The following is a 57,671-nucleotide window of genomic DNA, read 5'->3' on the forward strand; positions in this document are numbered from 1 at the left end:
TGACGGCCTTGGGAGCGCCCTCGACCAGAGCCTTGGCTTCGGTCAGGCCCAGGCCGGTGATGGCGCGGACTTCCTTGATGACGTTGATCTTCTTGCCACCGTCGCCGGTGAGGATCACGTCGAACTCGGTCTGCTCTTCAGCAGCCGGGGCAGCAGCAGCGCCGCCAGCGGCAGGAGCCGCAACGGCAGCGGCGGCGGACACGCCCCACTTCTCTTCGAGCAGCTTCGAGAGCTCGGCGGCCTCGAGGACGGTCAGTTCGCTCAGCTGGTCAACCAGCGCGTTCAGGTCTGCCATGTGTATTCTCCGTTGGGGGCGCGAGTTGGCGTAACTTGGGCCCCAAAGTGTCAGTTCGAAATTACCAGATCAGGAAGCTCAGGCGGCTTCCTTGTCCTTCTCGGCGTAGGCCGACAGCACGCGCGCGATCTGCGCCGCGGGAGCCTGGGTGATGGTCGCAAGCTTCGTTGCCGGAGCAACGAGGAGGCCGACGATCTTCGCCCGGAGTTCATCCAGCGAGGGCAGGGTAGCGAGCGCTTGCACGCCAGCGACGTCGAGAGGGGTCGCGCCCATCGCCCCGCCCACGATTTCGAACTTGTCGTTCGTCTTCGCGAAGTCGACCACTACCTTGGCAGCGGCGACCGGGTCGATCGAGGTGGCGAGACCGACCGGACCCGTGAGCATGTCGCCCAGCGAGAGATAGTCGGTGCCGTCGAGCGCGATCTTGGCAAGCTTGTTCTTCGAGACCTTGTAGGTCGCGCCGGCGTCCCGCATCCGGTTGCGCAGCGTCGTCGACTGCGCGACCGTCATGCCGAGATTGCGGGTGACAACCACCACGCCGACCTCGGCAAAGTTACGGTTCAACTCGGCAACGGCCGCGGCCTTTTGAGCACGATCCATGCCATTCTCCACGTTTTGAACGGATCGCCGAAGCAATCCGCCCGGTTACAAACCGGTGGGGAAAACCCCGCCGGGGTTGTCCATCGATGGGGAAGGCACCCGGCTAACGGGCGGCAGACCGGGCGCGCTGATGCGCAGCCGGCATGAATTCCTGTCCCCGTCTCGGCAGGACATTAAGCCGCGGCAAATCCCGTGGCACCTGCTGTCTTGGACGGTTGCACGAAGGGCGAGCCCACCGGCAAGCGCGGGCCTATAGCGGAATTCGCGGGCAGGTCAACTGACCGGCGTGCGTCGGGCTGACCAAAGCGGTCAGCGCTGTTGCCCTATGTTACGTAAAATTAACTCAGGTGAGTCATGTCAGGGTTAATGGTCCCTGATCATGCCTCGCCGTATCGTGTCCGCGCCGCCGTGGCTGCGCATCGCCATGGCGGCCGGCCATGAAGAATCGTGAACCCCGCCGCAGGGTGATGGTGCGGGCGCGGATGCGTACCGGCGCTGACTGGGGCGACGTGGTGATCCACAACATGTCGTCGCGCGGCCTGCTCGCCACCGCCGAGCGACCGTGCAAGCCCGGCACCGTGATCGAGATCCGCCGCGTCCACCATATCGTCATCGGCCGGGTGGTGTGGGTGAAGGACCAGTATTTCGGCGTGCGTACGCAGGACAGGATCGACATCGACGCGATCCTGGAGGCCAAGCCGCCGGCGCATCGACCCGGCGCGGCACCGTGCGAGAAGCAGGCGGATGCCGATCGGCGGGCGACCGCGCGCAAGATCGGCCATGCGCATATCGCCGACCAGGCCGAACGCAGCCGGCTGTTCGCCTCCGTCTTCCAATCATGCGCGATCGGCGCGGCGGTGATCGCCGCCTCGCTGCTGATCGCGCAGGAGGTCGGCGGCTTGCTGTCGCGACCGATGGCGACGGTGGGCGCGTATCTCGAAGGTGGCCCACGGTCGGTGGCGTCGACGAAATAGCCGTGAAGCGGCGCGGGGAATCTGCCCGGGAGGAACACTCCTAGGCCCGCCGGTTCCCGCCTGGCGCGCGGTGCCCCCGGAACAAGCCCGGCGTGACGAACAGGATGGGGCCAGGATGAGGCGGCGCCGTTGCGCTGAACGGGCGAAGGGCTGAACCCGCCGGCGCTCCGCTGCGTTGTGCGTGCCTGTTCTGCCTGCCGAAAGATCCCTTCATGACCCTTCCCGCCTCGCCCGTCTGGTTCATCACCGGCTGTTCCACCGGCTTCGGCCGCGATCTTGCCAAGCTCGTGCTCGATCGGGGGTGGCGGGCTGTGATCACCGCGCGGGGCAAGGAGCGGGTGGCCGATCTTGCCCAGGGCATCGAGGATCGCGCGCTGGCGCTCGATCTCGACGTTACCGACCAGGCGCAGATCGACGCCGCGGTGAAGGCCGCGATCGCGCAATTCGGGCAGATCGACGTGCTCGTGAACAACGCCGGCTATGGCTATCAGGCGACCGCGGAAGAGGGCGAGGAGGACGCGATCCGTGCCCAGTTCGACACCAATGTGTTCGGGCTGTTCGCGCTGACCCGCGCGGTGCTGCCGCAGATGCGCGCGCAGGGCAGCGGCCATGTGATCAATTTCACCTCGGTGGCGGGGCTCGTCGGCTTTCCGGGCTCGGGCTATTATGCCGCGTCGAAACATGCGGTGGAAGGATGGTCCGACGCCTTGCTCGCCGAGGTGGGGCCCCTCGGCATCGAGGTGACCTGCGTCGAGCCGGGGCCGTTCCGCACCGACTGGGCGGGGCGCTCGCTGCAGCAGACGCCGAGCCGGATCGAAGCCTATGCCGACACCGCGGCGGCGCGGATGACGAGCACCAAGGGCTATAGCGGCACCCAGGCCGGTGATCCGGTCCGCGCCGGCGAGGCGATCATCGCCGCGGCGGAAGGGGCCAAGGCGCCGCGACACCTGGTGCTGGGCAAGTTCGGCTATGACGCGGTGACGGCCAAGCTCAAGGAGCGGCTGGCGGAGATCGAATCGTTGCGGGAGGTGGCGCTGGGCGCGGATTTCCCCGACGCGGGGTGAGATGTGGCCGCGGTTGGCCAAGCGAGATCCGTCACCCCAGCATAGGCTGGGGTCTCTCGCGGCTTGTGCCAGGCGCCGTTGCCGAAGATCTCAGCTTTCGCTGGGATGACGGTTGTCGAGGGCGGCTGGGGGCGAGCCTCAGCAGGTCGCGGCGGTGGTGCCGTTGACCGCGGTGGGGGCGACGCCGACGACGCGCTGGTCGCGGACCGCCATCGATGCGGTCTCGTCGAAGGTGGTCGAGGGCAGCACCACCTTGGTGAACAGCGGCTTGTAGACGTAATAGACTTCGACAAACATCGTCGCGCTCTTGGGCTGCGGCGTGACCTTGTTGGTGCCGCCCATGCCGAGCGTGCTGGTCTGGCCCTGCAACCCGTAGATCGAGGCATGGCTGGTCTTGGTGCCATAGCAACGCTGCCAGCGGATGATGTAGTTGGTCGGCGTCGCCGCGGTGACGTCGGTCGGTTCGGCCGATGACAGGATGACACGGCCGTTGGCGCCGAGCTTCAACGCCGCCGACTGGAGCTCGCCGCCGGCGAAGGTCTCGGTGATGTTCGATTCGTACACCGTCTTGCCCGAGGCGCCGGCGACGCCCATTCGCGAGGCGTTGTCGGCGATCTGCAGCGCGATCTGGCTGACCTGCATCTTGGTGATCACCCAATTGGCATATTCGGTGCCGGTGAGGCCGATCACCAGGATCAGCGGCGACACCAGGGCGAATTCGAGCAGCGCGAGCCCGCGCCGGTCGCGGCGCAGCCGCGCCAGCGGGGAGAAGGGGGCGAGCATCGGCGTGCGCCGGGGCAGGGCAGCAGTCAGGGCTGGCATCCTCATGTGCAGTGCAGCGTCTGGGGCGTGGCGCTGTAGCTCGACTGATCGGAATAGGGCTGGTTGGCGAGCACCGCGGTGGCGCTCAGCGACACGGTGTTCGAGGTGCCGATGAACTTCCATATCGGGAACAGGTGCGGATAGCTGACCTTGACGGTGTAGATGGTGCGGTCCTGCGCGCCGCCGCCGGGCGTCGACGAGGTCGAGCCGCCATCGCCGCCGTCCGCGTCCCACACCCCGTTGCCGTTGGTGTCGGTGAAGGATTCGTTGTTGTCGCACACCTTGTCGCCATTGGTGTCGTTCCAGCTTTCCGGCACCTTGGCGGCGGCGTCATTGTAGTTGCGGTAGAAGCGGCGCGTTGGGGTGACGGTGGCGTTCTTGGCGAGCGCCTTCACCTGGCGGGTGATGTTGGCGTCGAGCGTCGCCTCGCCGGCGGCGGTGCTCATGTCCTGCAGCGTCGAATCGCGCGCCGCCTTCTGGAGCAGGCCGTTGAGCTGCGCCTTCATGTACAGCGTGTGCGCGGTATCGAAGAAGCCGAGCAGCATCACGATCAGCACCGGGGCGACGATCGCGAACTCGATGATGGTGGCGCCGGCGCGCGACTGCCGCAGGCGGGCGAGCAGGTGCGGGCGGCATTGGGGGCGGCGGCTCATTCCTCGAGCCTCAGCTGGGCGATGCGCGAGGCGATGGTCTGGAAGGCGCTGCTGAGCGCGGTGGCATCGGTGGCGTCGAAGAAATGGTCGCTGTCGCTGGCACAGGCCTTGAGATCGTTCTTGGTGCTCGTGGCGATCCCGGTGCCGCCGAAGGAGATTACCCACAGCAAGGTGTTGGGCTCGTTCTTCACCGAGGTGCACAGCGCCTTGAGGCGGGTGGTGACGGCGGCCGTCAGCGTGCCGTCCCTTGCCGTGGTGCAGGCGTCGCTCGGCGTGTCGCCGGTGCGCATGTCCCAGAAGGCGACGCCATAAGCGGTATAGTCGCAGCCGCCGGCCTGGGGATCGCCATCGGTCATGAAGATGACGTGCCGCTGGATGACGCCGCCCTGGGTGGTGGTCTTGTTCTCCGACGCGAACATGCCTTCCGGCGAGATCAGGCGGCCGCCCCACAGCATACCGATGTCGTGGTAGGTGTTGCCGACCGGCGTCAGCGTGTTGACGTAGGAGTCGAACGTCGTCGGCGTCCACACGCTGGTCGTCTGCAGCTTCTCCGCCGGCGTTGGGCAGAAGTAGCGGTAGTTGCGCATGCCGTTGTAATAGTTGCCGGTGTAAACCGAGGTGGCGGTGGTCAGCGATGCATTATCGGGATCGCCGCTGTCGGCTGCCGTCGAGCGCCGCAGGTACAGCGCGTCTGGCAGCGACGGCGCATAGAGGGTGGCGGGCTTGGACGGGTCCGGCACTTGGTTGATGTTGCTGGTGGGCGCGGCCTCCTCGACGCAGCCATCCCACAGAACCTGACGGTCCGCGTAATTGCTGCCGATCCCCTTCATGGTGATGTTGACCGCGGTCGGCGGGTTGGGGACCGTGGCGGACGCGAACGACGACAGCGCTGCGCTGACGTTCATTGGGAAGGTCGTTTTCGCGTAGAGCCACGCCGTGGTGTAGGTGCTCGACTGCACCACGCACGAATTGCCCGAGGTCACGGTCTGATACTTCGTTGTCGTGGTATTCGCCGGCTTGTTGTTGCAGCTGTTGCTGGTGTTCGCCCAGTCGGTCCAGTCGGTCGTCTTGCTGCGCGACTGATAGGTCCAGTTGGCTGCGAAGTATGAGGCGGGCAGGTTGAGCTGGCTGATGTCGACGTTGGTCGAATAGGGCACAAAGCCGAACCTGAGCTGCGAGCCCGAGTTGATCCCCTGATAGCTGTTGGTCGCGCAACCGGTACCGTCGGTCTTGGCCTGGGCGTGCGCCTCGTAGAAGCACTTTACCGCATTCTTGAGGACGTTGATCTTGGAGCCGGTGCGGACGTTGCCGCCGCACGACGATTCGCTCGGTAGGCAGGCCATCGAGCCGGTGACGTCGAGCACGAACATGACATCGGTGTTGGGCAATTGCATCGCCGTCTCGCAGGTGACGGTGAGCGTCTTGGGGCCGAACTTGAAGACCTGCATCACCGTCATCGGCACGCTGGTGGTGACGCTGCCCTGGACGTTGGAGCCGGAAGAGGTGAAGGTCGGCGTGGTGGTACCGCTGCCGTAAGCGCCGGCGGTGAAATTGCCCCAGAAATATTGCAGCGCGCTGGCCTGCGCCGAGGCGTCCCACGAGCCGCCGCCCATGTCCTTGCGCCCGGCGAGTGCGCCGGCGTCGCAGGCGTGCTGGAGGCGAACCTTGGTCATGTACAAGCGGCTGAGATCGAGCGCGCCGCCGACCATGCCGAGCAGTGGCAGCATCGCCGCCGCCGCAATCGCCAGGGTGTTGCCGGCGACGTTGCGGCGCAGCCTGGTTAACACGCCGATGATCCGCCCTGCCGCTCTCGTACCCACGCCGTTCTCGCTCCTGCCCCCGCAAGCTGCGGGCTTGCAGTGGTCAATAGCGCGCTAAAGGTATGATAAAGTGGAACAACCTGGTTAACGAAAGCTTGCGGCCTGGCGAGTGGGCGAGGACGATGGTGGCGATTGCTACGCCGACGTTAACCATAGTCGGTTACGATCAGTCCGAAATCGACATAATTGCAAGGGGCGGACATACAAGCGGGCCGGTCCCACACGCTCCCGGCCCGCGATGATACAATCCGGCAAGCGCGGACTTATTGCGACGGCGCGAGCCGCGTGTTGAGCACCCAGCCGACGTTGTCGTTCTCGTCGGCGACCTCCCACCACAGGCCTTCCTTCTTGCCGGTAGGATAGACGATCGATCCCGGTGGCAGGGTCCGGATTGCGGCGCCGCCGGCCGCGGCGGTCTTGCGCATCGCCACCGCGCCGATCGCGGTGAAGGTCTTGGCGGGCGCTGCCTCGGCGGTGCCGCCGCTGCCCGGGCGCACCAGGTTGAGCGATTCCACCAGCCTCGAATAGGCCTGGATGAACGACAGGGTGACGATGCGACCGATATCGGTGTTCTCGTAACCACCGCCGACCGCGCCCGCGGCGCCGCCGAAAAAGCCGAGCCCGCCGCCCGCGGCAAAGCCGAGATCGTTCTTGGCGGCATAGCCGTCTTCGGTGGCGATCGTCTCGGTGGTGCGGACGTTGGTGACCGAGACGATCGTGTTCGCCTCCATCTTGCGGCTGCGCAGGCCGCCGAGCACGCCACCCAGCCGGCCGCCGATCAGCCCGCCGGCGGCGCCGCCGATCGCGCTGCCGCTGGCGTTGCTGTTGGCGCCCTGGATCTCGGCGACGAGCACGTAATCGGCGGCCTTGATCTGGCCCTGGCCGACGTTCGAGCCGCGCTGCAGCCCGAGGTTGCCGCCGATCGCGCGTTCGCGCTCGGCGGCGTTGAGGCCGGTACCGCGATCGACCAGGTTGAAGCAGCCCGAGCGCTGGATCATCACCTTGAGCAGCTTGGAGGGCGGCGCGAGCTGCCACTGCGTCCAGCGATAGGGATCGTCGCCATCGGCGACCGAGATGGTGCCGAGCTTGCGCGCGCAGCGCGGCACATCGGCCATCGTCGCCTGCTGGAGCTTCTGGCCGCTGGTCGGCTTGGCGAGTTGCTGCGCCGGCGCAGGCGCCGCGGTGGCGATCAGCATCGCAGCTGTCGCCAGACTTCCCATCACTTTCATTATGTTCCCCCGGTTTATGACCCGGGCAGCGTATCGCGAGCTTGTTGCACTGCCAATACGGTTGCGCGGGGCAAGTGTGACGTGGGAGCGATGTTGTTGTTCCTCATCGCTATTCGTCGGAGGCAAGGCCAAAATACAGCGGCGGCGTTGCTTTTCACGCTGGAACAACAACTTGTTGCCTAGCTCCTGCGTCATGCCGGGCTTGACCCCGTGATCCAAAGCGTCAGGGGAACGCTCGTGGCTCTAGATCCCGGGTCAGGCCCGGATGACGACGGAATGAGGTGCCGCACGAAAAAGGGCCGGGATTGCTCCCGACCCTTTTCGTTCAAACCAGTCGCCCGGACCGGCGGGTGCGTTAAGCGCCCGCGATCTCGGCGGTGTCGACCTTGATGCCGGTGCCCATCGTCGAGGACACGGCGACCTTGCGGACATACTTGCCCTTGGCGCCCGACGGCTTGGCCTTGACCACCGCATCGACCAGCGCGTCGAAGTTGCGGCGCAGGTCCTCGGCGGCGAAGCTCGCCTTGCCGATGCCCGAATGGATGATGCCGGCTTTCTCGACGCGATACTCGACCTGACCGCCCTTGGCGGCCTTGACCGCCTCGGCGACGTTCATGGTCACGGTGCCGAGCTTCGGGTTCGGCATCAGGCCCTTGGGACCCAGCACCTTACCGAGGCGACCGACGATGCCCATCATGTCAGGCGTGGCGATGCAGCGATCGAAATCGATCGTGCCACCCTGAATGGTCTCCATCAGATCCTCGGCACCGACGACGTCGGCGCCTGCAGCCAGGGCTTCCTCGGCCTTGGCGCCGCGGGCGAACACGCCAACGCGGACGGTCTTGCCGGTGCCGGCGGGGAGAGTGACGACGCCGCGGACCATCTGGTCGGCGTGGCGCGGATCGACGCCGAGGTTCAGCGCGACCTCGATGGTCTCGTCGAACTTGGAGGTCGCACCCGAACGGGCGAGGGCGATCGCCTCGTCGATGGCGTGCAGCTTCTCGCGATCGATGGTGATCGCCTTATGCTTCTTGGTCAGCTTGGCCATGATCTCAGCCCTCCGTCACTTCGAGGCCCATCGCGCGGGCGGAGCCTTCGATGATCTTGGTCGCCGCCTCGATATCGTTGGCGTTCAGATCCTTCATCTTGGTCTGGGCGATTTCGGCGAGCTTGGAGCGCGCGATCGAACCCGCGGAGACCTTGCCCGGCTCCTTCGAGCCCGACTTGAGACCGGCGGCCTTCTTGATCAGGAACGACGCCGGCGGGGTCTTCACCTCGAAGGAGAAGCTGCGATCCGCATAGACGGTGATCTTGGTGGGCAGCGGGGTGCCCTTTTCCATGTCGGTCGTCGAGGCGTTGAACGCCTTGCAGAACTCCATGATGTTGACGCCGCGCTGACCCAGCGCCGGCCCGATCGGCGGGGCGGGCTTAGCATCGCCTGCAGGAACCTGCAGGTTGATATAACCTGTGATCTTCTTTGCCATGTCACTCTCGTTTCAAGTTTAGCGGTGTAGCGGGTACCCGGAGGCGCCCTCCCGCAAGCATCCAGCCGCTGGCGCAAGCCGGCGGTGTGGAAGCGCGGGCGCATAGCGGAGCTTGAGCGATATGGCAACGGGCGCGATGTCGTGGCGTGGCTATCCAGTCCGGCCGCCCGGCAATACGCCCTGCGCCATCAGCTCTGCCGCGGCGATCGCCCGCAACTGGTGGGCGACGTCGGGATGGAGGCCAAGATCGTCGGCGGCCTGTTCCCTGCCGTCCAGAATGCGCGGATCGGCCCTGGTGACGGTGCCAAACACCATCAGCGCCTCGAGGTAATAGCCTTCGGCGGTGGCGTGATACTGGTCCCACGACCACAGGCTGACCTTGCCGAAGGCGATGCCGTCATAGGGATTTGGGTCGGCCAGTCCCTCCGCCATGGCGCGGTTCCAGGCGGGACCGACCGCGACAACGGCGTTCACCGCGGACGGGCCGGCGAGCGCCTGCCGGCTTGCCGCCATAAGGTCGTCGGCCATGCGGGTGATCGGCTTGCCGAACCAGTGACCGGTGGGCTTGTAGGTCTGGTCGGCACGCGACCAGGTGGAGACGAGATCCACCTCGGCCCGAGGGTTGCGGGTGCGCATCAGCGCGGCGAGCGCGCGGGCGGCGGCGATGTGGCGGGTGGGATCGCCCGGGTGTTCGGCATCCAGCGTGCTGTAGCCCTGGAGGATCACGACATCCCACGGCCGTCCGATCACGGCGCGCTTGTTGGCAAGATGATAGGCGAGGTCCTTGCCCGACGACGTCTCCAGGCTGACCGTCCAATCAAGCCCTGCTTCCGCCGCAAAGGTGGCAAACAGCGCCGGCACGCCGCCGACACCCTCGCCGTTGAGATCCTCCACGCGATCGGGCCGATACCGCTGGACCGGCGAGGCGGCGCCGAAGGTGAAGCTGTTGCCGACGAAGAGGATGCTGCGCGCCGGCGCGGGGGCCGCGGCCACCAGCATCATGGCCGAGGCTGAGGCGATCAGCGCGACGCGCCGGGAAAAGGAGATGCTCACCATAAGCGATCAATCTGCTGGCAATGGCGGCAAGGAGCAACCACCATGGCGGCGGCAATGGTGAGCCGAAGCTCCTCGATTGCCGCCGCACAGCCTTCACCGGCGCCCTTGCGGACGTCCTAGCTGGATCAGAACCCCTTGCGCAGCGACACGAACCACTGGCGCGGGGCGCCCGGCAGCAGGGTCTGGCTGTCGCCGCTGGCGGTGAAGCCGTTCGAGCCGACGGTGGCGATATACTTCTTGTCGGTAAGGTTGGTCACGCTGCCCTCGATCGAGACGCCGTCGAGGAAGCCCGGGCCGTGGATCCGGTAGCCGATGCTGGCGTCGACCAGCGCGCGTGCGCCTACCGACTGGTCGTTGGGGTAGGTGAAGTAGCGCTTCGACATCCAGTCGACGCCGGCGCGGGCGAGGAAGGTGTTGTCGTCGTAGACGATCTCGCCCTTGGCCATGTGATCGGGGTTGTCGACGATCTTGCGGCCCTTGCTGGCAACCAGCACGGTACCGGCGGCGCTCAGCACGTCGTCCTGATAGGTCGAGTGGTTGTACGAATAGCTGGCGAGCGCCGAGAGCGCGCCGAACAGGCGATAGTTGACGGTCGCCTCGCCGCCATAGCTGTGGACGCTGCCGACGTTGTTGAGCGTCGCCGGGTTGCCGATGATGCCGGCGCCGTTGGCGAAGGCGAGCAGGCGGTTGGAGAAATCGACGTAATAGCCCGCTGCCGACATCTGCAGCCCGCCGGCGTGGAAGCGGATGCCGCCCTCCGCGGTCTTCGAGCGCTCGGGCTTCAGCGTGGTGCGGATCGCGTCGAACCCGGCCTGGGTGGTCGAGAACGGCCCGGTGGTCGCCGAGGAGACGAAGGCGCGCATGTTCTCGGTATAGCTCGCGAACAGTTCGGCGCCGCCGCCGACGCGGAACAGGATGCCGGCCTGGGGCAGGAACCAGTCGCGCGATTCGATCTTGCCCGCGGCTAGTGTGCCGGTCTCGAGCGTCGACTGGTTCTTGACCTGGACGCCCTTCCAGCCGCCGTTGATCACGACGCGATCGTCGGCGAGCTTGAGCGTGTCCTGCACATAATATTGCAGGGTCTCGGTGTCGTACTTGCCGTCCCACTGGGTGAAGAACGGATTGTCCTGATATTGCAGCGTCTCGCGGTTGGGCTCGGTGCCCATCGCCATGCCGTAGAAGCGGCGCGCCTGGCGGAAGGTGTTGCTCTCGTACCAGCCGCCGACCTCGAAGCGGTTGACGCCGACGTCATAGGCCAGGCGGCTGACGTTGCCGGCGCGATGGATGCTGTATTCGGTGGTGCGATAGGCGAGCGGCGCGGGGTTGGTGATCGGATTGCCGTCCTGATCAGGCGCGCCGACCGGGGTCGCCGTATAAGGCGTGATCCAGGAGCCCTGGCCCTTGTTGTTGTGGTAATAAGTGGTCGAGCGCAGGTTGAGCTCGGGGGTGAGATTGGCATCGACGGTGACGCCGCCGAGATAGTCGCGGCGCAGGCCGCCGGCGTCAAAATAGGCGTCGTCCACCGTCGAGTAAGGCGCCGGGAAGGCGAGGCCGGCGGTGGGATAGGGCAGGGCGGCGGTGGCGCTGCCGGCGCGGGTGGTCTGGTTGGCGTAGACCTCGGCGAGCTGGATCGCGAGCGCGTAATTGTTGCCGATATTGTCGTCGCGGGTGCCGAGCCGACGGATCATGTCGAGGCTGAGATCCTGATAGTCGGTCTCGCGGCGATCGGAGAAATCAAGGAAGGCGGTGATGCTGCCCTGGTTGCCGAGCTCCTTGACGACCTTGGCGTCGGCCTGGTGCTGGCGCTGGTCGCCATAGCCCTTCCACTTGTCGGTCTGCAGGAAGCCGTAGCTGAGATAGCCCTTGAGGCCGCCGCCGATGTCGCCGCTATCGAGGCGGACGAACGCGCGATAGGTGTCGTCGCTGCCATAGGTGCCCGAGGCCTGGATGCCGGCAATGTCGGACGGCGCGCGGCTGGTGAACTGGATGGTGCCGCCGAGATTGCTGGTCGAGGCAGTACCGAGCGAGCCGGCGCCCTGGGCGACGGTGGTGGCGCCGATATCCTCGGAGATGATCGCGCGGCTGATGTGGAGGCCGTTGACGTTGCCGTAGCTCATGTCGCCGAGCGGCACGCCATCGAGGGTGAAGCCGAGCTGGTTCTGGTTGAACCCGCGCAGGCTGATGCGGGTCGACCATTCGTAGGCGCCGAATGCGTCGGCCGACTGGAAGTTGACGCCGGGGAGCTTCGAAATCGCCTTGAGCGGCGAGGTGCCGGGGGTGAGCCGGGCCATGTCGGCGGCGGTGACCGACTGGACCTGGCGGCTCTCGCCGAAGCCGAGGACGACGATGTCGTCTTCCGGGGCGGGGGCTGCCGCCTGGTCGGTCAGAGCGGCGGCGGCTTGTTCCTGAGCGGCGGCGGGCGCGGCGATCAGCACGGCAGGCGCGACGCCCGCGAGCAACAGATATTTGGCAATCATGTAAGTGTCCCCAACCGATAGCGGCCTGATGAGGCTGGGTGGCGACGCACCGTTACGGCGCCGTGACGATGATGCGACAGATCGATGAAGTGGGCGGTTGTGCCGCGGGTGGGCGGCAAGGTGCGGCTAAAGCGCCACACAGGCGTTCAGCCGCGATGACAGTGATGGACAATCCGGTGTTGGGCCGGACGATCGGCGACCATGGCGTGATCGGCAATCTGGAAACGGCGGCGCTGGTCGCGCGCGATGGCGCGATCGATTATTGCTGCTGGCCCGCGCTCGACAGCCCGACCATCTTCGCCGCGCTGCTCGATCCTGCGCAGGGCGGGGCGTTTACCATCACCCCGGCGCTCGACGATGCGCGCACCAGCCAATCCTATATTCCCGACAGCAACGTGCTGGTAACCGGCTGGATGAGCGAGGCGGGCAGCGTTGAGGTCACCGATCTGATGCCGCATCCGCAGGCGTGCCGCGACGACGCCGACCAGGGGACACGTTGCATCATCCGTCGGGTGACGGCGACGCGTGGCCCGGTGACGCTGGCGGTGCGCTGCCGGCCGATGTTCGATTATGCGCGCGAGACGCCGGTCGCAAGCGCGGTGGCCGACGGCCGCGGGGTGCTATTCACCGGCCACGACATCGCGCTGCGGCTGATCGCCTCGGTGTCGCTGACGCCGGGGGAGGGCGAGGCGACTGCCGAGGTGACGCTGGCGGCGGGCGAGACGGCGTGGTTCGTGCTCGACGATCCGGCGGCGCCGGTGCCAGAGGACGGCGACATCGAGGCGCTGCTCGCCGGGACGGTGACGGCGTGGCGTGGCTGGACGGGGCGATCGACCTATCACGGGCGGTGGCGCGAAGCGGTGACCCGCTCGGCGCTCGCGCTCAAGTTGCTGACCTCGGCCCGCCACGGCTCGATCGCGGCGGCGGCCACCTTCGGCTTGCCCGAAGCGACCGGCGCAGGCCGCAACTGGGACTATCGCGCGACCTGGATCCGCGACGCCTCATTCACCGTCTACGCCTTCATGCGGCTCGGCTATGTCGAGGAGGCCGAGCGATTTCGTGGCTGGGTCGCCGACCGGGTCGAGCATGCCGACGCCGAGCACCCGATCCGGATCATGTATGCGATCGACGGGTCGGAGGCGGCGGACGAGCAGGAGCTGGCGCATCTCGCCGGTTATGCCGGCAGCCAGCCGGTACGGATCGGCAATGGCGCACACCACCAGACCCAGCTCGACATCTTCGGCGAGCTGCTCGACAGTGTTTATCTCTCGAACAAATACGGCGCCGCGATCAGCCATGACGGCTGGGCCCATGTGTGCGGCATGGTCGATTATGTGCTCGCGCACTGGCGCGAGCCCGATGCCGGGATCTGGGAGCTGCGCGACGAGCCGCGCGCGTTCCTCCATTCACGGCTGATGTGCTGGGTGGCGCTCGATCGCGCGATCCGGCTGGCGCAGAAGCGCTCGCTGGCGGCGCCGCTGGTCGACTGGTCGGCGGGGCGCGACGCCATCGCCCGGGAGATCTGGGACCATTACCGCCACCCCGACCACGGCTATTTCGTCCAGACCCGCGGCGGCAAGGATCTCGATGCGGCGCTGCTGATGATGCCGCTGGTCCGCTTCGTCTCGGCGACCGACCCGGTGTGGCTGAAGACGCTCGACGCGATCGGTGCCGAGCTCAGCGACAATGCGATGATCTACCGCTACCGCAACCAGGACGGGCTGGACGGCGGCGATGGCGCCTTCACCACCTGCACCTTCTGGTACATCGAATGCCTCGCGCGCGCCGGGCGGCTCGACGAGGCGCAGATCATGATGGCCAAGGGGCTGGACTATGCCAACCACCTCGGCCTGTTCGCCGAGGAACTCGATCGCCGGGCGTTGCCGCTCGGCAACTTTCCCCAGGCGCTGACCCATCTCGCCTTCATCAGCGCGGCGTTCTTCCTTGACCGGCGTCTGGCGAACGACCGGGCCGAGGTGTGGCAGCCGTGACGACAGACGAGGTCGCTGATCGAGCGACCTCGCTGGCGCCTCAGCACTTGCGGGCGAACCAGATCACGTGGCGCGGGCCCTTGCCGTTGCTCCGGGCGCGGACCACCACCTCGTCGGTGTCGAAGCCGGCCTGGACGAGGCGACGGGCGAACGCCTGGTCGGGGGCGGCGGACCAGACGGCAAGGATGCCGCCGGGGCGCAGCGCAACGCGCGCGGCGTCGAGCCCGCGCGCGGAATAGAGCCGGTCGTTGGCGTTGCGGGTGAGGCCGTCGGGGCCGTTGTCGACGTCGAGCAGGATCGCGTCATAACTGCTCGGTGCCGCTGCGATCACCGCGGCGACATCATCCTCGACCAGCTCGACCCGGGGATCGTCGAGGCAGCCGGCCATCAGCGTCGCCATCGGTCCGCGCGCCCAGGCGATGATCTCGGGCACCAGTTCGGCGACGGTGACGCGCGCGTTCGCGCCCAGCGCCGCGAGCGCGGTGCGCAGCGTGAAGCCCATGCCATAGCCGCCGATCAGCAGGTGCGCTGAGGGCTTGGCGAGCCGCTCGCAGGTCATCGTCGCCAGCGCCTCTTCGGAGCCGCTCATCCGGCTGTTCATCAGCTCGTTGCGATCGAGCACGATCATGAAATCGTCGCCGCGGCGGAACAGCCCCAATTCCTCGCCGCCGGGCACCAGCGCCGTGCCGATCAGTTCGCGAGGGGTCATGCGCAAGGCTCCAAGGGGGACGTCAGAAGAAGCGGATCAGCATCAGCAGCAGGCCGAGGATCGAAGCCAACCAGCTCAGGCTGCGGATGTAGCGGATCCCGAACAGATAGAGCGGGATATAAACCAGCCGCGCGGCGAACCACAGCCCGGCGCCGATCGCGCCGACGCCGCCGGTGTGGCCGGTGACCGCCAGCCCGAGCGCCAGCGCGACGAACGCCGGATAGGTTTCCTGGAAGTTGGCGAGCGCGCGGGCGGCGCGACCCGCATAGGTGCCGAGCGGTCGCGTCTCGTCGTCGCGCGGTCCCGCGTTCCAGTCGAGCCCGCGCTCGCGCGTCGCCAATTGTCCCTGGAGCATGATGTGGACGAACAGCAGCACGGTCGACGCGCCGAGGAGGATCAGTTCAACGGGCATCATCATTCGTCCTCGGCCACGATCATGCGGCCGCCACCCGGCGGCCGCTCCACGATCAATGCGCGAAGAGCCGCGTCAGTTCATACGCGCCGGCACCGATCAACCCGGCGGCGGGCAGCGTGACCACCCAGGCAATGACGATGCGGCTGGCGATGTTCCAGCGCACCGCCGACAGCCGCCGCGCCGAGCCGACACCGACGATGGCGCCGGTGATGGTGTGGGTGGAGGAGACGGGGATGCCCCCCATGGTCGCCATGAACAGCGTGATCGCGCCACCAGTTTCGGCGCAGAAACCCTGCGCCGGGGTGAGGCGGGTGATCTTGGAGCCCATGGTGTGGACGATCTTCCACCCGCCCGACATGGTGCCGAGCGCCATCGCCGCCTGGCAGGCGAGCACCACCCAGAAGGGGACATGGAACTCGCCGCCGAGCAGCCCCTGCGAGTAAAGCAGCACCGCGATGATCCCCATCGTCTTCTGCGCATCGTTGCCGCCATGACCGAGCGAGTACATCGCCGCGGAGATCAGCTGCAATTTACGGTAGCGCTTGTCGACGCCCATCGGGGTGAGCTTGATGCTCGTCCAGGCGACCACCAGGACCAGCACCAGCGCGAGCACCAGGCCGACGGCGGGCGAGACGAAGATGCCGGCGACGGTGTTGCGGACGCCGGTCCACACCACCGCGGACATGCCGACCTTGGCAATGCCGGCGCCGAGCAGGCCGCCGATCAGCGCATGGCTGGAGCTCGACGGGATGCCGTAGCGCCAGGTGATGATGTTCCAGGCGATCGCGCCGGAAAGCGCACCGAAGATCACCTGCGCATCGATCACCTGGGCGTCGACGATGCCCTTGCCGACGGTCTGCGCGACATGGAGGCCGAACACGGCAAAGGCGATGAAGTTGAAGAACGCCGCCCAGATGACGGCGTGGTGCGGCTTGAGCACCCGGGTGGAGACCACCGTGGCGATCGAATTGGCGGCGTCGTGAAGGCCGTTGAGGAAATCGAACAGCAGGGCCACGCCGATCAGCGCGACCAGGACCGGCATGGAGACCAGCATCTCAGGCGTGATCGATCACGAGACCCTGGATCTCGTTGGCGATGTCCTCGAAACGGTCCGCGATCCGCTCCAGATGGCTGTAGATCTCGCGGTGGACGATGAATTTCATCGGCTGGTCGTTGCCGCACGCCTTGAACAGCGATTTCAGCCCCTGGGCATGGAATTCGTCGGCCTGGCCCTCGAGCTCCACCAATCGCGCGGTGAGCGAGTGCAGCCGCGCCGCGTTGCTCTCGAGCTTGCGGAGCAGCGGGATCGCCTCGGCGGTGACCCGCGCGGCTTCAACGGCGAGGCGAGCCATATCGCGCATCTCGGGGGCGAATTCGGTCACCTCGTAGAGGCCGATGGTGGTCGCCGTCTGGTTCATCTGGTCGATCGAATCGTCCATCACCCCGATCAGATCGGTTATCGCCGAGCGATCGAACGGCGTCACGAACACGCGGCGCACGTCCTGGAGCACCTCGCGGGTGATATCGTCCGCATCGTGCTCGCGATCGACGATGGTGGCGATATGCGCCGCAATCTCGCCGTCGCCGCTGAACAGCTTCTGCAGTGCATCGGCACCGGCGACCAGCGTGGCGGCGTGCGCCTCGAACTGATCGAAGAACCGCCCCTGCTTGGGCATCAGCGCCTGGAACCAGGCTACCATGGGAGACCTTTCAATGATGGCGCGGCGCGCATGGGGCCGACCGGGGGGGCGGCGCAAGCCGAAAGTGGTGTCGCGGCGATCCCGCGGCCGGTCATGCCACCTGGGTTGCCGCGCTTATGGGAGTGAATGGTTGCTGAAGCATGTCGACCTCGCGGGGCCTAGCCGGGGAACAAGTCAGATCCGTGACATAGCCGGATTGGCGTGGCCGGGCGCTGCCTCGACAGCGGCGGCGCGGCGGGGCAATTGGGGCCATGTCGTTCATCAAGCAGCTTCGCGCCGAGACCGCCGCCGATCATGACCGGGTGGATATGCTCTACGGCCGGTTCGCCCTCGACCGTGCTGCCGACTACCGGAATATACTGATCGCGCATGCGGCGGCGCTGCCGGCGGTCGAGGCGGCGCTCGGTGTGGCTGACGACCTGCCGGCGTGGCGGCCGCGCACTGCGCTGATCGCGCAGGACCTCGCCGCGTTGGGCGTGGCGATGCCGGTGCCGGCGGCGTTCGCGGCGCCCGACGACGCGAGCCGCTGGGGGGCGCTGTACGTGATCGAGGGATCGCGGCTCGGCGGTACGCTGCTGGCGCGATCGGTACCTGCCGGGCTGCCGTCGGCCTATCTGGCCGCCAGCCATCAACCCGGCGAGTGGCGCGCGCTACTGGCGGCGCTGGAAGCGCGGGCCGCCGTCGCGGGCGAGGCATGGAGGCAGCGCGTGCTGGCGGGGGCACGGGCGTGTTTCGGCCTCTATGCGGCGGTCGTGGGGCGTGAGGATCGACCCGACGCGTAACCGCGGCCGTGGAACCACGACAACCGCGCGCTACCTCGATCAGTCTCATGGTGACGTCATGATGGCACAAGTAATTGCAGCGGCTTCGCGGTCCTTTGGTGACTTGGCGCCGGTGGCTATGCACAAGCGCTCATTATGAACCCGATTCTGACGTCGCTCAGTCCTCGCCAGCACGAATGCCTCCGCCTGTCGTGGGAGCGGCTGACGTCGAAGGAGATCGCGCTGCGGCTCGGGCTCAGCCCGCGCACGGTGGACAGCTATATCGCCGAGGCGGTTGAGGCGCTCGGCGCCGCCGACCGGCGCGAGGCGGCGCGGATGGTGTTCGGCGCCAGCCCGCCGGCCGCGGCGGCTGCCGCTGCGGACCCCCGTAATGATTACGGGGGGGAGCCCGCCCGGGTGGCAGCCGCCGCTCCAACCGATCACGAAGAGCCAGCAACGACCGGGCAGGCGGTCGCAGGACCGCCGGAGACGGCGCCGCTCCCGCAAGGATCGGCGGCGTCTCCAGCCTCCTTCGGCCGCCCGTTCGCCACCAGGGAGCACCCGCGCAACACGCTGACGCCAGCGGCCACATGCTTGTGGATCGGCATCATCGCGATCGCCTCGCTCGTCATGCTCGCGTTGACCACGTCGATCGGATTCGGGCTCGCATCGATCGTCGCGGACTGGCGCGGAGGACATCAGACGCATCATTGACGCCGTGGCCCCTCGCCGCGGCGAGGGGAGAGTAACATGCGCAACGAACGTCTTGCCATCGCCCGCCGGATCGCCGCGCTGCTGATCCCGCACGAGCAGGAGATCGACGACGCCATCATCCGCAACGCGCGGCTGACCATGGCGATGGTGGAGGGCCGCCGCGCCGCCAAGGCGCCGCTGACGCTGGGCCAGCAAAGCCTGGAGCTGATCGCGCGCGCCAATGCCAGCCTGCTCGAGGCGCGCAGCCAAGTCGCCAACGCCCATCTTGAGCTGCGCGATGCGCAATTCGCGCTCGGCCTCGGCGCGGTGTCCTACGGCGACTATGGCGAAACGCCCACCGAGCCGGCGGCGCGCGCGCCGTTGAGCGTGGTCCAGGCCGCATAAGCGTTGACGGGGAATTCGCACGGTGGTTCGGCGTTCGCGTGAACACCTTCCTGCTCTTCGTGATCCTGCTCGGGTCGTGCGCGGGCTATGCCCTGCTGTTCGGCGGAGCGTGCGAGGCGTGGGCGGCGGGGCTGCAGCTGGCAGCATTCGCGGCGGGCTGGGCGATCAAGGCCGGACTGTCGCTGGCACTGCCCTCGCACCATGTCGCGACCGGGTTGTTCGCGATCGACCTCGCGCTGCTGAGCGCGCTGGTGCTGCTGGCGATCCGGGCGACGCGGTTCTGGCCGCTGTGGATCGCCGGCTTCCACTGCGCCTCGGTCGTCGCGCATGTCGCCAAGTTGCTCAATCCAGGGATGGTCGGTTACGCCGTGCAGATCCAGCTGTGGGGCTATCCGATGCTGCTGGTGATGGCGTTCGGCACCTGGCGGCATCGCCAGCGGCTGGCGCAGTTCGGCAGCGATCCGTCATGGAAGCCGCGCCGCGGGCAGGCAGCCGATGACCGGCTGGCAGAGCCAGGGCTGCTGGGCGGCTGACCGCGCCGGCGGCGGGCCGACCGCGGCCGCCACCCCGTTCAATCATCTATTCACGAGCTTGCGCGGGGCGAGGGCGGGGAGGCTCTCCGTCTCGTGCAGGGGCATCGGGACGGTCGCGCGTCATGCGCGATCCGGCGGCCGCGGGAACGGCAGCCGACCGGTGTGACGGTGTGAGGGTCCTGCGCGCCATCTCCGTTTGCTCCGGGCGGCGGGCGGGGCCCTCATTATCCTGACGACGTCAGTCGACCGCGAGCCGCTGCGGCTCGCCGATCGGTGCGGTCATGATCACCCGGAGGCCCGGCGCGTTGTCGCCGAAGTCGATCTCGCCATCCAGCCGCTGCACCATCGCCGCCATCATCCGGCCGCCAAACCCTTCGCCATCGCCCTTGCCGCCGCCCTCGTCGGCGACGATCAGGCGCAGCCGGGTGCGATGCTGTTCCAGCGCAATCGAGATCGGGCCGGCGGCGCCGCCATAGGCATATTTGGTGGCGTTGATCACCAGCTCGGTGAGGATCAGCCCGATGTTGACGGCGCGGTCAGTCGGCACCAGCACCGGGGCGAGATCGAGCCGCATCTGCGCCGCCCAGTCGGCACCGAGCGAGGTCTTCATGTCGGCGACCAGCTCGTCGATGTAGCGCGACAGATCGACGCTCTCGACCTGGTCGTCGCGGTAGAGCCGGCGATGGACCAGCGCCACCGCGGCGAGCCGCGCCTGCGCCTCGGCGAGATGCTCGCCGACTGCGGGCTCGGTGCTGCTCTTGGCCTGGAGGCGGAGAAAGGAGGCGACCAGCTGCAGGCTGTTCTGCACGCGGTGGTTGACCTCCTTCATCAGGACGTCCTTCTGCGCGAGCAGCGCATCCTTCTCCGCCAGCGACTTGCCGAGCTCGCGGTTGAGCCGGCGCACTTCCTGGAACTGGCGCGCCTCGTGGAAGCGTCGGCGCAGGCGATGCGCGGCCTCGACCTCCTCGAGCGTCCAGCGCCGCGAGCGGCCGCGCACCGTCTCGGTCCAGCTATCGAACGAGGCGCGCGGACTAAGCGGCTTGCCGGGCTCGGCGTTGACCGCCTTGTGCGGGTTGCCGGCCCATTCCATCTCCTCGATCTGCTCGGTCCGGAACCAGATCAGTACCGCATCCTCGTCGATCAGCGGCACCGCGATGACGCCGCTGGCCGCGGCGACACCGATCGCGGCGGGGTAGGTGGCGCCGAGCTCGTGCACGGCGAGCGGCTCGCCGCCGCGCGCCTGCACCCAATCGGCAAGGTCGGCGACGAAGCCGTCGGGCGGACAGTGGCTGCTGGTGGCGACGGTGCCGCGATCGACCAGCGCGAACCCGTCGGCGCCCATCATCGCCTGCAGATCGCCCTTCACCGCCTGGACGGCGCGGCGCAGCGGTTCCTCGCGGTTGAGCCGCGGCACCACCAGATCCTCGGCCGCGCGTAGCCGCAGCCGCTCACGGTAGGCGAGCGCCTCTTCCTTGGCGTGGATCTGGCGGGCGAGGCCGCTGGCGAGCGTCGCGCCGGCGCTGCGGATGTCGGGCGGCAGCTGGCGCGGCGCACAATGATGGCAGGCGACCAGCCCCCACAGCAGCCCGTCCTTGACGATCGAGATCGATGCCGAGGCGGCAACGCCCATATTGTGGAGATATTGCAGGTGGATCGGCGAGACGCTGCGCAGCGCAACATCACTGAGATCGGCACCGGCATAGGCGGCGGGGCGAACCGGCGCCGGCACGTAATCGACCGTCGGGATCGCCCGAGTCCGGTTGCGCACGTAGAGCGCACGCGCCTGGCGGGGGATGTCCGAGGCAGGAAAATGGTGGTTGAGGAAGCTGTCGAGCTCGGGGATCTTGTCTTCGGCGACGACGCGGCCGGCGTCGTCGTCGAGGAACTGGTAGATCATCACCCGGTCGAAGCCGGTCAACGCGCGGAACGCCACGGCGGCACGCTCGCACAGCAACGGCACGGTGCTGGCGCGCTCGAAACCGGTGGCGACCGCGTCCAGCCAGGCGAGCGTGGCTGCGGCGGTCATCGGTGCGTCCGGCAGCGGCTCGAGCTCGACCATCAATTGCTTGCCGGCGCGGTGGACCGACGCCGAGAAGCTGCCGGCGAGGCCCGTGACCGGCCGAGGCGCGACCGCCTGCAGCGACCCGGTAGACGCACCGAGCAGCCCGCTGACATCCTGGCCGATCAGATCCGCGAGCGGCATGCCGAGCCAGTCGGGGGCGAGCAGCCCCTCGATGTCGCCGGCGCCGGCGACGACGGGATGATCGCCGGCGGCGCCCGCGATCAGCAGCAGGCCATGCGGTTGGATGGCGCCAGGAATGTGGATCGGCTCGCGATCGCAGTCGGTCAGGTCGAGCCCTTGCTCGCCGGGCATGGTCGTTGCCATTTTCGTCTCCAGAGCGGGGCTGCATGGCGGGATCGCGGGCGTGACACAATGCCGGGCGAGTTGATCGAAGTTAATTACGGCGGGGTGCGGAACGCGCTGATCGCCAGCGGGTTGATCTAACTTAATAAAAGGAGCGCCGCCGATGCTTGCCAATCACCCCGTCCGATACAGCCCCGCCGTCGAGCGGGTGCAGCCCGACGAGGCGGAGACGATCGACCAGCTCACGGCAGCGTTCAAGGAGATCCTCGAGACCACGTCGCAGGATTATGGCCATGCGGTGCGCGCGGTCCATGCCAAGGCGCATGGCATCGCGCGCGGCACGCTGACGGTGCATGACGGGCTGCCCGAGCAACTCGCCCAGGGCATGTTCGCGACGCCGGGCAGCCATGAGGCGGTGATCCGCATCTCGACCAACCCCGGCGACATCCTCGACGATTCGATCGCGCTGCCGCGCGGCCTCGCGCTCAAGGTGCTCGGGGTCGAGGGCGAGCGGCTGCCAGGTTCGACGGGCGACACGGTGCAGGATTTCATCATGGTCAACGGGCCGGTGTTCTCGGCGCCCGATGCCAAGGCGTTCCTCAAGAACCTCAAGCTGCTCGCCAAGACCACCGATAGGGCCGAGGGCGCGAAGAAGGCGCTGTCCGGCGTGCTGCGCACCGTCGAGGCAGGGCTCGAAGCGGTCGGGCTCGAATCCGCGACGCTGCAGCAGCTTGGCGGCGCGCCGCAGGTGCATCCGCTCGGCGAGACCTACTACAGCCAGACGCCGTTCCGCTATGGCGACTATCTCGCGAAGATCGCGCTGTTCCCGGTGTCGCCGGCGCTGACCCAGCTTACCGGCGACACGATCAACGCGCACAACCGCCCCGACGCGATCCGCGAGGCGGTGCGCGAGGTGATGATCGAGCAGGGCGGTCGCTGGGAGCTGCGGGTGCAGCTCAACACCAACCTCGACGAGATGCCGGTGGAGGATCCCACCGTCGAGTGGAGCCAGGAGGCGAGCCCGTTCGTCACCGTCGCTACGCTCGAGGTGCCGCCGCAGCTCAGCTGGCAGCATGGCGAGACCGAGCATACCGACGACGCGCTGTCGTACAGCATCTGGCACGGCATCACCGCGCACCAGCCGCTCGGCGGCGTCAACCGGGCGCGGCGCGAGACCTATGACTATTCGGCCGGATTCCGCTCGAAGTTCAACGGCTGCCCGATCCACCAGCCGCAGAAGCTGGCGGAGCTGGTCTGAGCCCGCGGGCGCGCGCTGCATTGCCGTGCGCGCCCGGCAATGCTGGCCTATTCACGCCGCTGCCGGCTAGAACCGCCGCCGTTATGCGGCGAAGCTTCCGGCCGCATCGTGCGTTCGAGGGACCATGATCAAGCTCTTCCACGTCAGTGATGTTCATTTCGGCGCCGAGGACCCCGCCGCGATCCGCTGGTTCGCCGAGCGGGTCGCCGAGGAGAAGCCCGACGCGGTGATCATGACCGGCGATCTAACCATGCGCGCGACCCGGCGCGAGTTCGAGCAGGGCGGCGCGTGGCTGAAGAGCCTGGGCGTGCCGGTGACGGTGGAGGTCGGCAACCACGACATCCCTTATTATTGGGATCCGTTCCGGCGCCTGCTCGCGCCCTACCAGCGCTATGCCGCGGTGGAAAAGATGATCGAGCAGCCCCTCGAGATCAACGGCATCACCGTGGTGCCGCTCAAGACCACCGCGCGCGCGCAATGGCGGTGGAACTGGTCAAAGGGCCGGGTGGGCGCGAGCGCGCTGCGCCGCGCGCTGGCGCTGATCGCCGAGGCGCCGGAGGGCAACCTCATCTTCGTCGCGGCGCATCACCCGCTGATCGAGGGCGGCACCAAGGGCACCGCCAAGACCCGCCACGGCGATGCGGCGCTGACTGCGCTGGCGGCGGCCGGCGCACATGCGGTGCTGTCGGGCCACGTCCACGATCCGTTCGACGTGCCGGTCGAGCGCAACGGCTGGACGGTGCGGATGATCGGCGCGGGCACGCTCTCGAAGCGGGTGCGCAACTCGCCGCCGGCGTTCAACGAGATCCGGGTTGAGGGCACGCGCTTCGAGACGCTGGCGCGGACCATGTCGCCGGCGCCGAAGGCGGTGCTGACCGAGGACCGCCGATCCGGCGTGACCGCAGGATAATCGCCGCTGCGACGGCGCACGTCGGCGCCTCTACCTATCCAACGGGGTGTCGACGCGTCGACACCCCGCATCCACTCAGTTCGGGCAGACCGCGCCGGCAGGATCGGTGGCGAGGCGGAGGTCGGCGACCGCGACGGTGAACGGGCCGGTCGCGGCGAGCGAGAAGGGCGAGCTGACCTTGGTCATGTCGGCGCCATGCTCACGGAAGCATTTGAGCGGCACCCGCACCGTCTTCCACTCTCCGCCGGCGGCGAACAGTGACGCGGCGTTGACCGTTCCACCGCCGAGCGCGAGGCTGACCGCGCCGGCCGGTGCCCGCTCGACCCGATAGGTCATCTGCAGCATCAGATCGGCGTTGGTTTCGCGGGTGAGATCCAGCGTCGGGCCGCCGATGCGCACGGTGGCCTGGCGCCCGGCCGGCCAGCTGAGCTGGATCGCGCCTTCCTGCGTCTGCGGGCCGTCCACCGCCTTGCGGGTCACGGCGCTGTCGGTGGCGAAGGAGAAGGGCTTGGGGACGCTGCCGCGGCTGAAGAACAGGCTGGTGTTGGCCAGGCTGGCGTCGACGCCCGAGACCTCGCTGAGCGCCGGCAGGGTGACGCGCTGGGCATAGCTGCCCCCGGTGCCGAGCGCGAACAGCGGGTCATAGCCAGGGGTGCCCTGGTTGAGAGTGAACTGGCCGGCGGATTTGGGCCAGCTGAACGACAGGCGGCCCGTGAAATCCTTGCGCGGGCGACCCGCCGCATCGCCGATCAGCACGTCGGCGACGCCGCCGCCCTCGCTGCCCGGAAACCAGGCGGCGACGAACGCATCGGAGGCGTTGAGCTCGGGGTTCACCCACATCGGCCGGCCGGACAGGAACACCGACACGACAGGCACACCCTGGGCCTTGAGCTTCTTGAGCAGCGCCAGCGCCTGCTTGTCGCCGGGCTGGAATTCGAGCGTGCGCAGGTCGCCGCGCATCTCGGCATAGGGCATCTCGCCAAAAACGACGATCGCGGCGTCGGGCTTCTTGGTGAAGCGGCCATCGGCGCTCAGCGTCGCGCTGCCGCCGCCGGCCTTCATCGTCTCGGCGATGCCGGCGTAGATCGACTGGGCGTTGGGGAAATCGGCATTGGTGTTGCCGTCACCCTGCCAGCTCAGCGTCCAGCCGCCGGCCTGACGGCCGATGTCGTCCGCGGCATCGCCGGCGACCATGATGTTGGCATTCGCCTTGATCGGCAGCACGCCATTGTTCTTGAGCAGCACCAGCGTCTTGGCGACCGCCTCGCGGGCGAGCGCGCGATGCGCCGAGCTGCCGACCAGATCGGGCTGGCCCTCAAAGGGGCGCGCGGGATCGAACAGGCCGAGCTTGGCTTTCACGCGCAGGATGCGGCGCACCGCGTCGTCGATCCGGCTCATCGGGATCGTGCCGTTCTTCGCTGCCGCCAGCGTGGTGTCGAACATGCCCTTCCAGCTGTCCGGCGCCATCGCCATGTCGAGCCCGGCGTTGAACGTGGCGGGGCAATCGTCATTGGTGCAGCCGGGGATCTGGCCGTGGCCGTTCCAGTCACCGACGATGAAGCCATCGAAGCCCATCCGGCCCTTGAGCACGTCGGTGAGCAGCGACTTGTTGCCGTGCATCTTCTGGCCGTTCCAGCTCGAGAAGGAGGCCATCACGGTCAGCGTGCCGGCATCGATCGCGGGCGGGTAGCCGGCCGAGTGGATGCGGATCAGCGTGTCTTCGGAAACCTGCGCGTCGCCCTGGTCGACTCCGCTCTTGGTGCCGCCATCACCCAGGAAATGCTTGGCGCTGGCGGCGACATGGCCGTTCTGGATGGTGCCGGTGCCGGGCTTGCCCTGTAGCCCCTCGATCATCGCACCGGCATAGGACCGGACTACCGCCGGGTCCTCGGAATAGCCCTCGTACGCGCGGCCCCAGCGATCGTCCTGCGGCACCGCAAGGGTGGGGCCGAACGCCCAGTCGACCCCGGTGGCGGCGGTTTCCTCGGCGGTGGCGGCACCGATACGGCGGATCAGGTCGGGATCATGCGCGGCGCCGAGCGCGCTGTTGTGCGGAAACAGCGTCGCGCCGACGATATTGTTGTTGCCGTGGACCGCATCGATGCCGAACATCAGCGGGATGGCGACATGACCGGCGCGCTTCTCCATCGCCACCGCGGCAAAGGCGCGGGAAGTGGCGAGCCACGGCCCGACCGGCGAACGCTCGGGCGCGCCGATCGGCGGGGCGCTGCCGCCGGCGAGCACGCTGCCGAGTGGATAGCGGCGCAGATCCTCGGGCTTGATCGAGGCGATATCGGCCTGGATCATCTGGCCGACCTTCTCCTCGAGCGTCATGCCCGCCATCAGCTTGGTGACGAAGGCCTCGGTCTTGGCGTCGATCAGGCCCGGGCTCTTCGCCTGCGGCCACAGCGCCGGATGGGCGACGCTGCTCGCGGGCGCAGGGGTGGTGGTGGTCTGCTGGGCGGCAAGCGGGGCGGCGACGCTCAGCGCGGTGGCGAGCATCATCAAGGTCTTGGTGCGCATCGGGGCCTCTCCTGGATCGTTTCGATTTGCCGCGTTCATAGCAAATTCGCCTGCGAGCGCTACCATCCTCACGTCGCCGATTTGGGGCAGTGGTGCGCTCCTATTTTGCTGCGGTGCAGGAATGAGGCTTCTCGCCGGCCGCACCGCTGCTACAGTCCGTTCTATGGCCACCCACCTCCGCAAGCCCCGCGCCGCCAAGCGCCAGAGCGGTGCGCCGACGATCTCCGACGTCGCGCTGCTCGCCGGCGTATCGCCGATGACGGTGTCGCGCGTGATCAACGCCGATGCCAATGTTCGCGACACCACCCGTGAGGCGGTCAACGCCGCGATCGCGCAGCTGAGCTATGCGCCCAATCCGGCGGCGCGCAGCCTTGCCGGCGCGGCGCAGCTCCGCATCGCCTTGCTCTATTCGAACCCGAGCGCGAGCTACCTCAGCGAATTCCTGGTCGGCAGCCTCGATTCCGCCGGACGCAGCGACATCCAGCTGATCGTCGAGAAATGCGAGATCGGCGATCACGAGATCGAGGTCGCCGAGCGGCTGGTGCGCAGCGGCATCGACGGCGTGGTGCTGCCGCCGCCGCTGTGCGATTCGCGCGGGGTGCTCGACGTGCTGCTCGGTGCCGAGATCCCGACCGTGGTGGTCGCTACCGGCCGCGCGCCGGAACAGGCGGCCTCGGTGAGCATCGACGATTTCGCCGCGGCCAAGGCGATGACCGAGCATCTGCTCAGCCTTGGCCATGCGCGGGTCGGCTTCATCGTCGGCAACCCCAACCAGACCGCGAGCGCCGAGCGGCTCGCCGGCTATCGCGCGGCGCTTGCCGAGCGCGGCATTGCCGCCGACGATGCGCTGGTCGCGGCCGGGCTGTTCACTTACCGGTCGGGGCTCGATGCCGCCGAGCAACTGCTCGACGTTGCCGACCCGCCGTCGGCGATTTTCGCCAGCAACGACGACATGGCCGCAGCGACGGTGGCGGTGGCGCATCGCCGCGGGCTCGACGTGCCGGGCGATCTTACCGTCTGCGGGTTCGACGACAGCGCGCTCGCGACCACCATCTGGCCCGAGCTCACCACCATCCACCAGCCGATCGCCGACATGTCGCGCGCCGCGGTGGAACTGCTTGTCGGCATCGTTCGCGCCGCGCGCAGCGGCAAGGCCGACGAGACCCGGCACATGCTGCTCGATTACACGCTGATCCGCCGGCAGTCCGATGCAGCGCCGCGGCGACGGCCACCGGTGCGGAGCCGGGGCTGAGGCCGAAGTAGCGGCGTGAACTCGCTCAGGCCATCCGTCACACCAGCGTAGGTAGCGGTCTTGTGCGCGGGGCGAGGCAGGAGCCGCATGAGACCCCAGCTTTCGCTGGGGTGACGGGTTGGAGGTGGCTGTTCAGCCCGCCGCCGTCACCGACATCGCGATCGTCCTGCTCTCGCCGGGTGCGAGCAGCACCGGCGCGGCGCGGTTGAGGCCGTCGGGCATCGCGGTCACCGGCTCGACGCAGAAGAAGTCCTCGCCCGGTGGCATGAACAAATGGAGGAAGGGCGTGCCCCCGCCGGCGAGGCGCAGGTCGCCATCGGCGCGGCCAATGATCGCCTCGCCCGACCAGCCGGTATAGCTGTTGTCGATCAGCGTCGCGCGATCGGGCGTATCGCCCCCGGCCCAGTCGCCGAGGCGATCCGCGGCGACCTGCTCGGTCGGCAGCAGCCCGGCATCGACCAGCCACAGCCCGTCGGCGGCGAAGCGGACGGTGGTGACCGGCCCGCGCATGAAATAAGGGTGGAAGCCGAGCGACACCGGCATCGCTCGCGCGTCGTGGTTGGTGACCGACAGGGTGACGCGCAGGCCGTCGTCATCGAGCATGAAGGATTGTGTTGCGGCATAGGCCCAGGGCCAATGCACATCGCCGGCATGGTCGTGGCGCAGCGTCGCGTGGCGATCGTTGGCCTCGTCGATCGTCCAGGGCACCAGCCAGCCGACCCCGTGGAGCGGGTGATCCTGACCCTCGACGTTGCGCGGCAGCGCGTAATGCTCGCCATCGACCGCGAAGCGGCCGTCGGCGATGCGGTTGGCATAAGGGACCAGCGGGAAGCAGGCGGTGAGCAGCGGATGGTCGGCGCCGGGCGCGGTGGGGCGGAAGATATCCGCCCCGCCGCGCCGCAACGCTGCCACCGCGCCGCCGAGCGCCGGCAGGAGATCGACGTCCCAGCCGGCGTAGGTGAGGCTGATCATCAGCCCACCATGTCCTCAAGCTCGCGCCCGCGGGTCTCGGTGACCATGGCGCGCACGAAGAAGAAGGAGACCAGCGCCGCGATCGCATAGCCCATGTAGGTGATGGCGAGGCCGGGCGAGACCACCAGCGAGGGGAAGCTCACCGAGATCACCGCATTGGCGATCCACTGCGCGAACCCCGACACCGCGAGCGCCGAGCCGCGGATCTGGTTGGGGAACATCTCGCCGAGCATCACCCACATCACCGGGCCCCAGCTGACGTTGAAGAAGATGACGTAGAGATTGGCCGCGACCAGCGCGATCAGCCCGATATGGCCGGGCAGGGTGACGCCGCCGCCTGCCGAGGGGATGGCGTTGGAAAAGGCCCAGGCAACCACGCCGAGCGTCACCGTCATGCCTGCCGAGCCGACCAGCAGCAGCGGCTTGCGGCCGATCTTGTCGATCAGCGCGATGGTGAGCAGGCAGGCGCCGATCGAGAGCACGCCCGAGAGGATGTTGATCTGAAGGGCGTTGTCCTCGGTGAAGCCGACCGCTTCCCACAGCGTCGCGCCGTAGTAGAAGACGACGTTGATGCCGACGAGCTGCTGGAACACGGCAAGGCCGATGCCGGCCCATAGGATCGGGCGGATCTTGCCGGTGCGCTTGTCGACGAGGTCAGACAGCTTGGGCTTGTGGTGGTCGACCGCGAGCGAGGCGCGGATCTCGGCGACCTTGCGGCGCGCCTCGCCGGCGCCGAGCAGGCGGGTGAGCACGCCCTCGGCCTCGGCATCGCGGCCGCGCACCACCAGATAGCGCGGGCTTTCCGGGATGAAGAACAAGGCGACGAGGTAAAGCGCGGCGGGGATCACCTGCAGCCAGAACATCCAGCGCCAGGCCTGATAGCCGCCCCAGAACTCGGCGGTGGAGCCGCCCGCGACCCGGGCCAAGGCGAAATTGGCGACGAACGCACCGGTCAGGCCGGAGATGATCATCACCTGCTGGATGCTGGTCAGCCGCCCGCGGATGTTGGCGGGCACCACCTCGGAAATGTACACCGGCGAGGTGACGCTGGCGGCGCCGACGCCGAAGCCGCCGATGATCCGGGCGATGATGAACACGATCGACGAACCGGCGGCGCCGGCGCCCAGCGCGCTGATGATGAACAGCGCCGCGGCGAGCATCATGGTGTTGCGGCGACCGATCATGTCGGCGAGCCGGCCGGCGCCGAACGCGCCGATCGACGAGCCGACGAGGATCGCGCCGACGTTGACGCCGATGCCGAAGCGGCCGAGGTCGAACGCCGCCTCGATCCCCTTCTGGGTGCCATTGATCACGCCCGAATCATAGCCGAACATGAAGCCGCCGACGGTGGCGACCGCGACGATCATGGCGATCAGCGCGCCGTTGACGCGGCCCGCGTCGGGAGCGGGTATAGTTGTGCCGTTCACTTGGCTTCCTTCCACATGATGCGCTCTCGCGGCGCTTTTACGATTCCGCCCGGACCGGCGCGACGGGGACACCCGGCACGTCGACCCGGAAGGTGAAGATATTGCCGGCGAGCGGCTGAGCGGCGAGTTCCTCGGCCGACAGTCCCTGTCGCGCGGTGCTGGCGAAGGCGGTGAGCCCGTCCTCGCCGCCGAGCGCGATCTTGGTGACATTGGCGACCGGGAAGCGGACCTCGGCGGTCTGGGTGCCGTCCGGCGCGAACCGCCGGGCCGCCCAGCCGCCGTAGAAGCCGACCCAGACGCCACCCTCGGCATCGCAGATCGCGCCATCAGGATGGCCCTTGGCGGGATCGCAGGTGAGGAAGCGGCGGCCCTCGCCGACATGGCCAGCCTCGTCGACCGGATGGGCGTCGATCGCGAGCCCCAGCGTGTCGACCAGGTAGAGCGTGCGGCCATCGGGCGCGACCGCCGGGCCGTTGGTGATCACGATCGGCGCGACCGCGGCCTTGGTCACCGCGCCGCGATGCCAGTGGTAGACGTGACCGGTGGCGTTGGCCTCGTCATTGTCCATGGTGCCGAACCAGATCCGCCCGGCGCTGTCGACCGCGGCGTCGTTGAGCCGGTTGCTGGGGGCATCGCCCTCGACCTCGGCGAGCAGGGTGAAGCTGCCGTCGGCGGGATCGAAGCGGTGGACGCCATTGGCGAGCCCGGCGATCCAGCTGCCGTCATCGGCGGGCAGCACCCAGCCGACATGCGCCGGCGCGTCCCAGCGATCGAGCTGCTGCGTCGCCGGGGTGTAGCGATAGACGCAGGGCGCCTTGATATCGACGAACCACAAGGCCGAATCGCGCGGCGACCAGACCGGGCCTTCGGCGAGCTCGGCGCCGACCGCCACCAGCGGGAGGGCTTCGCTATCCATGGCTCAGCGCCACCCTGCGTCGATGAAATAATCGTGACCGGTGCACATCTTGGCGTCATCCGAAGCAAGAAACAGGACAAGCGCTGCAACGTCGGAGGGCTGGATCCGGCCGTCGAGGCACTGCGCGGCGACGATCTCCGCCTCGCCCTCGGGCGTGTACCACTTCTCCTGGCGCGGCGTCTGCACATTGCCGGGGACGATGGTGTTGACGCGAATGTTGCTGCGGCCGAGATCGCGCGCCAGCGCGCGGGTCAGGCCTTCGATCGCGGCCTTGCAGGTCTGGTAGAGCACCAGATCGGGCAGCGCGAGGTGCCAGCTGATCGAGCCGAAGTTGAGGATCGCGCCGCCGCCCGCGCGCTTGATCGCCGGCGCCGCCGCCTGGGCGGCGAAGAACTGGTGGCGCAGATTGACGTTGAGCCGCTGGTCCCAATAGTCCGGCGTCACCTCGTCGATGGTATGGCGATCGTCGTTGCCGGCATTGTTGACCAGGATGTCGAAGCCGCCGAGTGCCGTCTCAAGATCGGCGAACACGCGCTTGAGGTCGTCGAGATCGGTGAGATCGCAGTGCCGGTAGAGCGGGGCGTGGACGGCGCCGGCCGACAGCCGCTCGACCAAGGCATGGCTCGCCGCATCGGCGATGTCGACGAACGCGACCTGGCAGCCCTGGGCGACGAACGCCTCGACCAGGCCCTCGCCGATCCCCGATCCGCCACCGGTGACGACGACGCGCTTGCCATGCAGGCTGGGGTAGATCGCCCGGCCGCCGGCTACGCTGGTTTGTTGCAACACTGATTCATTCTCCGTCTCGTCGGTGGCGGACGGTAGGCGTCCGCCACCCGATGTCATGCGCCGAGCAGCCCGCGGCTCGCTAGGTTGGTCATCAGCCCACCGATGCCGAGCGTCCACGCCGGCGCATCGCGCGAGGTGGTGACGCGGTTGGTCAGCAGGCCGAGCCGCGGATTGGCGATCGTCACCACGTCGCCGAGCTTGTGGGTGAAGCCGCGGCCGGGCTCGTCGCGATCCTGGGTCGGCGCGAACAGCGTGCCGAGGAACAGCACGAAGCCGTCGGGGTAATGATGCTCGCTCATCGCCTGGGCGACGAGATCCTCGGGATCGCGGCTGATCTCGCTCATCTGGCTGTGGCCGTCGAGCGTGTAGCCATCCTCGCCCTCGATGCGCAGCGTCACTTCGCTGGCGCGGACGTCGTCGAGGCTGAAGCCGTCGTCGAACAGGCGGATGAACGGCCCGATCGAGCAGGAGGCGTTATTGTCCTTGGCCTTGCTCAGCAGCAGCGCCGAGCGGCCCTCGAAATCGCGCAGATTGACGTCGTTGCCGAGCGTCGCGCCGACCACCTTGCCGCCTGCGGTGACGAGCAGCACGACCTCCGGCTCGGGGTTGTTCCAGGTCGAATCCGAGCGGATGCCGATCGGCGCGCCCCAGCCGACCGTCGACAGCGTCGGGCTCTTGGTGAAGATCTCCGCATCCGGGCCGATCGCGACCTCAAGATATTGCGACCACATGCCGTCGTCGATCAGCGCCTGCTTGAGCGCGGCGGCCTCGGGCGACCCGGGCACCACCGAGCGGATGTCGCCGCCCATCCGCTGCTCGAGCCCGGCGCGGACTTCGGCGGCCTTGGTATAGTCGCCGCGCGCGCGCTCCTCGATGACGCGCTCGACGGCCGACACCGCGAAGGTGACGCCGGCGGCCTTGACGCATTGCAGATCGATCGGGCTAAGCAGCCGGGCCGGGGCATCGAACGCGGCGGACAGGCCGAGCGCCTCGAGCTTGCCGAGCGGCACGCCGGCAGCGGCATCGAACGAGCCTTGCGCGACCAGCGCCGACACGGTGGGGGCGACGCGCGCCATGTCATAGACCTGGCCCTGCTTGATCAGGATCGGGGTGGGGCCCTCACCGAGATCGAAGCGGCCGAGCAGCAGCGCGCTGTGCCAGTCGGCGGGCAGGGCCGACTCTAGCGACGCGGCGATATGCGACATGAAAATCCTCTCTGGTCTTGTTACCGCTATCGTACCGGGCCATAACCCCTCGTCAAGTGACCGGGACCTTCAGCGAGGCGTCCCGGGTATCCAGAGCAAGCTGGACACGTCTGAGGGGATGATGATGATTCGATTGGCCACCCTGCTCGCGAGCACGCTGCTCGCCGCCGGCAGCGTTTCGCCCGCATACGCCCAGTCTGCCCCCGCACCGTCAACCGGCGCAGCGACGGCGGTGCCCCATATCGAGACGAGGAACGGCCGTCACGCGTTGATCGTGGACGGGGCCCCGTTCCTGGTGCTCGGCGCGCAGGTCAACAATTCGAGCAACTATGCCTCGGCGCTGCCGCAAGTCTGGCCGACGCTCGACCGGCTCCACGCCAACAGCGTCGAAATTCCGGTCGCCTGGCAGCAGATCGAGCCAAAGGAGGGCCAGTTCGACTTCTCCTTCGTCCAGACGCTGCTCGATGAGGCGCGCAGCCACGACAAGCGGCTGATCCTGCTGTGGTTCGGCACCTGGAAGAATACCGCGCCGGGCTACACCCCCGATTGGGTCAAGCTCGACAACAAGCGCTTCCCGCGGATGAAGGACAAGGCGGGCAAGGACCATTATGTCCACACCCCGCTCGCCCGCACCACGCTGGAGGCCGACAAGAAGGCGTTCGTGGCGTTGATCGGCTATCTCAAGGCGCACGACCCGCAGAACACCGTGATCCTCGTCCAGCCCGAGAATGAAGTGGGCAGCTATCGCTCGCCGCGTGATTACAGCCCAGCCGCCAACACGCTGTTCGCCCAGGCCATTCCCGCCGAGCTGGCGCGCAAGGTGGGCAAGAAGGGGACGTGGGCACAAGCCTTCGGCGCCCAGGCGGATCGCGCCTTCAACACCTGGTACACGGCGCGCTATGTCGGCGAGATCGCCGCGGCGGGCAAGGCGGTGAAGCCGATCCCGATGTACGTCAACGCCGCGCTCGCCGGCCCCTCGAACGTCCCCGATCCGACCGGCGTCGCCAGCGGCGGGCCGCAGCAGGACGTGCTCGACATCTGGAAGGCTGCGGCGCCGGCGCTCGATTTCGCCGCGCCCGACATCTACGACAAGGTCAGCGCCAACGTCGTCCAGTATCTCGACAAGTACAATCGGCCCGACAATGCGCTGATGGTGCCCGAGATCGGCAACGCCCGTGAGTTTGCGCGCTTCTTCTATGGCGCGATGGGGCGCGGCGCGATCGGCTATTCGCCGTTCGGGATGGATGACACCGGCTTCTACAATTACCCGCTCGGCGCCCGCGACCTCAGCGACGACACGATCGGCGGGCTTGCCAAATCCTATGCCGTGTTCGCCGGCATGGATCGTGCCTGGGCAAAGATCGCCTTCGAGCATCCCACCTGGGGTGCGTTCAAGCCCGACGACGGCGCACCGCAATCGACCGTGATGGGTGATTGGACGATCACCGCCAACTGGGGCGAATGGCAGTTCGGCCAGAAGGACTGGACCTGGCTCAAGTCCGATCCGGCGCCTTGGGCGAGCCAGCCGGTCGGCGGCGTCACCGTCGCGCAGCTATCGGCCAACGAATTCCTGTTCACCGGCGATCACGTTCGCGTCGCGTTCGGCACTCGGGACGGCGGCCCCGCCAACGGCATGGTGCTGCGCGTCGAGGAAGGCCATTTCACCGATGGGCGCTGGGTGATGGACCGCATCTGGAACGGCGACCAGACCGACTATGGGATCAACCTGATCGATCGGCCGGTGCTGCTCAAGGTGACGATGGGAGCGTATCGCTAGCGCTGGCGCATGGATCCGGGACGCGGCCGGCCAAACAATGCCGTGAACGCTGCGCCCTTGTAGTGCGGTTGTGCGGAACGCCGCCCCCGGCAGCGTTGCAGAGATGCAACACTGGTCAACTGTCGTGTTTCAGGATGCCTTGTCGGACAAATAGTCTCTTCACAGTAGCGCCTATTTTGGTAGGGAAGCCGCAAGGCTTGTTAGCGCTATCTACGCAACGGCCGAGTAAGGCCTGACGCGCCGCAAGCGCTTCTGAGCGAAAGTTTAAGGCAGATTGGCTGCCGAAAGAAAGGTGCTGGCCCGGGCGTCCAAACGTCTGGCGATCGGCGCGCTGGAGAGGAACTGAGATGACCGCACGTTTGCCGCAGGGCACCGTCTTGACCCGTATGATGGCCGGATCGTCGGCGATGGTGTTGGCGCTAACCGCGATGCCTGCGTTTGCGCAGACGACCGATGCTCCGCAGACCAGCGGCACAACTGCACCAAGCGGCGACCAAGGTCAGCCTAGCACGGTTCCCACCGCCTCCGATCCCGTCGCCGATGGTGCCGCAAGCAATGCCGCGCCGGCCACCGGCGCCGACATCGTCGTCACCGGCGTACGCGCCAGCTTGCTGTCTGCGCAGGCGCGCAAGCGCGACGCCGACCAGATCGTCGACTCGATCGTTGCCGAAGACATCGGCAAGCTGCCCGACCGCAACGTCGCCGAGGCGCTGCAGCGCATCTCAGGCATCCAGGTTACCCGCAATTACGGCGAAGGCAGCGCGGTTGCGATCCGCGGCCTGACCCAGGTTCGTACCGAACTCAACGGCCGCGACATCTTCACGGCCAGCAATTCCGGCGCGTCGCTGAGCCTTGAGGACGTGCCCTCCGAGCTGCTCGGCGGCATCGACGTCTACAAGAATCCGTCGGCCGATCTGATCGAGGATCAGTTGAGCGGCACAATCAATTTCCGTACCCGCAAGCCGTTCGACTTCGACGGCTTCAAGATCTCGGGCTCGGTGTCGAACACCTATTACGACCTGATCGGCGAGAGCAAGCCATCGGCATCGCTGCTTGTCAGCGACCGCTGGAACACCGGTATCGGCGAGATCGGCGTGCTGGTCAGCGCATCCTATCAGCGGACCGCGTTCCGCCAGGACACCATCTCCACCGAGCCGTTCAACACGCTCGACCAGTCGATCAACGCGACCACCGGTCTGCCCAACACGCCTGCCGATTACGCCGCGGCAGTGGCACTGGGCCGGCTGGGTCAAACGACGACCGTGTCCAAGGGTACCGGTATCGGCGAAGTGTTCGGCAACCGTCGCCGCTTCGGCCTCGACGCCTCGGTGCAGTGGCGGCCGACCGACACGCTCGAGATCACGGGCGAGGTGTTCCGCAACGACTACAAGTTCCGCTACGACGATTTCAGCTATTTCGCCGAGCCCAATGGAGCCCAGGCAGCGCCGGTTCCCGGTGCGGCAGCGGTGTTCGCGCCCAACGGTGATCTCCAGTCTGGGACGTTCCAGAACATCGCAGTGGCGGCCAACACCAGCCTCGAAACCCGCCATTCAACGACCACTGATTACTCGCTCAATGCCAAATGGAAGCCGACTCCCAACCTGACCATCACGGCCGATGGCCAGTATGTCGATTCGAAAACGCGTGACGTGCGCTCGATCGTCGGGCTGAACGGTGTGGGTGACGGCACGCTGGTGCAGGATATCACGGGCGATATTCCGTCGTTCCAGATCACCACGCCGGAGGGGCTGACCAATCCGGCGTCGTACAAGCAGTCGTTCTACCTCGACGATCTCAATCACTCGGAAGGCAAGGACAAGACCTTCCGGCTTGATGCCGAATATAAGTTCGACGACAGCATCCTTTCGTCGATCAAGATCGGCGGCCGTTACGCGGATCGTAGCAACAGCTACAGCGACACCGGTTATCGCTACACCGGCTTCTCCACGGTTCCGAGCCAGCTTGAGGTGGGCAGCTTCAGCGACTTCTTCCGCGGCGATGCCGATCTGTTCGGCGACGCGCTGTTCTTCTCGCGTGACATCACCGCGAACTACGATGCGACGCGCGCTGCGCTGGGCGTGACGACCGAGCCGGCCTATCTGCCGAGCAGCACCAACACGCAGTCGCAGAAGACCTACACCGGTTATGCGGCGGCGTTCTTCAAGATGCCCGACTGGGTGGTGCCGGTGGACGGCAACATCGGCGTGCGCGTGATCCGCACCGATCAGTCGGTCAGCGGCTATTACCAGCAGACCGACCTGGTCCCGGGCGCCGGCGGTGCGCAGGTTACCGGCCCGACCACGTCCAGTCTGACGACCGTATCCAATGGCTATACGTCGGTTCTGCCGAGCCTCAATCTGCGCGTGCATCTCACCGATAAGTTGCAGCTGCGCTATGCCGCATCCGAGAACATCTCGCGGCCGACGTTCGATCAGCTCAATCCCAGCCTCAACATCACCGAGCCGGGCACTGCGCAGATCTTCCAGCAGCATCTCGCCACCGGCGGCAATGCCAATCTGAAGCCGATGAAGTCGAAGAACCTGGACGTCTCGGGTGAGTGGTATTTCTCGCGCACCGGGTCGTTCACCGTCGCCGGCTTCTACAAGAGCATCTCGGATTACATCCAGACCGGCATCGCCAATCGCAACATTACCTTCACCGACGGGGTCACCGCGCTCTATCAGGTCACGACTCCCAGCAACGTCAGCAACGCCAAGGTGAAGGGCGCCGAAGTCGCCTATCAGCAGTTCTTCGACTTCCTGCCGGGGCCGCTCGGTGGCTTGGGTCTGCAGGCGAACTTCACTTATGTCGACTCCTCGGCGCCAAGCCCGGCGACCGAAGGTCCGGTCACTCAGGTGCCGCTGGAAGGGTTGTCCAAGTACAATTACAACGTAATCGGCATCTACGAGCGCGGTCTGCTGTCGGCGCGCGTCGCCTATAATTGGCGTAGCCAGTATCTGGTGACGACCTCGGGCAATGGATCGGGTAACCTGCCTGTGTTCCAGAAGCCGTCGGGCCAGCTGGATGCCTCCGTTACCGTCAACGTGACGCCGCACTTCTCGCTAACGCTGAACGGCGTCAACCTAACCAACACGGTGCGTTCGACTTATTACGGCATCGAGACCCGTCCGCGGGATTCGATCATGAGCGATCGCCAGGTCACCGGTGTGGCGCGTATCACCTTCTGATCCGGCGGCGGCGCTTCCAGCGCCGCTCGCCCCCAAGTTCCTCCCCTGATCGCCTCGGATGATCGGCTTCGGCCGGTGATCCGGGGCGACTTTTTGTTTATTGCGGCGCAAGCTGGTCTTGTGAGGCCAGAGCGGGGCAGGAGCCGTGAAAGGTCCCAGCTTGCGCTGGGATGACGGCGTGATCGTAGACGATGGAGAAAAATGAGGGGGCGAGACTTACCGGCGTGGCCGCGCTCGTGCCCCACCCGCTCAGACGAGCCCGCGGCCCTCGATCTTGAGCACCGGCACGAAGCCGGACGCCGTCGTGCCCGGCATCGCGACATGCAGCGCCGCGCCGTCGCGGCGGTGCGGTAGCGTGCCGCCGCCGAGCAGCGTCACCCGCTCGATCCCTGCGTCCTTGAGGCGATCATGGCCCAGCGTCTTGATCGCGACATCGCCGTGCGGCGGGCTGAGGAAGAAGGCGTAGAGCGCGCCCTTGTTGGTGGTGAAGCGCACGTCCTGCGCGGTGAAGGCACCGGCCGTCTGCTCGTTCTGCATGCCGACCTGGAGCTTGGTCGGCCCCTCGCCATAGGCGCGCCATGGCCGCGAGCCGAACACGGCCTCGTCGTTGATTGCCATCCAGGCGGTCATGCCGTCGAGGATCTTTTCCTCCTCGCTGTCGATCGCGCCGTCGCCGGGCTGCGGCACCGAGAGCAGCAGATTGCCGTTCTTGCTGATCACGTCGGCAAGCCGCTGGATCACCTGCTCGGCGGTCTTGTAGCTTTTGTCGTTGAGCCGGGCGACGTTGTAGAACCAGTCGCCAAGGCAGGTGTCGGTCTGCCACGGCTCGTCCCACAGATGATCGGTGAAGCCGCGCTCGACATCCTGGACGATGCCGAAGCGCTGGTTGGGCTTCAGCTGCTTGCCGGTGAGTACGACATCGATCTTGCCGTGCCACTGGATCGAGCGGTTGTAGTAATCCGCCGCGGCCTGCAGACCGACCGGGCCGAACGGCAGGCCGTAATCGTCGAAATAGCAGATGTCGGGCTTGTACTTCTCCATCAGGTCGATCTGGCGGAGCAGCCATTTGGTGACATAGCCGGGGTCGTTGGGCGGCGGTGTCTCCACCCATTGGCCGTCGTTGGCGTCATGCCATTTGTTCATGCCGGCGATGCTGTCGATGCCGTTCGGCATCACCGCATGGCCGCCGGTGTAGAGTTGCTGCGGGTCCAGCCCCTCCCACCATTGGCCCTTGCCGTCGGCCTTGCGCAGCCGGAACGCGTCGTAGCGCTGGCCCTTGTGTTCGCCGACCGGGTCATAGCCATAAGCCGGCTGGTACCAATGCCAGCTGTGCGCGGCATGATTGGACACGCCAAACTTGAGCCCCGCGCGCCGCGCGGCCTGTTCCCAGGTGCCGACGATGTCCTTCTTGGGGCCGACGCGCAGCGAGTTCCAGGCGTGGTAGCGGCTGTCGTAGCAATCGAGATTGTCGTGGTGGCAGGCGAGCGACATGAAATATTTGGCGCCGGCCTTCTGGTAGCGCGCGATCAGCGCGTCCGGGTCCCAGCGCGCCGCGGTCCAGCGGTTCTGGACCTCCATCATCCCCGACACGGTCGGATGTCCGTAGGTCTTGAGGTGATGCTCGTACATCGGGTGGCCCTGCATGTACATGAAGCGGCCGTACCAGTCGCCCTGCTCGGGCACCGACTGCGGCCCCCAATGCGACCACAGGCCGAGCTTGGCATCGCGGAACCACTCGGGGTAGCGATAGTGATCGACCAGCGATTCCCAGGTCGGCTGCACGGGCCCGGCAGCGAAGCCCATCGGGCTTTGCGCCAGCGCGCGGCTGGCGACGCCGGTCGCGGCGATGCCGGCGAGCAGCGAGCGGCGGTTGACGTCCATGGTCACTTGGCTCCCAGGGTTTGACGGATCGCGGCAAGCGCCAGCGGCTTCATGATCGCATAGCCGGCGGCGGTCGGGTGGACCCCGTCGCTCGACAGGCCGGGCTTCATGCCGCCCTCAGGCGTCGCCAGCGCGGCATGATAGTCGACGAAGGTAAAGTGGTTCTGCGTGGCATAGTGGCGCAGCCAGCCGTTGAGCGCGACGATCTGCGGGCTCGGCTGCTTGCCGGGGCTCCACGGGAAGGCGGCGGCCGGCGGCGTGGAGGCGATGATGACCTTGATGCCATGGGCACGGGCGAGCTCGGCCATGGTCGCGATGTTGCCCTCGACGATCTCCATCGTCGAGGCACCGGTGTTGCCGGCGACATCGTTGGTCGCGGCCATGATGTGGAGCGCCTTGGGCTTAAGCGCGAGCACGTCCTCGCGGAAGCGGACCAGCATCTGCGGCGTGGTCTGGCCGCTGATGCCGCGATCAACCAGCCCGCCGACGAACATGGTCTTGTCGAGGTTGATCCAATTGTCGGTGATCGAGTCGCCCATGAACACCACCCGCACCGGTTCGCCCGATGCCCTGAGCTGCTGGTTCAGCGCGTGGTAGCGGCAGATCTGGCCAAAATCGCGGGTCAGCATGTGGAGGTTCCACGCCTGCCAGCCGGGGCCATCGGTGGGCGACGGATGGGCGGGGCAGGGATCGGCGACGATGCCGACCGGGTCGCTCACATGCGGGTCGCCCGGCACGTTGGTCTGGGCGGCGGCCCCCGTAGCGGCGGTCATCGCGCCGAGCAGCAGCGTCGTGGCCAGGGCAATGCGGTTCATCGGGCAATCTCTCCTGCTGGGCGGCGTACCTGTGGAGCCCCGACACAAGAGCCGCCCGGTAACGCTAACAACCCGTGTCTATCGCGCCCGCCGGCTTGCGCAAGCGCTCAGCGCGACGAGGCGACGGTGACGATCGCCCCCGGCGCGTCACGCAACGATATCGAGAGGCCGCTGCCGCCAGGTCGCGGCACCGCCAACGAGGAGCCGGTGAAGCCCTGGGGCACCTCCACCCGCGCCGCGGGGCTCGCCGCGTTGCTCACCGCGGCGGCGAGGAACAGCCGGGTGCCGCTAAGCGTGCAGGGCTTGTCGCCGCCGGGGCAGGCGAGGCCGTCGATCACCGGCAGCCGCACCAGCGTCGCTAGCGGCTGCCAGTCGCCGCTCGTGCCGTTCTGGATCACCCGCCAGCGCAGTGGGCCATAGGCCGCCGGGCCCAGCGCGGTGCCCGGAGAGATGGTGGCAACGACCACATGCGGGTCCTGCAGCGCCACGCCGTCTGCGATGGTGAGCAGCTTGCCGGCGCTACCATCCTCCGTCGCGACCTCCACCTGGGTCGCGGCGGAGAAGCTGGTCGGATCGGCCGCGCGCAGCGAGAAGGACAGGCGCGCATCGGCCGCCACGTAGCTGTCGCCGACCAGGCGCAGGCGGATCGGCCCGCTGCGCGGCGGCACTTCCGCGCTATGCCCGATCAGCGTCGCTACGGGGCGCGGCGCATCGATCGTTACCTTGACCGCCGCGGTGCGGCCATCGGCGAAGCTCAGCTTGCCGGTGACCGCCTGGCCGGGTTGCCAGTTGCCCGCGGCGGTGGCCGTCAGCATCAGGTGATCGCCGTCGCCGCCATGGGTGAGCGCGCCGGGGCGAAAGGCGGTGCCGTCCACCATCAGCCCCGTGACCTGGTCGAGACGCGCGCCAGTCAGCTCGCCGCCGGCGTCGCCGGCGTGGAGCGCAAAGCCGTCGACCCGGCTGGCCTCGGCATAGCTGCGCAACGTTACGTTGGTCGGCTGCGCGGCGCCGGCCTGGCTGATCTGCAGCGTCACCTCACCGGGGCGGGCCTTGGCGAGCGGCAGCGTCACGGTCAGCCGGCCGTTCTGGCGCTGGAACGCCACCGGCTGCGGGGTGCCGCTGCTGCCGAGGCGCATCGTGACGCCGTCGACGCAAGACGGCGCGGCGCCCTCAAGCGCGACGGCATTGTCGCGGCCGATCACCAGCGTCGCTGGATCGTCACCGGCAGTCCGCCACGTCGCGTCCGAGGCGCTCTCGAGGCGAAACTTGGGGCCGTCGAACGGTTGGAAGCCCCAGGCACCGTGGAGCGTGCCGTCCGCCACCCCGGCGAGACGGAGCTTGTCGATTGCCCCCGGTGCGGCGACATAGCCACCCTGTTCGGGATCGGCAGTGAGCGCGATCTCGGCATCAGGGCCGTCCTTGGTGGCGACGCGCAGCGCCATCGTCCGCGCAAAGCCGGTCGAATAGATCAGCGGCGCGCCCTCCACCGGCAGGGTGAAGCCGGGGCGGCTGACGCACACCGCGGCATTGCCGTCGGTCGGCTTGAGCGGTGGCAGGTGCGGCGGCTCGACTGGCGGCAGCGCGGTGACGAGCACCGACTGCGGCTTGCGGAACGATGGCGCCGCGTTGAGCAGCAGCGCCAGCGCGTCGCCGCGGTACAATGCCAGCGCCGGGATATATTGGAGCTGCGCGCTCTGGAAGGCGCCGAGCAGCCGCGCGACATCGCGAACCACGCCGATATAGGGGCTGTAATAGCCATAGCCGCCCTGCGGCGTGGCGCTGAGCTGCAGCGCAATGTCGGTCGGCGTGCCCGCCAGCGTCTCGGCGATCGACGAGCTGTGGCTGTCGGCGAGCACCAGCGCATCATGGTTCTGGGTGAGGCACGCGGCCTGAAGGTCGGTCGGCTTGAGCAGGCAGCTCTGGTCGATCTTGATCCGGAGGCTGCGCGCGAGCAGCGGCGACACCCGCTCGAGCTGCGTCGGGTCACTCGCCTCGCGACGATGGATGCCGTCGAGGAAGGCATCCAGCCGGGAGCGATCGAGCGCCGCCTGGGTGAGATCCTGCGAGGCGCGCACGAAGGTGCCGGGCTTGCCGCGTACCGCGCCGATCACCGCATCCACCCCGCCGCCGGTGTCCGGCACGAGGAACACGATCGCCTGCTGGGCGCCGTCGGGCACGGTGAGGCTCAGCGTGTTGCGCTTCTTCTTCCAGGTCTCGGCCTTGAAGAACCAGTTCTTGGGCGGCGGATTGGTGGCGCCGCGCATGAACGCGGTGACCAGCACGTAATGAGCGGCCTGGTCGGGCGGCAGCGCCGCGGCGATCTGCAGCTTGTCGCCGCTCGCGAGGTTGGGCACCGCCGAGATCGGCAGCGTCGCGCTGCCGCGGGTGACGCTGATCTTGAGGCTGGGGCCGGTGAGATCGAACGGCGCCGGATCGGCGGCGGCGGCAGCGGGTAGCAGCACGGCGCCAAGGGCGCAGGCGCGAAGCAATCGGTTGGTCATCGGCAGGCGCAACTCTCCAGCGTCGGCGCCTGTTGCACATGGCAGGCGGCCGCCGTCAATTGCGGGAGGCCGTCATGCCGGTGTCATACGGGTGCAAGCTTCCCTCTTCCGCACGCTGGGGTGACGAACTCCCCCCCGTCATCCCAGCGAAAGCTGGGACCTCCCTGAGGCGCGCTGCCCGCCCGCCAACCGCGAGGCCCCAGCTTTCGCTGGGGTGACGGGACGGGGGCAGGTGAACCAGAGGTGCCGCGAAGCGACCGATCACCCCGCGGCCGGCGCCCCTACTTCGCGCCCGTCACCCGCACCAGCCCGCCGGCGTCCTGGCCGGTCGGCAGCTTGCCGGAGGCGGTGAGGCGACCGGCGCGGTCGTCCCAGTGCAGCACCGCCTTGGTGCCGTTTTTGGCGGTCTTGTAGCCATTGGTGACGCCGTCGTCGTCATACAGCGTGAAGCTCGCATCGGCGCCGGGATAGACGCGGATGCTCTCGAGCGCCTGCCGGGTCGCGGTGCTCGGCACCTGCACGCCCATCGGGATGATCGATCCGGCGCGGACAAACAGCGGGATCTTGTCGATCGGCGCGGCGGCGGTGACGGTCTGGCCGCCGGTGTAGCGCTGGTTGGTCCAGTAATCGTACCAGTCGGCGCCGGCGGGGAGGTAGACCGGGCGGCTGGTCTGGCCCTGCTCGGTGACCGGCGCGACCAGGAAGGCCGGGCCGAACATGTACTCGTCGCCGAGCGTCGCCGCCTTGGGATCGTTCGGGAAGTCCATGAACAATGCGCGCATGAACGGTGCGCCGCTCTCATAGGTATGCCGCCCGAGCGAGTAGATATAGGGCATCAGCGAGTAGCGGAGCTTGAGGAAGTTCGCGAGCACGGGCTCCGCTGCGGTGCCATATTGCCACAGCGCGGTGCCGGGGCGCTGGCCGTGGATGCGCAGCGTCGGCGTGAACACGCTGTAGCCGAACCAGCGGGTGAACAACTCGGGATAATCCGCATAGTCCGGCGCCATCGCGGTCGCGCCGGCGGGATCGAGCAGCAGCGGCTTGGTGGCCTTGGGGCCATGCGGCCACTGCCAGCCGCCGATATCGCTGCCCCAATAGGCCATGCCGGTGGCGGTGAAGCCGAGCCCGGTCGGGATCTGGCGGCGATAGGCTTCCCAGGTCGACTGGATGTCCGACGACCAGAACAAGGCGCCGTTGCGCTGCACGCCGAGATAGGCGGCGCGCGACAGGATCAGGTTGCGCATCGTCGGCCGGTCCTTGGCCGATCCTTCCGCGACGCTGTCAGTGTGGAGCAACGGGAAGACGTTGTGGAAGCGGTCACCCGAGCCGATCGAATAGAAGCTGCCGTCGGGCACCAGATCCGGCTCGGTCTCGTCGAGCCAGAACCAGTCGAAGCCTTCGCTGGCGATGTTGTCGCGGATATGATCCCAGAACCAGTGGCGGGCATCGGGATTGGTGCTGTCGATCAGCGCGCCGGCCCGATCGGAGCGGATCGGCAGGCCGTCGACGACATTGCCGTCCTTGTCCTTGAGCAGCCAGCCCTTGCTCGCCAGCGTGTCGAAGTAGCGCGATTCCTTCTCGAACCGCGGCCAAACGCTGATGATCGAGTGCATGCCCATGCCGTGGAGCTTGTCGTTCATGCCCTTGGGATCGGGGAAGTAGGTGCGATCGATGTCGAGCTGGCCCATCCGGCTCCAGTAGAACCAGTCGAGCACCATCACGTCGAGCGGCAGGCCGCGGCTGCGATAGCCGTCGGCGATGTCGAGCAGCTCCTTCTGCGTCTCGTAGCGCGCCTTGCTCTGGATGAGGCCGAACGCCGCCTTGGGGGGCAGCGGGGTGGTGCCGGTTAACCGCGCATAGCCGGCATAGAGATCGTCGGTGGTCTTGCCGGTGATGACGAAGAACGACACGCGCTCGCCGACATTGGACTGCCAATGGGTCGAATTGTGCAGGCCCGGCGAAACCGTGGTCGCCGAGGCATTGTCCCAGACGATGCCATAGCCCTTGTTGGTGACCATGAACGGCACGCACACGGTTTCACCGGCGGGCGCATCGTAATTGTGGCGGCAATCGATGGTGCGGCCCTTGAGGTCGAGCACGCCCTCCTGGTTCTGGCCGAGCCCGAAATAATGCTCGTCCGGCTGCACCGCGAAGCTGGCGCCGACGCGGAAGGTGTTCTCGCCGTTGACGACGTGCGGTGCCATTTCCCACCCGGTCATCTCGGCAATCGGCTTGCCCGCCGCATCGGCGACGCTCAGCGACACCGGCGGCAGCGACGGCGCGAAGTAACGCTCCATCTGCGTCGGCGCCTTGGGCCAGGGCTGGGCGTTGACGGTGAGGGTCAGGCCCGAGGAGGCGAACACGTCGCCTGTGGCATCGGTGCGATGGGTCCAGCCGGTCGCGTCCGGCTTGGCGTTGGGGCCTTCGCCGGGGGGCGCATCGACCTGCTTGCGATCGACCGCAATGGTGACGCGGACGATGTTGGGCGCATAGGGCTCGACCGAGACGAGGCTGCCGTTGCGGTTGAGCGTGGCGAGCGGATCGGCCTGTGCGGCGCCCGCAAAGGCGACCAGCGAGACGCCGGCGGCCAGCGTGTGCAGCAGCGGGGCAAAGCGGGATCGAACGGTCATGCAGGCTCCTCTTGGTCGGCGCGCGACGGGGCGGAGGCGCAAGGCGCTGTGCATCGTTTCTCTCCCCTGAGGCGGCTCTGTTCTTACGATACCGCTACCATAGCGGCGGGAGGGCGGGTCGGCTAGCGTCGTTATGTTGCTGGTCTGCCGGACCGCTTCAACGCCGGCTGAGACTGCAGCGCCCGCTCGATCGCGGCCTCGGCCACCGGGGCCATTCGGGCGTAGCCGGCGGCGAGCGGGTGGACGCCGTCGTCGCTGAGCCCGCGTTCGAGCAGCCCCGATCCATCCACCAGCCGCGCGTAATAATCGGCATAGGCATAGCCGCGGCGGGCGCAGAACGCCCGCAGCCAGGCATTGAGCGCGCGCAGCTCGGCGGGCTTGCGTTCGACGAGCACGTCCTTGGCCTTGTCGGTGTAATTGTTGACCGGGAGCAGCGAGGCGAACACCACCCCGATGCCGTGGCGATCGGCCAGATCGGCCATCGCCTCCCAGTTGGTCTCGATCTGCTCGGGCGTTTCCTGCTGCAGGAAACCCTGGACGTCGTTGATCCCGGCGAGGATCACCACCGCGTTCGGCTGCAGCGCGACGACATCCTGGTGGAAGCGCAGCACCATCTGCGCGGTGACCTGGCTGCCGATGCCGCGGTTGACGTAGGGCTTGCCGGGGAAGCTCGCCGCCAGGTCCCAGCGGTCGGTGATCGAATCGCCGAGGAAGACGACACGGCGTTCGCCGGGGCGGGGCGGCGGCAATGCCCGATCCGCCTCGGCATAGATGTAGCGCTCGCCGAAATCCTGCATCAGGCTCGGCACCAGCTTGGCGCGAAATGGGCCGAGCCACGGGCCCCAATCCTTGTCCTGTACCACCCGCCGCTCGGGCGAGCTCTGGTAGACGGCCGGCGCTGGCGTGTTCGCCGCGTGCTGGGCACCGGCGGCGCTGCCGGCGCCAAGCAGCACCGCCAGCAGCGCGTGCTTCATGCGAACACGCCCTTGCGCACGCCATAGGCATGGAACAGGTCGGGCCAGGCGGAGGTGGTCACGCTCTTGGGCGGGCGGACGCCGAAGCCATGGCCGCTCTCGTCGAACACGTGCAGCGCCGCCGGGCGCTGGGCGGCGAGCAGAGCGGTGTACAGCGCGATGCTGTTGGCCACCGGCACCAGCCCGTCGTCGCCCGAGTGGACCAGGAAGGTGGGGGGCGTCGCCGCCGTGACCCGCGTCTCCACCGACGCCGCCTGGCGCAACGCCGCCGGTGCGTTGTCGCCGAGCAGCATGTCGCGCGAGCCGCCATGGGTGAAGGGCGCGGCCATGCTCACGACCGGATAGATCAGCCCGGCAAGGTCGGGACGCGCCGACAAGCTGTCGGCCTTGTCCACCGGCGCATAAACCGGTTCGGCGAACCGCGTCGCCAGCGATCCGGCGAGATGGCCCCCCGCCGAGAAGCCGAGGATCGCGACCCGCGCCGAATCGACACCGAACTGGCCGGCGCGCGCGCGGATCACCCGCATCGCCCGCTGCGCGTCCTGCAGCGGCACCAGCTCGCGCTTGTCCCAGCCCTCGCCCGGCAGGCGATACAGCAGGATGAACGCGGTAACGCCGCGGGCGTTGAGCCAGGCGGCCTGGTCGATCCCCTCATTGTCATAGCTGAGGAAGCTGTAGCCGCCGCCGGGCATGATCAGCACCGCCGCGCCATTGGGGCGGGCAGGGCGCTTCACCACCAGCATCGGCTGCGCGATGCCGGTGACGAACCGATCGTGGCGGGCCGGATCGTGCGACTGATCGTCGGCCTTGCGGACGATCCTGGCGTGGCGATCGCCCGGGATCGCGCCCGGCCACAGCGGCACCGTCTCGTCCGCCGGCCCGACCTGCGCAGCGGCGGTCGTGCCGAGCAGGGTCAACGAGGCCGTCGCCCCGGCGATCAACGATCGCCGACTGATATCGATAGTGTCCACCCGCTGCTCCTGCGATCCGCTCCCGAGCGCGAGGCTGTGGCACAGCAGGCGGCGGTGCGACAAGCCGCGCCGATCGCACCGGCGCTTCGGCTCAGAAGCGGAAACTCACCCAGCCGGCGAGAAAGTCCGAGCTCGCATAGCCGGCATGGGTCAGCGACGGGCCGGCGGCGAGATGCTCGTAGCGGCCGGTGAACGACAGGCGCGGGCTGTACGAATAGACCAGTTGCAGCCGCGCGACATCGGCGATCTTGCTCGCAGAAACGTTCTGCGTGCCGGCGAATGCCGATCCGTTCGCCCGGTACACCGCGTCGCGAACGTCGTCGCGCCAGGCGAGCTGATATTCGCCGGTGATGCGCAATTTCTTGTGCGGCGAAAAGGTGACGTTCGGCGCCAGCGCGATCAGGTTGGTCGGGGTGAGGAACAGCGCATAGCTGTAATAGATGTTGTTGCCGAATGGCGCGAAGCTGTTGCGCAACGTGCCGCCGGTATAGCTGCCGCCGCCGCTCGCGTAATCGGCGTGGAAGCCGATCCGCGGTGCAGTGCTCTTGGCGCCGAGCCGCCAGGTCTGCGCCATCAGCACCTGCCAGGCATCGATCTTCTGGCCGTTGAAGGTGCCGCCCTGGTGATTGACCGTCCAGTCGAGCGTCACCCGGTCGACATCGCCCCACAGCCGCGCGCCGTAATAATCGCGCACCTCGCGGCCGCTCGTCGCGCCCCACACCGTGTTGGTCGAGCGCAGCCGCCACACGAACGGGTCGAGGTAGAGCTTCGATGTGCCGAACCAGTCCGTCGGCACCACCACGCCGGCGGTGACGCCGGAAAAGCGGTGGCCGTGATCGGTGACATCGTCGCCCGGACCACCGGTGCCGAAGGTGGTATATTTGAGATCGAACACGTCGGCGCGCAGCGTCTTGCCGCGCGCCCAGCCGCGCAGGCCGTTGAGCACGAAGCGGATGGTGTTGTTGTCGCGCTGCGAGGTGAGCAGGTTGGAGCCGTCGGTGAACTCCTGCCGGCCGTAGCGCGCGCCGAACTCGACGCCCGCGACCGTCGCGTCGCCTTCGACGAACGCCTGCTGGATGACCAGCCCGTTCTCGAGATTCGCCGCAGGCGTGCCGATGTTCTGGCCCGAGATGCCGGCATGGGCGACCTCGCCATAGGCCCGAAGATGCGGCCCGACGTGGAGGTCGGCACCGGCGACGAGGCGGTTGATGTCCTGGCGCTGCGCCTCGCCGCTGCGCAAGTTGGGGTTGGTGACCTCGTTGACGCGCAGCCGCAGCTCGCCCGACAACGTCAGATACACGTCGCCGTCGTTGTCGAGGGGGAGGAACTTCAGTCGATCGAGCGGATCGTCGCGCTTGGCGGGATCGGCATAGCGGCGCCAGTCTTCCGCCCAGCGCGACAGATTGTAGCCGCCGGTGCCGGTGCCGTCGCCGGCGGCGGCAGACGGGTAGGCGCTGACGGTCGGCTCGGCCGGGTTTCGGCTCTGGCCGGATTCGGCCGGCGACGGGTTGGTCGGTAGCGTCGTCTGCGCGCTGGCGGGCGCCGCGAACAGAGCGAGCGACAGGGTGGCGACGCCGGCGGCGCGCAACAGATCGGTCATGAGGTGCCTCCTGGCAGCAGGGCGGTGGCGCGCGGTGGCGCCACCGGTCAGATCATTCGGCGGGAATGGCCTCGGCGCGCATCTGATCGACCCGCGGCATCTCGCCGCGCATCGCCGCGTTGAACCGGTCCTGGTCGAGCGCGCCTTCCCAGCGCGACACCACGACCGTGGCGACGGCGTTGCCGATGAAATTGGTAAGGCTACGGCACTCGCTCATGAAGCGGTCGACGCCGAGGATCAGCGCCATGCCCGCGACCGGTACCGAGGGGACGATCGACAGCGTCGCCGCCAGGGTGATGAAGCCGGCGCCGGTAACCCCCGCCGCGCCCTTGGAGGAGAGCATGGCAACGCCGAGCAGCAGCAATTGCTGGCCGAGCGTGAGGTCGACGTTGCCCGCCTGGGCGATGAACAGCGCCGCCAGCGTCATGTAGATGTTGGTACCGTCGAGGTTGAACGAATAACCGGTCGGCACGACCAGCCCGACGATCGACTTGGGGCAGCCGGCGCGCTCCATCTTCTCGATCAGCGAAGGCAGCGCGCTTTCCGACGACGAGGTGCCGAGCACCAGCAGCAGCTCGGTCTTGAGATAGCGGATCAGCGCCAGGATCGAGAAGCCGCTGAGCTTGGCGACCACGCCGAGCACCACCAGCACGAAGATCAGCGACGTGAGGTAGAAGGTGCCGACCAGCGCGGCGAGATTGGCCAGAGTGCCGACGCCGTACTTGCCGATGGTAAAGGCCATCGCGCCGAACGCGCCAACGGGGGCTACCTTCATCACGATCGCGACCAGCTTGAAGAAGGCGGTGGACGCCTGCTCGAGCAGGTCAAGCACGCCCTGGCCGCGCTCGCCGACCAGCGCCAGGCTGACGCCAAACAGGATCGCGACGAACAGCGTCTGGAGGATGTTACCCGCGGTCAGCGCCGACAGGAAGGTGTCGGGAATGATCCCCGTGAGGAAGCCGGTCAGTGTGGTCTCATGCGCCTTCTCGGCGAACTCGGCGACCTTGGAGGTGTCGAGCGATGCCGGGTCGATGTTGAGCCCGGCGCCGGGCCGGATCACATTGGCGACGATAAGGCCGACGATCAGCGCCAGTGTCGAGAAGAAGAAGAAATAGATGAACGCCTTGCCGGCGACGCGGCCCACCGAGCCGAGATCGCGCATGCCGGCGATGCCAGTGACGATGGTGAGGAAGATCACCGGCGCGATCACCATCTTGACGAGCTTGATGAAGGCATCGCCGATCGGCTTCATCGCCTCCCCGGTAGCGGGGTAGAAATGGCCGAGCAGCACGCCGGCGACGATCGCCACCAGCACCTGGGCGTAGAGATGGCGATACCAGGGCGGCGACACGGGCGTCGGCTGGTCGCTGGCGGGCACGGCGATGGTCATCCTGGGCCTTTCATCCTCGATCACGGCACAGTGCGTTCTTGATGACGGTATGTGCAGGAGTGATGGTGTCGTCTGTTACGGCTTTCCACGCAAGCAATCTCAAGGCCATATAAAAACATCGTAATAACAACATTATAGAGGCGGGAATTCGTACCGTGTCTTGATGACCAAGAAGCTCAAGCATCAGTGAACGTGCAAGAACTTGCACAGGGTGACGATGCCGGGTAGCGGCTTGGGTATGCAGAGCGGGTGGGTCAGGCGGTGGTGGCGAGAGGCTGTGCTGGCGCTGCTGCTTGCGGGAATCGCCGCGGCGCTTGCCGGCAGGATCGCCGAGCAGCGCGCGCTCAGCCGGTTCGAGGCGGCAGTCCGTGTGGATGCCCGGTTGCGTGAGGCGCTGCTGACCAGCGAGGTCGCGCGGTTCAGGCTGTTGCCACTAGCGCTCGCCGCCGACCGCGATCTGGATGGCGCCCTGGCCGGCGCCGTGCCGGCGCGGCGCGCGCTCAACCAGCGGCTGGAAACGCTGGCGAGCACCACCGGCGCCGCCGCCATCTATGTGATCGGTGCCGACGGCCACGCGATCGCCGCGAGCAACTGGCGGACGGCGCACAGCTTCGTCGGTATGGATTACCGCTTCCGGCGCTATTTCCGCGAGGCGACGCTCGATGCGCTGGCGACCCAGTTCGCGATGGGCACGGTCAGCCACAAGCCCGGGCTCTATCTCAGCCGCCGCACCGCCCGCGGCGGCGTGATCGTGGTCAAGCTCGAGTTCGACCAGGTCGAGCGGCAGTGGCGCGGCGCCGGCGGCATCACCTTCGCCGACGACGATCACGGCGTAATACTGGTGACGAGCCGGCCCGACTGGCGGTTCCGCGTCACCCGGCCGCTCGGCCCAACAGCGTCGGCGCGGTTCCGCGCCGAGATCCAGTCGGGCGAGGAGTCGCTCGCGATCCTGCCGTGGGCGGCCGCCCCGCGCGCGACGGGAGAGGCGCGGGTGACGGTGCCCGGCCAGGCGGGACGCCTGCTCTGGGTGCGATTGCCGCCGTCGCCGAGCGGCTGGCGGCTCAACCTGCTACGCAGCAGCACCACCGCGGTGGACGATGTGGTGCGGCTTGCCGCGCTCGGCGCCGCGCTCGCCATGCTCGCCCTTTATGGCACGACGCTGGCGCTACGCGCGCGCGGTCGCCGCCTTGCCGCGCGCACCCACGAACTCGAGGCGGCGGTAGCCACCCGCACCGCCGAGCTGCGCCGCGAGATCGACGAACGCATCGCCTCCGATGCCCGCGCCGACCTGCTGCGCGAAGGATTGCGCCAGGCCAACCGGCTGGCGACGCTAGGCCAAGTGACGGCGAGTGTCGCGCACGAGACCGCGCAGCCGGTCGCCGCGATCCGCACCTATGCCGCCAACGGCGAGCGGCTGCTCGAGCGTGGCGATGCCGAGCAGGTCCGCGGCAATCTCCAGGCGATCGGCCGGCTGGCCAGCCGCATCGGCGAGGTGACCGCTGCGCTGCGGGGGTTCGCGCGCAAGGGCACCGGTGCGATCGGCCCGATGCCGCTGGCCGAAGCGGTGGACGGGGCGCGGCTGATCCTCAAGGAGCGGCTGTCGAGCGTCGCCTTCACTGCCTCGGCGATCCCGCCGGACCTGCTGGCGCTCGCCGGCAAGGTGCGGCTGGAGCAGGTGCTGGTCAATCTGCTGCAGAATGCGATCGAGGCGTTGGAGGGGCATGCCGAGCCGCAGCTGGCGCTGACGCTCGACATCGACGAAGACACCGTTCGCGTCGACATCGTCGACAATGGTCCGGGGGTCGATCCGGGGATCGCAGCGCGGATCTTTACGCCGTTCGTCACCAGCCGCGCCACCGGACTCGGGCTCGGGCTGGTGATCGCGCTCGACATCATGACCGACATGGGCGGCACGCTGCGGCTGGTGCCGACGGCGGTAGGCGCACGCTTCCAGATTGAATTGCAGAGAGCCGGATGAGCGAGACACCGCCGATGGTCGCCCTGGTGGACGACGACCCCGACATCCGCGGTTCGATCGCGCAGATGCTCGGCCTCGCCGGATATAGGGTGATCGACCATGCCGACGCCGCTTCGGCGCTGGCCGCGATCGACAAGGGCTTCGCCGGCGTGGTGGTCAGCGACGTCGCGATGCCTGGCATGTCCGGCGTCGAGCTGTTTCGGCGGCTCCATGCCCGGGATGCCGATCTGCCGGTGCTGCTCATTACCGGCCATGGCGACGTCGCGATGGCGGTGGATGCGCTGAAGGCCGGCGCCTGGGATTTCCTCACCAAGCCGTTCGACCCGGACGCGCTGCTCGCCGCGGTCGGCCGCGCCAGCGCGCATCGTGCTCTGGTGATGGACAACCGCCGGTTGCGCGCGCTGGCGGCGGCACCGGACGGCTCGCCATTGGTCGGCCGGTCGCCCGCGATCGTCCAGTTGCGCGATACGGTGGCGCTGCTCGCCGATGCCGATATTGATGTGCTGATCGAGGGAGAATCCGGCACCGGCAAGGAGCTGCTGGCGCGGCTGATCCACCGCGGCGGCGCGCGCGCACGGCATCGCTTCGCCACCGTCGCCTGCGCCGCGATGCCCGACGCGCTGATCGAACCCGAACTGATCGGTGGCACGATCGCGGCGGCGGCGCGCGGCACCCTGTTCCTCGACGACGTCGATCGTGCTTCGCCGGCGCTGCAGGCGCGGCTCGCGCAATTCGCCGAGGAACGCACGGTGCCCGGTCTCGCCGCGGGTGGCGACCCGTCGCCGATCGACGTGCGCCTCGTCGCCACCGCCGCCGAGAACGCCGACGCGACGATGGACCCGGCGCTTTACTATCGGCTGTCGGCGGTGCGGCTGCGGGTACCGCCCTTGCGCGAGCGGCTGGACGATGTGCCGCTATTGTTTGCGCATTTGCTCGATCTCGCCGCGTCGCGGCTGCGCCGTCCGCTGCCCGATCTCACCCCCGCGGTGCGCCGGCGGCTGATCGAGCATCGCTGGCCCGGCAACGTTCGCGAACTTGCCCATTTTGCCGATCAGGTGATGATCGGCCTCGCCCCCGAGCCCGGTGGCGAGCAGGAAGCGGAGACGCTGCCCGATCGGGTCGCCGCGTTCGAGCGCCAGGCGATCGTCGAGGCGGTGCTGGCCGCCAAGGGCGACGCCGGCGCGGCGATGCAGGCGCTCGGGCTGCCGCGCAAGACCTTCTATTACAAGGTCCAGCGCCACGGCATCGATCTCACCGGACTGCGCCGGGCGGGAGCGGAACGCATGGACGGGGCCGGCTAGGCTGGAACCCTGATGGGTGGCCGCGGTTCACTCCGCCTCCAGATCCCATTGCTCGGCGACCTGCTCCACCGCGCGGCGGCAGATGTCGTCCAGTCCTTCGGGGCAGAAGGCCTGGACGTCCCAATTGTGATCGAACGCTTCGGCGGGATCGGCGAGGGTGGGGAGCATGAAGTCGATCCGTGCGCCCTCGCTGTCCAGCGACAGGCGCAGCGCAGCCTGGTTGAGTTCATCACGAAGCCGTTCGGCGGAGAGCAGCGGACGGTCCATACCGGTCCTAACAGCTCGCGGATCGGCAATGTTCCGTGCTGGCGCCATGCATGATCACGATGTGATGTACGGGCCGCCAGTCGGGTTAACAGCCTGGTACATATAGGTCACGCAGCGACGCAAATCGCCGGGGTGCGGTTGCGGATCACCGCTTTGCTGATCATGGGGGCCCGATGAAGCCGTCTCTGTTCGCCGCCGCCTCGCTGGTCGCCACTGCCATCATCGGCTGCCCGATCGCATCCGCGCAGACCGTCACCGCTACCGGCGATGCCACCGGCCTCGATATCGTCGTCACCGGCCGCGGCCTCTCGACGCCCGGCGATCGGGCGTTCGACGTCGTCACCATCGATCGCGACCGGCTCGAGGCCAATGCCAGCGACCGGCTCGAAAGCGTGCTTGCCGACGTTGCCGGGCTCCAGCAGTTCCGCCGCTCCGACTCGCGCTCCGCCAACCCGACCAGCCAGGGCATCACCCTGCGCGGGATCGGCGGCAATGCCTCCAGCCGCGCGCTGCTGATCCTCGATGGCGTGCCGCAGACCGATCCGTTCGGCGGCTGGGTGGCGTTCCCGGCCTATGCGACCGACCGGCTCGGCCAGGTCCGCGTCACCCGCGGCGGTGGCAGTGGCTATTATGGCGCCGGGGCGCTCGCCGGCACCGTGGAGCTCGACAGCGCCACGCCCGATCAGCTGTCGCCGCTCGCCGCCAGCCTGGCTTATGGCAGCCGCGATTCGGTCGATGCGCAAGGGTCGGCGTCGCTGGTGCGGGGCAACGGCTTTGCGACCATCTCGGGCGCTTATGCGCGCGGCGATGGCTTCATCCCCACCGTGGCCGAGGATCGCGGCGCGGTCGATCATGCAGCGCCCTACGAGCAGGCGTCGGGCGCAATTCGCGCCGTGATCGGCATCGCGCCGTCGACCGAGTTGCAGGCTAATCTCAGCGCCTTCACCGATCGTCGCAACCGCGGCACTGACTTTACCAACAACAAGTCCGAGGGCGCCGACGCCAGCCTCCGGCTGGTCGGCCACGGCCATTGGGGCTGGTCGGTGCTGGGCTATCTCCAGACCCGCGCCTTTGCCTCGCAATTCGCCTCGGTCAGCGCCGACCGCGCCACCGTCACCCAATCGCTCGACCAATATAGCGTGCCCGCCACCGGACTCGGCGCGCGGGTCGAGATCCAGCCGCCAATTGGTGCTGGGATCGACCTGCGGCTCGGTGCCGACATCCGCGATGTCACCGGCAAGACCCAGGAATTGTACCTGTTCCAGAATGCGGTGCCGACCCGCCGCCGCGAGGCCGGCGGATCGAACCAGAACAAGGGCCTGTTCGCCGACGCCAGCACCGATCTCGGCGATCTCACCGTCACGCTCGGCGGCCGGGTGGACTTCTGGAACATCGACGATGGCTCGCTCACCGAGCGGCCGCTCGCCGGCGGCGCGGCGCTCACCAACAACCAGTTCCCGGATCGCGACGGCAGCGAGTTTAGCGGTCGGGCAGGGCTCGCCTATCGCGTCGCCAGCCTCGTCACCTTCCGCGCCGCGGCCTATCGCGGCTGGCGGCTGCCGACCCTCAACGAGCTCTACCGCCCGTTCCGCGTCGGCAACGACACCACCGCCGCCAATGCCGCGCTCAGCCCCGAGCGGCTGACCGGCTATGAGGGCGGCGTGACGCTGACCCCGCTTGCCGGCGTCAGCCTCGCCGCCACCGTGTTCCACAACCGGCTGAAGGATGCGATCGCCAACGTCACCTTGTCGCGCACCGCGACCAGCAGCTCGCTGATCCGGCAGAATCTCGATGCGATCACCTCCACCGGCCTCGAGGTCGATGCGAGCTACACGCTCGGCCACCTCACTGCGCTCGCCTCGTGGAGCCATGTCGACGCCGAGGTCCATGCCTCGGGCATCGCTGCCGCGCTGGATGGCCTGCGGCCGGCGCAGACCCCCAAGGATCAGGTGTCGGGCACGCTCGGCTGGCGCCGCGGCGGCCTCGCCGCCTCCGCCACGGTGCGCCACATCGGTCGCCAGTTCGACGACGACGTCAATATCGACAGCCTCGATCCCGCGACGACGCTGGATGCCTATCTGTCGCTGCCGGTGACCCACGGTCTGGCGATCGAAGCGCGTGGCGAGAACCTGTTCGACAAGCGGATCGAGACTGGCATCAGCGGCGACGACATCGTCGAGCGGGCCAACCCGCGGACGCTGTGGATCGGCTTCAAATACGCGATGAAGTAGGTCCGCTGGCGATCGTCGGTGGCATGCAGCCATCGACGCCCGCGTCGGCCCGGCTTATGCGACGGGGGTGACCGCTCCTCTTCGCCTCCGCCTCGATCCCGCCGCGCTTGTCGCCAATTGGCAGCACATGGACCGCCTCAGTGGTGCCGCGGCATGCGGCGCCGCGGTCAAGGCCGATGGCTATGGCCTCGGCGCGAGCGACGTGGCCAGGCGCCTTGCCGCAGCGGGCTGCCGCGATTTCTTCGTCGCGACGTGGCGCGAGGCCGAAGCCTTGGCCCCGCTCGGGCTGATGGTATCGGTGCTCCACGGTTTGCGTGCCGACGACATGGCGCTGGCGACGAGCGGCATCGCCCGTCCCGTGCTCAGCACCGACGCGCAGGTCGCCCGTTGGCGCAATGCCGGGGGCGGTGCCTGCGATGTCATGGTCGACACCGGGATGAACCGGCTCGGCGTATCGAGCGCTGCGGTGCGCGACGGGCTGCTCGCGGGCCTTCGGATCGAGACGCTGGTCAGCCATCTCGCCTGCGCCGACGAGGATTCACCGATGAACGAGCGCCAGCGGGCGCTGTTCGCCAGCTTGGCCGGCGTCACCGATGCGCGGCGGATGAGCCTCGCCAATTCGGCAGGCGTCGCGCTCGGGAGCGGCTTCCACTTCGATCTCGTCCGCCCCGGCCTCGCGCTCTACGGTGGCGTCGCCCGGCCCGAACTGGCGGCCATCCGCCAGGTTGCGGTGCCCGAGGCACAGATCCTGCAGCGACGGCTGGTCCCCGCCGGCGAAACGGTGGGCTATAATGCGACCTGGACGGCGCGCGCGGCCACTGAGGTGGCGATCCTCAACATCGGCTATGCCGACGGCTATTTCCGCGGCT

General features: G+C 67.9%; 45 protein-coding genes and 1 pseudogene (2 of these 46 running past the window's edge). 16 read left to right on the forward strand and 30 right to left on the reverse strand.

The annotated features are described in order from the left end of the window. Both rplL and rplJ read right to left on the reverse strand, forming a co-directional pair. Window positions 1-295, reverse strand: partial view of a 50S ribosomal protein L7/L12 gene (rplL, locus tag OXR60_RS02625; protein ID WP_267393755.1) — the 5' portion only. The gene continues 80 nt to the left of window position 1, outside the view; the window shows 295 of its 375 coding nt (coding positions 1-295); the start codon lies at window positions 293-295; its stop codon lies beyond the left edge, outside the window. Between the two features lie 78 nt (window positions 296-373). Beyond that, window positions 374-895 carry a 50S ribosomal protein L10 gene (gene rplJ, locus OXR60_RS02630; protein WP_267393757.1) on the reverse strand — a complete coding sequence of 174 codons (522 nt, stop codon included), beginning with the start codon at window positions 893-895 and terminating at the stop codon, window positions 374-376. A gap of 437 nt (window positions 896-1,332) precedes the next feature. Here rplJ and OXR60_RS02635 point away from each other — a divergent pair, with 437 nt between their 5' ends. Together OXR60_RS02635 and OXR60_RS02640 are read left to right on the forward strand one after the other, a co-directional pair. Beyond that, complete coding sequence (locus tag OXR60_RS02635) at window positions 1,333-1,869, forward strand: PilZ domain-containing protein (RefSeq protein ID WP_267393759.1); 537 nt, start codon at window positions 1,333-1,335, stop codon at window positions 1,867-1,869. A gap of 212 nt (window positions 1,870-2,081) precedes the next feature. Then, complete coding sequence (locus OXR60_RS02640) at window positions 2,082-2,933, forward strand: oxidoreductase (RefSeq protein ID WP_267393761.1); 852 nt, start codon at window positions 2,082-2,084, stop codon at window positions 2,931-2,933. Window positions 2,934-3,071: 138 nt separating this feature from the next. On the opposite strand, the gene OXR60_RS02645 is transcribed toward OXR60_RS02640, so the two are convergent. The 8 genes from OXR60_RS02645 to OXR60_RS02680 form a co-directional block, all read right to left on the reverse strand. Next, window positions 3,072-3,761 carry a TadE/TadG family type IV pilus assembly protein gene (locus OXR60_RS02645; RefSeq protein WP_267393763.1) on the reverse strand — a complete coding sequence of 230 codons (690 nt, stop codon included), beginning with the start codon at window positions 3,759-3,761 and terminating at the stop codon, window positions 3,072-3,074. Continuing rightward, window positions 3,758-4,408, reverse strand: coding sequence for a TadE/TadG family type IV pilus assembly protein (locus OXR60_RS02650; protein WP_267393765.1), 651 nt, complete (start codon window positions 4,406-4,408; stop codon window positions 3,758-3,760). Before OXR60_RS02650 ends, OXR60_RS02645 begins: the two co-directional genes overlap by 4 nt. Further along, on the reverse strand, window positions 4,405-6,228 hold the full coding sequence (locus tag OXR60_RS02655) for a TadE/TadG family type IV pilus assembly protein (RefSeq protein WP_267393767.1): 1,824 nt from the start codon (window positions 6,226-6,228) through the stop codon (window positions 4,405-4,407). Before OXR60_RS02655 ends, OXR60_RS02650 begins: the two co-directional genes overlap by 4 nt. A gap of 263 nt (window positions 6,229-6,491) precedes the next feature. Next, window positions 6,492-7,424: a CsgG/HfaB family protein gene (locus OXR60_RS02660; RefSeq protein ID WP_267393769.1), complete on the reverse strand. Its 933-nt coding sequence runs from the start codon at window positions 7,422-7,424 to the stop codon at window positions 6,492-6,494. Between the two features lie 388 nt (window positions 7,425-7,812). Continuing rightward, window positions 7,813-8,505 carry a 50S ribosomal protein L1 gene (rplA, locus tag OXR60_RS02665; protein WP_267393770.1) on the reverse strand — a complete coding sequence of 231 codons (693 nt, stop codon included), beginning with the start codon at window positions 8,503-8,505 and terminating at the stop codon, window positions 7,813-7,815. Window positions 8,506-8,509: 4 nt separating this feature from the next. After that, entirely contained in the window at window positions 8,510-8,941 is a 432-nt protein-coding gene (rplK, locus tag OXR60_RS02670) for a 50S ribosomal protein L11 (RefSeq protein WP_267393772.1), read from the reverse strand. Window positions 8,942-9,091: 150 nt separating this feature from the next. After that, a complete protein-coding gene (locus OXR60_RS02675; RefSeq protein ID WP_267393774.1) occupies window positions 9,092-9,994 on the reverse strand; it encodes a PEP-CTERM sorting domain-containing protein in 903 nt (300 codons plus the stop codon). Between the two features lie 128 nt (window positions 9,995-10,122). Then, window positions 10,123-12,474, reverse strand: coding sequence for a TonB-dependent receptor (locus OXR60_RS02680; RefSeq protein ID WP_267393776.1), 2,352 nt, complete (start codon window positions 12,472-12,474; stop codon window positions 10,123-10,125). Window positions 12,475-12,629: 155 nt separating this feature from the next. Here OXR60_RS02680 and OXR60_RS02685 point away from each other — a divergent pair, with 155 nt between their 5' ends. After that, window positions 12,630-14,465, forward strand: coding sequence for a glycoside hydrolase family 15 protein (locus OXR60_RS02685; protein ID WP_267393777.1), 1,836 nt, complete (start codon window positions 12,630-12,632; stop codon window positions 14,463-14,465). 40 nt (window positions 14,466-14,505) lie between these two features. Here the strand turns inward: OXR60_RS02685 and OXR60_RS02690 are convergent, their stop codons facing one another. The 4 genes and pseudogenes from OXR60_RS02690 to OXR60_RS02705 all read right to left on the reverse strand — a co-directional run. After that, the gene (locus OXR60_RS02690) at window positions 14,506-15,174 is read right to left on the reverse strand and encodes a spermidine synthase (RefSeq protein WP_267393778.1); all 669 of its coding nucleotides are present in this window, start codon (window positions 15,172-15,174) and stop codon (window positions 14,506-14,508) included. Window positions 15,175-15,196: 22 nt separating this feature from the next. Then, entirely contained in the window at window positions 15,197-15,589 is a 393-nt protein-coding gene (locus tag OXR60_RS02695) for an MAPEG family protein (RefSeq protein ID WP_267393780.1), read from the reverse strand. Window positions 15,590-15,641: 52 nt separating this feature from the next. Next, window positions 15,642-16,643 (reverse strand): inorganic phosphate transporter, encoded by a 1,002-nt coding sequence (locus tag OXR60_RS02700; RefSeq protein WP_267393782.1) that lies wholly within the window; start codon window positions 16,641-16,643, stop codon window positions 15,642-15,644. A 1-nt stretch (window position 16,644) separates the two neighbouring features. Next, window positions 16,645-17,301: pseudogene (locus OXR60_RS02705) on the reverse strand (DUF47 family protein); the annotation flags it as partial. Window positions 17,302-17,540: 239 nt separating this feature from the next. Between OXR60_RS02705 and OXR60_RS02710 the strand changes: the two are divergent. The 4 genes from OXR60_RS02710 to OXR60_RS02725 all read left to right on the forward strand — a co-directional run bounded on the left by OXR60_RS02710 (window position 17,541) and on the right by OXR60_RS02725 (window position 19,681). Then, window positions 17,541-18,071 (forward strand): biliverdin-producing heme oxygenase, encoded by a 531-nt coding sequence (locus OXR60_RS02710; protein ID WP_267393784.1) that lies wholly within the window; start codon window positions 17,541-17,543, stop codon window positions 18,069-18,071. Window positions 18,072-18,206: 135 nt separating this feature from the next. Further along, complete coding sequence (locus OXR60_RS02715; protein ID WP_267393786.1) at window positions 18,207-18,764, forward strand: LuxR C-terminal-related transcriptional regulator; 558 nt, start codon at window positions 18,207-18,209, stop codon at window positions 18,762-18,764. Window positions 18,765-18,800: 36 nt separating this feature from the next. Further along, complete coding sequence (locus OXR60_RS02720) at window positions 18,801-19,148, forward strand: hypothetical protein (protein ID WP_267393787.1); 348 nt, start codon at window positions 18,801-18,803, stop codon at window positions 19,146-19,148. Window positions 19,149-19,186: 38 nt separating this feature from the next. Next, the gene (locus OXR60_RS02725; RefSeq protein ID WP_267393789.1) at window positions 19,187-19,681 is read left to right on the forward strand and encodes a hypothetical protein; all 495 of its coding nucleotides are present in this window, start codon (window positions 19,187-19,189) and stop codon (window positions 19,679-19,681) included. Window positions 19,682-19,919: 238 nt separating this feature from the next. Here OXR60_RS02725 and OXR60_RS02730 read toward each other — a convergent pair whose 3' ends face one another. Further along, window positions 19,920-22,067, reverse strand: coding sequence for a histidine kinase dimerization/phosphoacceptor domain -containing protein (locus OXR60_RS02730; RefSeq protein WP_267393791.1), 2,148 nt, complete (start codon window positions 22,065-22,067; stop codon window positions 19,920-19,922). A gap of 142 nt (window positions 22,068-22,209) precedes the next feature. Here OXR60_RS02730 and OXR60_RS02735 point away from each other — a divergent pair, with 142 nt between their 5' ends. After that, window positions 22,210-23,304 carry a catalase family protein gene (locus OXR60_RS02735; protein WP_267393793.1) on the forward strand — a complete coding sequence of 365 codons (1,095 nt, stop codon included), beginning with the start codon at window positions 22,210-22,212 and terminating at the stop codon, window positions 23,302-23,304. Between the two features lie 124 nt (window positions 23,305-23,428). Further along, window positions 23,429-24,214, forward strand: coding sequence for a metallophosphoesterase (locus OXR60_RS02740; protein ID WP_267393794.1), 786 nt, complete (start codon window positions 23,429-23,431; stop codon window positions 24,212-24,214). A gap of 75 nt (window positions 24,215-24,289) precedes the next feature. Here the strand turns inward: OXR60_RS02740 and OXR60_RS02745 are convergent, their stop codons facing one another. Then, a complete protein-coding gene (locus tag OXR60_RS02745) occupies window positions 24,290-26,737 on the reverse strand; it encodes a glycoside hydrolase family 3 protein (RefSeq protein WP_267393796.1) in 2,448 nt (815 codons plus the stop codon). 163 nt (window positions 26,738-26,900) lie between these two features. On the opposite strand from OXR60_RS02745, the gene OXR60_RS02750 reads away from it, so the two are divergent. Next, window positions 26,901-27,989 (forward strand): LacI family DNA-binding transcriptional regulator, encoded by a 1,089-nt coding sequence (locus OXR60_RS02750; RefSeq protein ID WP_267393797.1) that lies wholly within the window; start codon window positions 26,901-26,903, stop codon window positions 27,987-27,989. A 132-nt stretch (window positions 27,990-28,121) separates the two neighbouring features. On the opposite strand, the gene OXR60_RS02755 is transcribed toward OXR60_RS02750, so the two are convergent. From OXR60_RS02755 to OXR60_RS02775, 5 genes are read right to left on the reverse strand one after another with little or no spacing between them, the layout of a single operon-like run. Beyond that, window positions 28,122-28,961: an aldose 1-epimerase gene (locus OXR60_RS02755; RefSeq protein WP_267393799.1), complete on the reverse strand. Its 840-nt coding sequence runs from the start codon at window positions 28,959-28,961 to the stop codon at window positions 28,122-28,124. After that, window positions 28,961-30,388 carry a sugar porter family MFS transporter gene (locus OXR60_RS02760; RefSeq protein ID WP_267393800.1) on the reverse strand — a complete coding sequence of 476 codons (1,428 nt, stop codon included), beginning with the start codon at window positions 30,386-30,388 and terminating at the stop codon, window positions 28,961-28,963. Before OXR60_RS02760 ends, OXR60_RS02755 begins: the two co-directional genes overlap by 1 nt. A gap of 37 nt (window positions 30,389-30,425) precedes the next feature. Then, on the reverse strand, window positions 30,426-31,304 hold the full coding sequence (locus OXR60_RS02765; RefSeq protein ID WP_267393801.1) for an SMP-30/gluconolactonase/LRE family protein: 879 nt from the start codon (window positions 31,302-31,304) through the stop codon (window positions 30,426-30,428). Between the two features lie 3 nt (window positions 31,305-31,307). Further along, a complete protein-coding gene (locus OXR60_RS02770) occupies window positions 31,308-32,093 on the reverse strand; it encodes an SDR family oxidoreductase (RefSeq protein ID WP_267393804.1) in 786 nt (261 codons plus the stop codon). A gap of 53 nt (window positions 32,094-32,146) precedes the next feature. Continuing rightward, window positions 32,147-33,298: a fumarylacetoacetate hydrolase family protein gene (locus OXR60_RS02775; RefSeq protein ID WP_267393805.1), complete on the reverse strand. Its 1,152-nt coding sequence runs from the start codon at window positions 33,296-33,298 to the stop codon at window positions 32,147-32,149. A 124-nt stretch (window positions 33,299-33,422) separates the two neighbouring features. Here OXR60_RS02775 and OXR60_RS02780 point away from each other — a divergent pair, with 124 nt between their 5' ends. After that, window positions 33,423-35,075: a DUF5597 domain-containing protein gene (locus OXR60_RS02780; protein WP_267393807.1), complete on the forward strand. Its 1,653-nt coding sequence runs from the start codon at window positions 33,423-33,425 to the stop codon at window positions 35,073-35,075. Between the two features lie 347 nt (window positions 35,076-35,422). Continuing rightward, window positions 35,423-38,263 (forward strand): TonB-dependent receptor, encoded by a 2,841-nt coding sequence (locus tag OXR60_RS02785; protein WP_267393809.1) that lies wholly within the window; start codon window positions 35,423-35,425, stop codon window positions 38,261-38,263. A 249-nt stretch (window positions 38,264-38,512) separates the two neighbouring features. On the opposite strand, the gene OXR60_RS02790 is transcribed toward OXR60_RS02785, so the two are convergent. The 8 genes from OXR60_RS02790 to OXR60_RS02825 form a co-directional block, all read right to left on the reverse strand. Beyond that, the gene (locus OXR60_RS02790; protein WP_267394078.1) at window positions 38,513-40,144 is read right to left on the reverse strand and encodes an alpha-L-fucosidase; all 1,632 of its coding nucleotides are present in this window, start codon (window positions 40,142-40,144) and stop codon (window positions 38,513-38,515) included. A gap of 2 nt (window positions 40,145-40,146) precedes the next feature. Further along, window positions 40,147-40,959 carry an SGNH/GDSL hydrolase family protein gene (locus tag OXR60_RS02795; RefSeq protein ID WP_267393810.1) on the reverse strand — a complete coding sequence of 271 codons (813 nt, stop codon included), beginning with the start codon at window positions 40,957-40,959 and terminating at the stop codon, window positions 40,147-40,149. Between the two features lie 107 nt (window positions 40,960-41,066). Next, entirely contained in the window at window positions 41,067-43,460 is a 2,394-nt protein-coding gene (locus tag OXR60_RS02800) for a hypothetical protein (RefSeq protein WP_267393811.1), read from the reverse strand. Between the two features lie 281 nt (window positions 43,461-43,741). Then, the gene (locus tag OXR60_RS02805) at window positions 43,742-46,090 is read right to left on the reverse strand and encodes a glycoside hydrolase family 31 protein (RefSeq protein WP_267393813.1); all 2,349 of its coding nucleotides are present in this window, start codon (window positions 46,088-46,090) and stop codon (window positions 43,742-43,744) included. A 131-nt stretch (window positions 46,091-46,221) separates the two neighbouring features. After that, window positions 46,222-47,064, reverse strand: a complete 843-nt coding sequence (locus tag OXR60_RS02810) for a GDSL-type esterase/lipase family protein (protein WP_267393815.1) — start codon at window positions 47,062-47,064, stop codon at window positions 46,222-46,224. Beyond that, the gene (locus OXR60_RS02815) at window positions 47,061-47,981 is read right to left on the reverse strand and encodes an alpha/beta hydrolase (RefSeq protein WP_267394080.1); all 921 of its coding nucleotides are present in this window, start codon (window positions 47,979-47,981) and stop codon (window positions 47,061-47,063) included. Before OXR60_RS02815 ends, OXR60_RS02810 begins: the two co-directional genes overlap by 4 nt. A 145-nt stretch (window positions 47,982-48,126) precedes the next feature. Next, window positions 48,127-49,635, reverse strand: coding sequence for an alginate export family protein (locus tag OXR60_RS02820; RefSeq protein ID WP_267393816.1), 1,509 nt, complete (start codon window positions 49,633-49,635; stop codon window positions 48,127-48,129). A gap of 52 nt (window positions 49,636-49,687) precedes the next feature. Continuing rightward, window positions 49,688-51,025, reverse strand: a complete 1,338-nt coding sequence (locus OXR60_RS02825; RefSeq protein ID WP_267393818.1) for a dicarboxylate/amino acid:cation symporter — start codon at window positions 51,023-51,025, stop codon at window positions 49,688-49,690. Window positions 51,026-51,302: 277 nt separating this feature from the next. Here OXR60_RS02825 and OXR60_RS02830 point away from each other — a divergent pair, with 277 nt between their 5' ends. Together OXR60_RS02830 and OXR60_RS02835 are read left to right on the forward strand one after the other, a co-directional pair. Further along, complete coding sequence (locus OXR60_RS02830; protein ID WP_267393821.1) at window positions 51,303-53,003, forward strand: ATP-binding protein; 1,701 nt, start codon at window positions 51,303-51,305, stop codon at window positions 53,001-53,003. Further along, window positions 53,000-54,304, forward strand: a complete 1,305-nt coding sequence (locus tag OXR60_RS02835) for a sigma-54 dependent transcriptional regulator (protein ID WP_267393823.1) — start codon at window positions 53,000-53,002, stop codon at window positions 54,302-54,304. Before OXR60_RS02830 ends, OXR60_RS02835 begins: the two co-directional genes overlap by 4 nt. Before the next feature lie 27 nt (window positions 54,305-54,331). On the opposite strand, the gene OXR60_RS02840 is transcribed toward OXR60_RS02835, so the two are convergent. Then, window positions 54,332-54,571: a hypothetical protein gene (locus tag OXR60_RS02840; RefSeq protein ID WP_267393825.1), complete on the reverse strand. Its 240-nt coding sequence runs from the start codon at window positions 54,569-54,571 to the stop codon at window positions 54,332-54,334. Window positions 54,572-54,744: 173 nt separating this feature from the next. On the opposite strand from OXR60_RS02840, the gene OXR60_RS02845 reads away from it, so the two are divergent. After that, window positions 54,745-56,802, forward strand: a complete 2,058-nt coding sequence (locus OXR60_RS02845; protein ID WP_267393827.1) for a TonB-dependent receptor — start codon at window positions 54,745-54,747, stop codon at window positions 56,800-56,802. 67 nt (window positions 56,803-56,869) lie between these two features. Next, window positions 56,870-57,671 carry the 5' portion of an alanine racemase gene (locus tag OXR60_RS02850; protein WP_267393828.1) on the forward strand. 212 nt of this gene lie beyond the right edge of the window, so only the first 802 of its 1,014 coding nucleotides appear in the window; its start codon is at window positions 56,870-56,872; its stop codon lies off the right edge, out of view.

Origin of the sequence: Sphingomonas sp. GC_Shp_5, assembly GCF_026540855.1 — a bacterium.
In the GTDB taxonomy this organism is placed as follows: domain Bacteria; phylum Pseudomonadota; class Alphaproteobacteria; order Sphingomonadales; family Sphingomonadaceae; genus Sphingomonas.

What these genes read in the sequence shown, in the direction of transcription:
- rplJ (WP_267393757.1), bottom strand. Translation starts at nt 895, where the DNA reads ATGGATCGTGCTCAAAAGGCCGCGGCCGTTGCCGAGTTGAACCGTAAC.
- OXR60_RS02635 (WP_267393759.1), top strand. Translation starts at nt 1,333, where the DNA reads ATGAAGAATCGTGAACCCCGCCGCAGGGTGATGGTGCGGGCGCGGATG.
- OXR60_RS02640 (WP_267393761.1), top strand. Translation starts at nt 2,082, where the DNA reads ATGACCCTTCCCGCCTCGCCCGTCTGGTTCATCACCGGCTGTTCCACC.
- OXR60_RS02645 (WP_267393763.1), bottom strand. Translation starts at nt 3,761, where the DNA reads ATGAGGATGCCAGCCCTGACTGCTGCCCTGCCCCGGCGCACGCCGATG.
- OXR60_RS02650 (WP_267393765.1), bottom strand. Translation starts at nt 4,408, where the DNA reads ATGAGCCGCCGCCCCCAATGCCGCCCGCACCTGCTCGCCCGCCTGCGG.
- OXR60_RS02660 (WP_267393769.1), bottom strand. Translation starts at nt 7,424, where the DNA reads ATGCTGATCGCCACCGCGGCGCCTGCGCCGGCGCAGCAACTCGCCAAG.
- rplA (WP_267393770.1), bottom strand. Translation starts at nt 8,505, where the DNA reads ATGGCCAAGCTGACCAAGAAGCATAAGGCGATCACCATCGATCGCGAG.
- rplK (WP_267393772.1), bottom strand. Translation starts at nt 8,941, where the DNA reads ATGGCAAAGAAGATCACAGGTTATATCAACCTGCAGGTTCCTGCAGGC.
- OXR60_RS02680 (WP_267393776.1), bottom strand. Translation starts at nt 12,474, where the DNA reads ATGATTGCCAAATATCTGTTGCTCGCGGGCGTCGCGCCTGCCGTGCTG.
- OXR60_RS02685 (WP_267393777.1), top strand. Translation starts at nt 12,630, where the DNA reads ATGACAGTGATGGACAATCCGGTGTTGGGCCGGACGATCGGCGACCAT.
- OXR60_RS02690 (WP_267393778.1), bottom strand. Translation starts at nt 15,174, where the DNA reads ATGACCCCTCGCGAACTGATCGGCACGGCGCTGGTGCCCGGCGGCGAG.
- OXR60_RS02695 (WP_267393780.1), bottom strand. Translation starts at nt 15,589, where the DNA reads ATGATGCCCGTTGAACTGATCCTCCTCGGCGCGTCGACCGTGCTGCTG.
- OXR60_RS02700 (WP_267393782.1), bottom strand. Translation starts at nt 16,643, where the DNA reads ATGCTGGTCTCCATGCCGGTCCTGGTCGCGCTGATCGGCGTGGCCCTG.
- OXR60_RS02710 (WP_267393784.1), top strand. Translation starts at nt 17,541, where the DNA reads ATGTCGTTCATCAAGCAGCTTCGCGCCGAGACCGCCGCCGATCATGAC.
- OXR60_RS02715 (WP_267393786.1), top strand. Translation starts at nt 18,207, where the DNA reads ATGAACCCGATTCTGACGTCGCTCAGTCCTCGCCAGCACGAATGCCTC.
- OXR60_RS02720 (WP_267393787.1), top strand. Translation starts at nt 18,801, where the DNA reads ATGCGCAACGAACGTCTTGCCATCGCCCGCCGGATCGCCGCGCTGCTG.
- OXR60_RS02730 (WP_267393791.1), bottom strand. Translation starts at nt 22,067, where the DNA reads ATGGCAACGACCATGCCCGGCGAGCAAGGGCTCGACCTGACCGACTGC.
- OXR60_RS02735 (WP_267393793.1), top strand. Translation starts at nt 22,210, where the DNA reads ATGCTTGCCAATCACCCCGTCCGATACAGCCCCGCCGTCGAGCGGGTG.
- OXR60_RS02740 (WP_267393794.1), top strand. Translation starts at nt 23,429, where the DNA reads ATGATCAAGCTCTTCCACGTCAGTGATGTTCATTTCGGCGCCGAGGAC.
- OXR60_RS02745 (WP_267393796.1), bottom strand. Translation starts at nt 26,737, where the DNA reads ATGCGCACCAAGACCTTGATGATGCTCGCCACCGCGCTGAGCGTCGCC.
- OXR60_RS02750 (WP_267393797.1), top strand. Translation starts at nt 26,901, where the DNA reads ATGGCCACCCACCTCCGCAAGCCCCGCGCCGCCAAGCGCCAGAGCGGT.
- OXR60_RS02755 (WP_267393799.1), bottom strand. Translation starts at nt 28,961, where the DNA reads ATGATCAGCCTCACCTACGCCGGCTGGGACGTCGATCTCCTGCCGGCG.
- OXR60_RS02765 (WP_267393801.1), bottom strand. Translation starts at nt 31,304, where the DNA reads ATGGATAGCGAAGCCCTCCCGCTGGTGGCGGTCGGCGCCGAGCTCGCC.
- OXR60_RS02775 (WP_267393805.1), bottom strand. Translation starts at nt 33,298, where the DNA reads ATGTCGCATATCGCCGCGTCGCTAGAGTCGGCCCTGCCCGCCGACTGG.
- OXR60_RS02780 (WP_267393807.1), top strand. Translation starts at nt 33,423, where the DNA reads ATGATTCGATTGGCCACCCTGCTCGCGAGCACGCTGCTCGCCGCCGGC.
- OXR60_RS02785 (WP_267393809.1), top strand. Translation starts at nt 35,423, where the DNA reads ATGACCGCACGTTTGCCGCAGGGCACCGTCTTGACCCGTATGATGGCC.
- OXR60_RS02790 (WP_267394078.1), bottom strand. Translation starts at nt 40,144, where the DNA reads ATGGACGTCAACCGCCGCTCGCTGCTCGCCGGCATCGCCGCGACCGGC.
- OXR60_RS02795 (WP_267393810.1), bottom strand. Translation starts at nt 40,959, where the DNA reads ATGAACCGCATTGCCCTGGCCACGACGCTGCTGCTCGGCGCGATGACC.
- OXR60_RS02800 (WP_267393811.1), bottom strand. Translation starts at nt 43,460, where the DNA reads ATGACCAACCGATTGCTTCGCGCCTGCGCCCTTGGCGCCGTGCTGCTA.
- OXR60_RS02805 (WP_267393813.1), bottom strand. Translation starts at nt 46,090, where the DNA reads ATGACCGTTCGATCCCGCTTTGCCCCGCTGCTGCACACGCTGGCCGCC.
- OXR60_RS02810 (WP_267393815.1), bottom strand. Translation starts at nt 47,064, where the DNA reads ATGAAGCACGCGCTGCTGGCGGTGCTGCTTGGCGCCGGCAGCGCCGCC.
- OXR60_RS02820 (WP_267393816.1), bottom strand. Translation starts at nt 49,635, where the DNA reads ATGACCGATCTGTTGCGCGCCGCCGGCGTCGCCACCCTGTCGCTCGCT.
- OXR60_RS02825 (WP_267393818.1), bottom strand. Translation starts at nt 51,025, where the DNA reads ATGACCATCGCCGTGCCCGCCAGCGACCAGCCGACGCCCGTGTCGCCG.
- OXR60_RS02835 (WP_267393823.1), top strand. Translation starts at nt 53,000, where the DNA reads ATGAGCGAGACACCGCCGATGGTCGCCCTGGTGGACGACGACCCCGAC.
- OXR60_RS02840 (WP_267393825.1), bottom strand. Translation starts at nt 54,571, where the DNA reads ATGGACCGTCCGCTGCTCTCCGCCGAACGGCTTCGTGATGAACTCAAC.
- OXR60_RS02845 (WP_267393827.1), top strand. Translation starts at nt 54,745, where the DNA reads ATGAAGCCGTCTCTGTTCGCCGCCGCCTCGCTGGTCGCCACTGCCATC.